Raw genomic sequence first — 57,006 nt, 5'->3', positions numbered from 1 at the left:
GCAGCGGCTCGACCTGCGGGAGCGTCTCGCCGAGGTCTACCGGGTGCTCGGTCAGCCGGCGCAGGCAGGCCGCTGGACCTATCTCTCCGAGGACCGCGATCCCGAGGAACTCCTGGCCTTCGAACGCGCCTACCGCCGCGCGGACGCCCGCCTGGTCGCGCTCTCATGGCAGGGCCGCGTCGACGAGGCGCCGACCGAGACCGCCCGCACCCGGCTCGCGGCGTTGTACCTGGAGGCGCAGGTCGAGCTGCAGCACGAACTCGACGCGACCCCGAACGAGGAGACGTCCTGGGGCGCGTGCCTGATCGTCATGGCCGGCGGCACGTTCGTGCTGGTGTGTTTCCTGCTGGGGATCGTGACTCTCGTGCAGTTCTTGTGGAAGCTGGTCTCATGAGAACGCTGTCGCAGTACGTCCGCCGGACCCCGATCATGCGCGTGTCAGCAGACGGGCGACCGCTCGTGTTCAAACTGGAGCACCTGCAGCTCACCGGCTCGTTCAAGCTCCGCGGCGCCGTCAACACCCTGCTGTCGCTCAACGTCTCCGAGGTCGTCACCGCGTCCGGCGGCAACCACGGCATCGCCGTCGCACAGGCCGCCCAGCTGCTCGGCGCCCACGCCACCGTGTTCGTCCCGGTGACGGCGCCCGAGACCAAGACCAGGCGCATCGAAGCGTTGGGCGCCAAGCTGATCCGCCACGGCAACACCTATGCCGAGGCCGCCGCGGCCGCCCGTGAGCTCGACCTGCCCTACATCGAGGCGTACAACGACCGGACGGTGATCGAGGGCCAGGCCACGGTCACGCAGGAGATCGTCGAGGACGCCCCGGACATCGACACGATCTTCGTCGCGGTCGGCGGCGGCGGACTCGTCGCGGGCGCCGCGCTGGCTTCGGGCGGACGGCACGTCGTCGCCGTCGAACCCGAGAACTGCTGCGCCATGCACAACGCGCTGGAGGCCGGTGAGCCCGTCGACTCCGTGGTGAACTCCATTGCCGCAGACGCCCTGGGTGCTACGCGCGCGGGCTCGTTGTCGCTGGAGATCCTCAAGCAGCACAACGTTTCTTCCAAGCTGGTCACCGACGAGGAGATCCTCGCGGCGCGCGACCGGCTGTGGGAGGAGTTCAGGATCGCGGTCGAACCCGCCGGTGCGGCGGCGTTCGCCTCGTTCCTCAGGGGCGATGTGTCGAGTGAGCTGCCCTGCGTGCTCCTGTGCGGAGCGAACTCGGAGTGGCGTCCCAGTTAGTCCGGCGGAACCGGCGAGCCCCGAGACGGCGCAACGGCGACACCACCCAGACCGGTTCGTCGTTGTGCCGGGCACGACCGATGAGCTTCCGCCGGTCCGCGGGGCTGACGAAGCACCGGAACGCGGTGCGAGCCCGCGCGGCGAGGTCGAACTCCGTGTCAATGAACGTCACGCCGCGAACGCTAGATCCGCTTTCCCGGCCCTACAAGCGAATTAGCTGGTCGCGTCGATGGTCGCGCTGGCCAGCACGATGTCGCCCGCCGCGTCCTCGCGGTAGATCGCGACGGCCTGACCGGGCGCCACGCCCTTCAGCGGCTCCCGCAACTGCACCCGCAGCACGCCGTCGACCAGTTCGGCGACGGCCGGAGCCGTGCCACCGTGCGCACGCACCTGCGCGACGCACTCGACCGGTCCGTCCAACTCGACGTGCGAGACCGGCGACGACGCGGAAATCCCGGTCACCGCGAGCTTTTCGACCGCGCCGACCCGCACGTTCCCTGACACCGGCTCCAGCGCCAGCACGTACCGGGGACGGCCGTCGGCGGCGGGGCCGTCGATGCCGAGGCCCTTGCGCTGCCCGACGGTGAACTCGTGCACGCCCGCGTGCCGGCCCAGCACCGCGCCGGTCGCGTCGTCGATCAGCAGGCCCGGCTTGGTCTCCATGCGGCCCGCCAGGAACTTCTGCGTGTCGCCGTCCGGGATGAAGCAGATGTCGTGGCTGTCCGGCTTCTTCGCCACCGACAGCCCGCGTGACGCCGCCTCGACGCGCACGTCGTCCTTCGTCGTGTCCCCCAACGGGAACATCGCGTGCGAGAGCTGCTCCGCCGTCAGCGAGGCCAGCACGTACGACTGGTCCTTGCCCATGTCGGCGGAACGGCGCAGCTCGGGACGGCCGTCGACCATCTCCAGGCGCGCGTAGTGGCCGGTGCAGACGGCGTCGAAACCGAGGGCGATCGCCTTGTCCAGCAACGCCTCGAACTTGATCCGCTCGTTGCAGCGCAGGCACGGGTTCGGCGTGCGACCGGCCGCGTACTCCGCGACGAAGTCCTCCACGACCTCTTCGGTGAAGCGCTCGGCGAAGTCCCAGACGTAGAACGGGATGCCCATCAGGTCCGCGGCTCGGCGGGCGTCGTGGGCGTCTTCGATCGTGCAGCAGCCACGTGCGCCGGTGCGCAGGGTGCCGGGCTTCGCCGACAACGCCAGGTGCACGCCCGTCACGTCGTGTCCCGCTTCGACGGCGCGCGCCGCCGCCACCGCGGAATCGACACCACCGCTCATCGCCGCGAGGACCTTCACTGCTTGACCACCTTCCGGGACCGCCTCATACCTGCCAGGCCCGCCGTGCGGGCCCTCTCCACCACCGGGCCGATGACCGATGCGAGTTGTTCAACGTCCGCCCGCGTCGACGTATGCCCGAGCGAGAACCTCAAAGATCCACGGGCCAGCGCCGGTTCGACGTCCATCGCGAGCAGCACGTGCGAGGGCTGCGCGACACCGGCCGTGCACGCGGAGCCCGTCGAGCACTCGATGCCCTTGGCGTCCAACAGCATCAGCAGGCTGTCGCCCTCGCAGCCGGGGAACGTCAGGTGCGCGTTGCCGGGCAGCCGGTCCGCCGGGTCGCCGTTCACGATCATGTCCGGCACCACCGCGCGCACCGACGCGATCAGCTCGTCCCGCAGCGCCGCGATCTCCACAGCCCGGGAAGCCTGTTCCTCCACCGAGATCCGCACCGCGCGCGCCAGGCCGACGATCGACGGCACGTCCAGCGTGCCGGACCGCACGTCACGCTCCTGGCCGCCGCCGTGCATCAACGGCGTGCACTTCACGTCCCGTGCGAGCAGCAGCACGCCGATGCCGTACGGACCGCCGACCTTGTGGCCGGTCATCGTGAGCGCGGAGGCGCCGGAGGCGGCGAAATCGACCGGGACCGCGCCCACGGCCTGCACCGCGTCCGTGTGGAACGGCACTCCGTGCTCAGCGCACAGCCGAGCGATGTCGTGCACGGGGTTGATGGTGCCGACCTCGTTGTTCGCCCACATCGTGGTGACGAGCGCGACGTCGTCGTCCAGCGCCTCGGCGACCGACTCCGGCGACACCCGGCCGAAGCGGTCCGTGGGCAGCCAGGTGACCTCGGCGCCCTGCTGTTCGAGCCACTCGACGGCGTCCAGCACGGCGTGGTGCTCGACGGCCGATGCCAGCACACGGCGACGACCGCTCGCCCAGTAGATGCCCTTGACCGCGAGGTTGTCGCTCTCCGTGCCACCGCCGGTGAACAGCACCTCGGACGGCCGGGCGCCCAGGGCGTCGGCGATGTTCTCGCGGGCCTCTTCGATCGCCCGCCGCGCCCGCCTGCCGGAGGTGTGCAGCGACGAGGCGTTGCCCGTGGTGGACAACGCCTCGGTCATGGCCGCGACCGCCTGCGGGTGCATGGGGGTCGTGGCCGCGTGGTCGAGATAAGCCATCAGGCCTTCAGGGTAGCCCGCATGCGTGGCCCGGTCAGAATCGCTCCCACCACCGCCAACGCCGCCATCGACAGGTTGAGCACCACCACGCCCGCGGTCGGCGCCGTCGCCACGACGAGCACACCGCCGAGTCCGATCATGGTCGCGGAGAAGAGCATGTCGCAGATCTGCAGCGCCGCCGAGTTGAAACCCCGGTCGGCCTCGGGTGACGCGCCCATCATCAGCACGCCGACGCTGGACGTCGCCATGCCCATGCCCGCGCCCGCCACGGCCCACAGGACCGGCGTGAGGAAGGCCGGGCCCCACGTGGGTGCGATGAGCGTCACGGCCCCGATGCCGGTCGCGACGAACAGGAACCCGACGCGAACGAGCGTGTGGCGCTCGATCTCGGGGTGCCTCGACGCCCACATCGACGCGCTGGCCCAGCCGAGCGCGCTCAGCGTCAGCGGAATCCCGGCTTCCAGGGGCGAGTAGCCGTGCACGACGGACAGCGTCAGCGGGATGAAGCCCTCGACCGCGAAGAACGTGCCCGCGAGCAGACCGCGGGCGAGGATCGTGACGGGCAGGCCGCGGCGGGCGATGAGCGTGCCCTTGGGCAGCAGGATGCGCAGGGCGGGCGCGAGCAGCAGCAACGCCACGGCGATCAGCCACCACGTGCGGTGCTGCAGGCCCCAGCTCAGCCCGGCCACGCCGAGACCGACGGCGACCGCGGCGAGAGGCAGGTACTTGCGCGTCGGCGGAGCCTCGGTGTGCGGCGGCAGCTTTCGCAGCACCGGTACGAGCAGCACGCTGCCGACCAGCACCAGCGGGATGATCGCGAGGAACACCCACCGCCAGCTCAGGTGCTCGGTCGCCCAGCCCGCGACCGCCGGCCCGACCAGCGACGGGATCACCCAGGCCGCGGACAGCGCGCCGAACACGGCGGGCCGGGTGTCCTCGGGGTAGGCGACCGCGATCAGCACGTAGACCGCGACGATCAGGAACCCCGCGCCGAAGCCCTGCAGCACGCGGCCGGCGAGCAGCACCGTCATCGTCTCGGCGACACCCGCGACCACGAGTCCGGCGAGGAACAGCACCACGCCGATCAGCACCGCGGGCTTGGGGCCGCGCCGGTCCGAGAGGCGTCCGGAGAAGACCGTCGCGATGACGCTCGCCGCGAGGTTCGCGAGGAACGGCCACGCGTACAACGCCTCGCCCTGCAGCTCGCGGACCATGGTGGGCATCGCCGTGCCGACACCCATCGCCTCGAACGCGAGGAGGGTGACCAGCAGGAGGATGCCCGTCGTGGGCCAGCGGCGGTCAGGCGACCAGAGGCGTGATGGTTCGCGCGCGGTGAGAGTCACCTGTAGATGGTGCAATCTCCAGTTCGGTCGAGGTCAAGCGGTTTGATTGCTCTTCGGCAAGTTTCGCCAGTTCGCGGCGGGTTCCCGCGCGGCCGGGAGCGATCTCGTCGAGCACGTGCACCTCGACGACCAGGTCCCGCGCCTTGAGCACCCGGCGGATCGAGTCGATCAGGGTGTCGCCGCCGACGAACGCCGGCTGCGTCGTCAGGTGGTCGCCGATCCGGTAGCGCAGCACGATCGGCCGCACCGGCACACCGGCGTCGAGCGCGGCCTGGAACAGCGCCGGCTTGTAGTGCCCGGAGGCGAGCCCGCACCACGTCGTGCCCTCGGCGTGGATGGCGACCGCGCTGCCGTTGCGCAGGGTGGTCGCCAGCTCGTTCACGGTCTGCGGCAGCTCGCGCAGCTTCTCGCGGTCGAGGTAGACCGTGCCGACCGCGGTGATGATCGGGCCGAGCACGGGCCAGCTCTTGATGTCCTTCTTGGCCACGATCTTGACGGGCTGCACCGAGTCGATCGCGAGCTCGTCGAGCCACGACACGTGGTTGCTCGCGACGAGCACGCCACGCTTCGGGATCTCCTGGAACTTCCGGGCGCCGTGGACCTCCAGTCGCACGCCGAACGCCCTCAGGATGGCGTGGAACCACAGGCGCACAACGCTTTCGCGTTGCTTGCCCGGCAGCAGCAACGCGAGAGCGATCCACGCGCCGCACAGGATCGCCGTGACCGCCGTGACAGCGCGCCAGACCTGCCTGAGCTTGGCGACTTCTCGCGGTGCGCTGCCAACGCACCCGTCACCGCACGGCGACGCGGGCATCCAGGCGTGGCTCATGACGTCTCCCCCAGGAAGAACTTCAGGTAGCGCTGGTCCACGTGGTCCATGCCGAGCAGGATGAAGAGGTCGGCGACGCCGAAGTCCGCGTCGAGCGCGGGCCGTCCGCAGATCTTGGCGCCGAGCCGCAGGTAGCCCTTGAGCAGCGGCGGCAGCACCGTCTTGTCGGGCCGTGCGATCGCGTCGACGTCCCACGGGTTGTGCGGCGTGACCCGGTACTGCTCGGGTGCGTAGTGCTTGGCGTGCACCGTGTCCCACACGCCGGCCGCGAGGCCGCCACCGTCCTGCAGCGGGATCGAGGCGCACCCGACGAGCCACTTGTGGCCGCTCAGCAGCATGTACCGCGCGATGCCCGCCCACACGAGGCTGACGACGGCACCGTTGCGGTGGTCGGGGTGCACGCACGAGCGGCCGGTCTCGACCGTGGAGCTGCGGATGTCGTTCAGGTTGCTCAGGTCGAACTCGCCGTCACCGTAGAGCCGCCCGGCCTCCTTGGCGCGCTCCGGCGGCAGCATCCGGTACCCGCCGACGATCTCGCCGGTGCGGTCGTCGCGCACCACGAGGTGGTCGCAGTACTGGTCGAACTCGTCGACGTCGTGGCCGGGCACGCCGGTGTGCAGCGTCGCCCCCATCTCACCGGCGAACACCTCGTAGCGCAGTCTCTGCGCGGCGACGACTTCTTCGCTGTCACGGGCGACGAGGAGGGAGTAGCGGGGAGCGTCCGCGCCCTGCTGGGCGGGGGTGCTGACAAGCAGTTCCGGCTGCGTCATGCGCACCAGGGTGAAGCCGGGTTGGCGAATCGCAGCAGGTCAGAACGATGACCGGTCAGTGGCAGGTGGGTTAACCCGAGGTGGTGCCGTGAACGCCGAAGGGCCGCCCCGTGAACGGGACGGCCCTGTCGTGAGCTGAAGTGCTCAGCCCTTGCGCTTCTTGACCTCTTCGGTCAGCTGCGGCGCGACGTTGAACAGGTCGCCCACGACGCCGAAGTCGGCGATCTCGAAGATCGGGGCCTCGGGGTCCTTGTTGACCGCGACGATCGTCTTCGAGGTCTGCATGCCCGCGCGGTGCTGGATGGCACCGGAGATGCCCAGCGCCACGTACAGCTGCGGCGAGACCGTCTTGCCGGTCTGACCCACCTGGAACTGGTGCGGGTAGTAGCCGGAGTCGACGGCGGCGCGCGAGGCACCGACGGCGGCACCCAGCGAGTCCGCGAGCTCCTCGACGGTCGAGAACTTCTCGGCCGAGCCGACGCCGCGGCCACCGGAGACGACGACCGAGGCCTCGGTCAGCTCCGGGCGGTCGCCGCCGGTGATGGCCTCGCGCGAGGTCACGCGGGCGGACTTGGCGGCGTCCACGGAGATGGAGACCGACTCGTCCAGCACGGCGTCCGCCGCGGACTCCTCGGCCTCGACGCCGCCGGGGCGGACGGTGATGACCGGGGTGCCGGTGCCGACCTTGGCCTTGACGACGAACGCGCCACCGAAGATGGACTGCACGCCGGTGCCGTCCGCCTCGATGTCGACGACGTCCACGAGCAGGCCGGCGCCGAGGCGCACGGCCAGACGGCCCGCGACCTCCTTGCCCTCGATCGTCGCGGAGACGAGCACCGCGGACGCGTTCGGGGCGAGAGCGGCCAGCGCGTCGACCTTCGGGGTCACCAGGAAGCCGGCGGCGTCGTCGGACTCGACGGCGTAGACCTTCGCGGCGCCGTACTTGCCCAGCGACTCGCGGATCTTCGACGCCGTGCCGGGCGCGCCCACGACCACCGCGGCCGGGGTGCCCAGACGACCGGCGGCCGTCAGCAGCTCGTAGCTGACCTTCTTGACCTCGCCGTCGACGTGGTCGACCAGAACCAGAACTTCAGACATGATTTCCCCTCCCTCAGATGAGCTTCTGGCCGACGAGGAACTCGGCGATCTTGGATCCGCCGTCGCCACCGTCCTCGACGCGCTGACCCGCGCTGCGCGGCGGCTTGGGGGCCGCCTCCAGCACCTGGGTCCACGCGCCGGACAGGCCGACCTCGGACGCGTCGATGCCGAGGTCCGCCACGGAAAGCGTGGAGACGGGCTTCTTCTTCGCGGCCATGATGCCCTTGAAGGACGGGTAACGCGGCTCGTTGATCTTCTCGGTCACGGAGACCACGGCCGGGAGCGACGCCTCGAGGAACGCGACGCCCTCGTCGGTCTCGCGCTCGCCCTTGATCGTCGTGCCCTCGACCGTGACCTTGCGCAGCTGGGTGACCTGCGGGAGGCCGAGCAGCTCGGCGAGGATGGCCGGGACAGCGCCCGCGCGGCCGTCGGTCGCCTCGTTGCCCGCGATGACCAGGTCGACGTTCTCGACCGTGCCGATCGCCTTCGCGAGGACCTTCGCCGTCGCCAGCACGTCCGAGCCGTGCAACGCCTCGTCGTTGACGTGGATCGCCTTGTCCGCACCCATCGACAGCGCCTTGCGAATGGCGTCGGTGGCGCGGTCGGGACCCATCGCGATCACGGTCACCTCGCCACCGTGGGCCTCCTGCAGCAGCAGGGCCTCTTCGACGGCGCGCTCGTTGATCTCGTCGAGCACGGCATCCGCGGATTCGCGGTCAAGGGTGTGGTCGGCGTCGGTGAGCTTGCGCTCGGACCAGGTGTCAGGCACCTGCTTGACCAGGACAACAATGTTCATAGGTCCTCTTCGACCTCCTGCGGACGGGCGGCGACGCTTACGCGGAGGACTCTAGGGATTGCGCCGCCGGGTGTTCACGACCCTGCCATCAATCCGGATGTTACCCGCCAGTAGCACCACTGCAAACGCCAGCAAGCACCCCGCAAGCGTGATGGTTCTCACCCGGTGGCGCCACCTTTTGAGACGTAACCCATTCGGGGGTCTAGGCTGCGCTGACATGTACCGGCGAGTAGCTATCGTGACCGACTCCACGGCCTGCCTCCCGGCGCAGCTGACTGATCAACTCGGCATCGAAGTGGTGCAGATCCAGGTGCGGATCGGCGACCACACCGACGACGAGTCCCGCATCCCGGTCCCCGACCTGGTCTCGGCCATGCGTTCGAACGTGCCCGTCGCGACGATTCCCCCCGATCCGGGCGCGTTCTTCTGGACGTACAACGAACTGGCCGCGTCGGGCGTTCGCTCGATCGTGTCCGTGCACGTGTCGAGCCGACAGTCCGCCACCGTGGAAGCGGCCAAGGAAGCCGCCGCCAAGGTCCGCGTGCCCGTGCACGTCGTCGACACCCACACCTGCGGGATGAGCATCGGCTACGCGGTCCAGGCCGCCGCGAAGGTGGCGGAGGCGGGTGGCAACGTGGAGAAGGTGCTCGCGACCGCCCAGCGCCGCTTCGACAGATCCACCGAACTGATCTACGTCGACACCCTCGAGTACCTGCGCCGCGGCGGGCGCATCGGTGCCGCGGCGGCGTTGGTCGGCGGTGTGCTGTCGATGAAGCCGCTGCTGACCATGGCCGACGGCCAGATCACGCCGTTGGACAAGGTGATCGGCGCCGACCGCGCGCTCAACCGGATGCTGGACATCGCGATCAAGCGCGCGGGCACCGACACCGTGGACGTCGCGGTGGAGCACTTCGACGCCCAGGAGAAGGCAGCCCGTCTGCTGCGCAATCTCCGGCGCCGCGTGCCCAACGTCCGCCAGTTCATGTTGACGCAGGTCAGCTCGGCCATCGGGGCGCACGTGGGCCCCGGCGCGCTGGGCATCACAGTTTCGCCGGTGTGACCCTCGGGAACTCCAGGTGCTGTTCCGTCCGTTGAACTGGACGTAACGGACACCTGGAGGACCGATGGCCGGTTTCATGGACAAGATCACCAGGTTCCTGCGCAGTCCGCAGGGCCACAAGCTCCAAGCCAAGGCACGGCAGATGGCTCAGGACCCGCGCAAGCGTGCGCAGGCCGAGCAGCTGCTGCGCAAGCTCCGCGGCGGCAAGAAGCACTAGTTGGTCTTGAACAACGCGTTCAGTTCGCCGTAGCCCAGACCCTCTTCGGTGCTGTCGTACGTGCCCTTCGACAGCAGCTCTTCGGCCGCCTTCTTGGCCGTCGCGTAAGCCGCTGACGCCAGCGCGGTGCCGACGCTGATCCTGGCAGCGCCCGCGGTCCCCAGCTCGTGGACCGCGGGTGCACCCGGACCCGCCAGCACGTTCAGCGGCGCGTCGATCTTCGCGGCCAGTTCCTCGACGGTCTCGAGGTCGGTCACGCCCGGCACGAAGATGCCGCTCGCCCCCGCCTCCAGGTACGCCTTCGCGCGGTCCAGCGTGTGCTGAAGCCGGTCCTGCGGCTCCCCGATGCCGCGCAGGTACACGTCGATCCGCGCGTTGATGTAGAGGTCCGGCGCCGCCTCGCGGGCAGCCTTGAGGCGTTCCTGCTGCTCCTGCACGTCGCGGAGCCCTGCCTCGTGCGCGTCCTCGATGTTGACGCCGGACGCGCCCGCCTCGGCGACGGCCCTCGCCGTCTCGCCGACTTCCTTCGCGTCCTTGCCGAACCCGGACTCGATGTCCGCGGTCACCGGGACGCTGACCGCCTTCGCGATCCTGGCGACGAGGTCGATGGCCAGGGCGCGGTCGAGCGCGTCGCCGTCCGGTGCACCGAGACTCCACGCCACGCCGGCACTCGTGGTGGCGACGGCCTTCGCGCCGGCCGCCTCGACGATGAGGGCGGAGGCGACGTCCCAGGCGTTGGGGAGGGCGAGCGGACCGGACCGGTGAAGGGCGTGGAAGAGCTTCGTGCGATCAGTGGCGGAAGTCATGATCGATTGATATCAGCAGGCACTGACATTTTCCGGCGAGTTTCGGACAGGAACCGATGACTTTCCGACACGGCCTCTTCTGAAGCTGTGCTTGGTTGATCGGCTCAGTTGCTGCCCGCCTTGCGGCGCACCTCTTCGAACGTCCGGAGGTAGCGCTGGCGGAAGTCCTCGCGCTCCACCCACGTCGTGTGTTCGACGGGCTGGGGTGAGGCGGGCGGCGGCAGCGCGGTCTGCACCACGGGCGGCGGAGCGGGCTCCGGCTCAGGCTCGGTCTCGGGCTCTGGCCGGGGTTCCTCGACCAGTTCCACGACCGACGCTTCGATGACCGGCTCTTCGGCGACCGACTCCCCCGAGACCACCTCGGCGACCGCTTCGACGGCCTCAGGACTGTCGGTGCTCGGCGCTACGGTTGATTCGGGGGCTTCGAAATTCCCCACGGGGGGATCGAGGTCCCCATCCCAATCATATCCAGCGGCACCGACAGTTTCGGGCGCTGCGACGGCCTCGGGCTCGGCAACCACTTCCGCGACCGGCTCCGGTTCGACGACGGGCTCCGGCTCGACAGCAGGCTCCGGCTCGGCAACCGCTGCAGGCTCGACCACCGGTTCGGCGACCGGCTCGGCCAGCGACGCGAACGCCGGTTCCAGCCGCGGCTCCAGCTGCCGCAGCCCCATCACCGGATTGCGGTGGATCGGCCTGGTGTCGTACTCGTCGTCCACCGGCTCGACGGTCGCGGGCCTCTCCACCCACGTCCGCTCGGCCGGCGCCTCCGACGGCGAGGAATCGTGCGACGCCGAGTCCTCGCGGCGCCGCACCAGCACGTACATGAGGGCCGCCCCCAACGTGAAGGACAGCACGCACAGTCCGAAGACGATCCCGACTGCCCCTGCCATTGCGAAGGCTCCTAGCTGACGAGGACGTCGATCTGAGGTCCGAAGTCCGTGGGCGGGCCCCACACGGGGTCCACGATCACCCGCGTGGTGATCTCGCTGTCCACCCCTTGCTCGGCCAGGTACTGCCGCAGCAGGCCGGCCCTCTCCATCGCGAGCACGTCGCAGCGGTGCGACGCCGTCTCGCCGTTCCACGCGTGCGCCACCAACGTCACCGAGCCGGTGGCGTTCTGCAGCACGCTGGCCAGCGATCGCCGCACGTCCTCACCGCGGCCCACCAACGACGCGGTGCCCGGCGCGAACGTGATGCCCTTGACCGCGTGCGACGAGAACAGGTTCCGCACCGCCTCCTGCGCGACCGCCGCGGGCAGCGACACCGGTGCGGGCGGCTCCATCCGCAGCGGCGCCACGAAGTCGGAGACCGGGATCGGGCCCGAGCGGGTGGCCGGCACGGCGGGCGACGACGACAGCGCCGTCTCCAGCTCGTTGCCGTACACGGAGAACCCGAACGCCGTGACCGACGCGGGCACCATCAACGCACCGACGACCAGCGGGACCCAGCGCTTCACGACGCGGCCACCTGTTCGGGAATGTGGAGCGGGGCGACGCGATCCGCGGCCACCGACAGGGCGGCGCGGGCGGCGGACAGTTGCGAGTGGACGACCCGCTTCAGCTCGTGCAGTTCGTCGGTCCGGTCGGCGACCTCTGCCAGGCGGCGCTGGGCTTCCCGGCATGCCATCTTCACCATGAACTCCGACCGCGCCCGTGCCAGCGCCTCCTGCTCCTGCAGGTGCTGCGCGGCCTCGTTGCGGCGGCGGGTCATCGTGAGCTCGAAGAACTGCTGGGCCTTCTCGCGCTTGCGTTCGGAGTCGGCTTCCAGCGAGTTGCACTGCAGTGCGGTCTCCCGCAGCAGCATGTCCGCGTCGGTCTGGGCCTGGGCGACGGCCTCGGTGCACTCGCGCTCCACCTCGTCGGCGCGCTGGCGGTGCTGGGCCTCGAGGTCGGTGCAGCGGCGTTCCATCTCCAGCTCGCGCCGTTCCATGGCGGCGGCGCGGGTGGCGCAGTCCTGACGCGAGGCGTAGAGCTCGGACTCGGCCTCGGCGCGCATGGCGGAGGATTCGCGTTCGGCGGCGGCACGCAGCTCGGCGACTTCGACGTCGGTGCGCGCACGGAGATCGCTGCACTCTCGTTCGGCCTGCAGGTGCATCTCCGCCGCCTCGTCCTCGGCGAGGCGGAGCATGCGGTGCATCCGTTCGGTGGCGCTCGCGTGCGTGCCCGACGTGGATTCGAGGCGCTCGATCCTGGCGCGCGCCTCCTCCAGGTCCTGCCGCGTCATTTCCAGCAGCTTGCGCAAATCGGCTGCCTGCGCCAGCGCCTCGACCCGGTCGAGGCTCGTGAAGCGGAGCTGCTCCTCGAGATTCTCGATGTGGTCGATGACCTGACGTCGATGAAAACCTCGGTAGACAACGTCGAAACCGGCGTGCAGCGGAACTAGTTCCTGCTCTTTTGCACCCATGGTCACCTACTCACTCAACCGGGCTGAAGATTGTGCGAGCTTACCCACGGGCGGTGACCCCAACCAGCGTCGACAATGGACGGACCGGGTTGATGTAACACATGGAATAACCCGTCTTTCCTGGGCAAATGCGACGCCCGTAGATCAACACCAAACGACCCGTAGTCACCCGATTGTGTCAAGCAGGGCTCCTTTTCGGGGTGTTCACTCCGTGCGTTCGCCGTGCACGGAAAGCAACCATCAAGGTCGAGATCACACGAATTGCCTTCCATCGGTCGTGGCTACTTCGATCACGCTTCGTTAACCTTCTCGTTCGTGTCCTCACGAGTAGCCGTCGTCACCGACTCGACCGCGTCGCTTCCGGCCCGTCTGGCGGACAGGTTCAACATCATCACGGTCCCGATGCAGCTCAAGATCGGGTCGGAACTGATCGACGAGGCATACGTGCCGACCGACAGGCTGCTGCAGGCGATGGAGGCGCAGATCCCGATCACGACGCAGCCGCCGGCGCCGGACGCGTTCTTCTGGGCCTACCAGGACGCGTGGGCGAAGGGCGCGGAGACGATCGTCTCGGTGCACGTGACGCCGAAGCTCTCCCCCGCGACGGACGCGGCGAAGGTGGCCGCGGCCAAGTCGCGCGTGCCGGTGTTCATCGTGGACTCGCACTCGTCGGGCATGACGCTCGGATTCGCGGCGCTCGCGGCCGCGCGGATCGTGCAGAGCGGCGGCAACGTCCAGAACGCGCGCAACGTCGCCGAGCAGCGCGGCCGCGACGCCAACGTGCTGATCTACGTCGACACGCTGCACTACCTGCGCCAGGCGGGCAGGGTCAGCGCGGCGGCGAAGCTCTTCGGCGACGCGCTCTCGGTGAAGCCGCTGCTCACGGTGGTGAACGGCGAGGTGGAGCCGTTCGACAAGGTCGTCGGCCGCGACCGGGCGCTGGTGAAGCTCGTGGACAAGGCCGTGGCGATGGCTTACGGACGCAACGTGGACCTCGCGGTCGAGCACTTCGCGGCCGAGAAGGAGGGCCACGAGCTGCTCGAGATGCTGCAGAAGCGGATCCCGCACGCCCGCGACGTGGTCCTGACGCAGGTCAGCGCGGCGATCGGGGCGAACGTGGGACCGGGAGCGCTGGCCGTCACCGTCTCGCCGTTCTGATCAGAGCTCGGCGACTTCCTCCGCCAGGAGCAGCCCCGGGTCGAACCCGAGCGGCGCGAGGTGGCCGGCGAGCTCCAGTGAGAGCACGCCCTGCAGGCGCGTCCAGAAGGCCAGCGCGCGGTGCACCGTCGGCGACGACGCGGGCAGGGCGCCCGCCCAGCCCCGGCTCATGCCCAGGACGAGGTCGAACGGGGTCTTCGGCTGCTCGTCCGGTTCGCCCGCGCAGACCTCCAGCAACACCGTCAGGATCTCGTCCGAGATCGCGGTGACGTCGTCGGGCGCGTGATAGCCGGGCACTGGCGTGCCGTAGATGAGCAGGTACCGCTGCGGGTCGCTCAGCGCCCACTCCCTGATGACCGCGGCGAGCGCCACCGGGGTGGTGCCGGCCGCGTGGGCGGCGCGGACGGCGTCGGCGAGGCTGCGGTAAGCGTCCCGGATGAGCGCGGTGATCAGCTCGTCGCGACCGGCGAAGTACCGGTACAGCGCGGGCCCGCTCATGCCCATCTCCTTGGCGATGGCGTTGAGCGACAACGCCGTCACCCCGGCCGTGGCGATCTGCTCCCACGCGTGCCGCTTGACCTCGTCGCGCACCTGGGCCCGGTAGCGCTCTCGAGGGTTCCCTGCCGGCTCCGTCATGGTTAGACCCTCTCACATTCGTTATTGACAGTCACGCAGGCTTCAGCTTAGCTTCTGCATGTCGCAAGAGTTAGAGCTTCTAACTACCGCGACTGCCACTAACGAACCCAAGGGGAAGTCCCATGACCCGCACCCGCACCGCCCTGACCGCCCTCTCGCTCAGCGCCGGCCTGCTCGCCATCACCGCGTGCCAGAGCGCGCCGACCAGCGCTCCGGCACCGACCAGCAGCGCCGTCCCGACGGGTTCGGTGACCTGCGAGGGCCAGGGCATCAACCCCGCCGCCCAGTTGCACCACCGCACCGAGACCCGCGTCAACGCGCCTCTGGACACGGTCTGGAAGGTGCAGACCGAGGTGGAGGGCTGGCCCACCTGGCAGAAGGCCGTCACCACCGCGAAGAGGCTGGACCAGGGCGAGCTGAAGGCGGGTTCGAAGTTCGAGTGGACGACCCCGGCGCCCGCGACGCCGGTCTCGCCCGCCACCACGCTGAACATCACCTCGACCGTGCTCGGGGTGAAGACCGGCGAGTGCGTGCGCTGGAGCGGGCCCGCGGTCGGCCAGGGCCTGGGCATCGACGAGGGCGTCCACGTCTGGACCTTCACCGAGGTCGACGGCGGCGTCCTGGTCCGCACCGAGGAGAGCTGGACCGGTGCCCAGCTGGAGGCCGACCCGGCCACCGCCATCAAGGTCCTGGCCCCCGGCCTCGACTTCTGGCTGGCCGACCTCAAGGCCGCCGCCGAAGCCCGTCCCGCCCAGAAGTGACGTTCAGAACTGACGTCCAGAAACCCGAACCTCAGAAGGAGAAGATCATGTCCACCGACACCCGCGCCTCCGTCCACCCGTCGAAGTCCGTCCTCGTCGCGGCCTGGGCCGTGCCCGTCATGGTGATCGGCAAGTTCGGCCTGCTGTCCGGGATCCCGATCGCCGTCGTGCTCGTCGCGAGCCTGCGCAAAGGCCGTTCCAAGGCGCTGCGCTTGTGGTCAGGAGCCCTGACGCTGGCCTATGCCACCCCGTTGACGATGTGGTTGGCCGGGCCGAGCGAGGCACCGAGCCTGTCCAAGTACATGGACACCACGACGACGGCGGCACTCGCCGCGGCGGGCGTCGCGACCGCGATCGCGCACCAGGTAGTTCGCAGGCGGTCTACTGGCAAGTAACCTGGCGGGCGTGACCCTCCCCCTGACCGGCGAACGCACCGTGCCCGGTATCGCGGAAGAGAACTACTGGTTCCGCCGGCACGAGGCGGCCTACCTCCACCTCATCGGACACTGCGTGGACGCCGTCGTGCTGGAGGCGGGCTGCGGTGAGGGCTACGGCGCCCAGCTGATCCGCACGGTCGCGCGCCGGGTGATCGCGCTCGACTACGACGAGCTGACGTCGCAGCACGTGGCGCGGGCATACCCGCAGCTCAACGTGCTCCGCGGGAACCTCGCGACCCTCCCGTTGCGCGACGGCAGCGTCGACGTGGTGGCGAACCTGCAGGTCATCGAGCACCTGTGGGACCAGGAAGGGTTTCTCGCGGAGTGCCTGCGGGTGCTGCGTCCCGGTGGCAGGCTGATCGTCACGACGCCGAACAGGCTGACGTTCTCCCCCGGCCAGGACACGCCGCTGAACCCGTTCCACACCAGGGAACTCGCACCGTCCGAACTGGACGAGATGCTGCGTGAAGCTGGTTTCCGCGTTGACGAACTGACGGGACTGCGTCACGGACCGAGGCTTGACACGCTCCTGAACGGACAGATCATCAACGCACAGGTCGAAGTCGCCCTGTCCGGTGCGCCGTGGCCGGTCGAGCTCAAGGAGGCTGTGGAGTCGGTGACGGTGGAGGACTTCGACATCACCCCTGACGACATGGACGCCTGCCTCGATCTCGTGGCCGTGGCGGTGCGCGCGTGACGTCGAGCAACACTCCCAAGGCTTCCGAGGGCACGTTCTGCCTCGTCCTGCACAGCCATCTGCCGTGGCTCGCGCACCACGGCGCGTGGCCGGTCGGCGAGGAGTGGCTCTACCAGGCGTGGGCGCACTCGTACCTGCCCATCGTGGACATGCTGCGCCGGTTCGCCGACGAGGGCCGTTCCGACGTCCTGACGCTCGGAGTCACCCCGATCCTGGCCGCGCAGCTGGACGATCCGTACTGCCTGCGCGGCATGCACGACTGGCTCGGCAACTGGCACCTGCGCTCGCACTACGCCGGGGAACGGCTGCGGGAGCTGTCGGCGTACGAGCACCGTGCGTCGTCCTGGGCGCTGGACAGATTTGAAGGCCAATGGCGGCACGGGTTCTCACCCGTTCTCCGGTCCCTTGTGGACTCTTCGACGATCGAGCTGCTCGGCGGGCCCGCCACGCATCCCTTCCAGCCGTTGCTCGATCCGCGGGTGCGGGCGTTCGCGCTGCGGACCGGTTTGGCCGACACGGCGCTGCGCGTCGGCCGTGCGCCGGAAGGGATCTGGGCGCCGGAGTGCGGTTACTCGCCCGGCATGGAGGCGGGATACGCGGCGGCGGGCGTGCGGCGGTTCATGGTCGACGGACCCGCGCTGCACGGCGACACGTCGTCGGCGCATCCCGTCGGTTCGTCGGACGTGCTGGCGTTCGGGCGTGATCTGGAGGTCTCGTACCGCGTCTGGTCGCCGAAGGTCGGCTATCCGGGCGATGCCGCGTACCGGGATTTTCACACCTACGATCACCCGACGGGCCTCAAGCCGTCGCGCGTGACGGGCAAGAACGTGGCGCCGGAGGACAAGCGGCCGTACGACCCGTTATTGGCGCGCGAGGCTCTCGACCGGCACGTGGCCGATTTCGTGGAAACGGTCGTGCGGCGGTTGCGCGCGATCGACGGTGGTCTTGTCGTGGCGGCCTACGACACCGAGTTGTACGGGCACTGGTGGCACGAAGGTCCCTTGTGGCTCGAAGCCGTGCTGCGCGCGTTGCCGGAAGCAGGCGTGCGCGTGACGACGTTGCGGGGCGCCGTCGAGGCCGGGCACGTGGGCGCGCCGGTCGAGCTGCCGGCGTCGTCGTGGGGCAGCGGCAAGGACTGGCGCGTGTGGGACGGCGCGCAGGTGTCGGACATCGTGTCGCTGAACGAGTCGGTGCAGAAGGAACTGCTGGGACTGGACTTCTCCTCCGACGTCCGGAATCCGGTGCTGGACCAGGCGGTGCGCGAGGCGCTGCTGGCGTTGTCGAGCGACTGGGCCTTCATGGTCACCAAGGACTCGGCCGCCGACTACGCCCGCTACCGCGCGAAGATTCACAGCGACCGTTTCAGCGAGCTCGCGGCGTTGACGCGGAACGGTCGCGGACAGGCGAGAGCAACGGAGCTCCGCGCGGCAGACGGCCCGTTCGGGCACCTGGACGCGCGAGGAATGGGGTAGCGGGATGCGCGTGCTGATGTTGTCGTGGGAGTACCCGCCGGTGGTCGTCGGCGGGCTGGGCAGGCACGTCCACGCGCTCGCGACACAGCTGGCCGCGCAGGGGCACGACGTCGTCGTGCTGTGCCGCCAACCTTCCGGCACCGATGCGATCACGCATCCCACCGTGGACGTGGTGAGCGAGGGCGTGCGGCTGGTCCGCGTCGCCGAGGATCCCGCGCACTTCGTGTTCGAGAAGGACCTGTTGGCGTGGACGCTGGCGATGGGTCACGCGATGACGCGTGCCGGGCTGGCGTTGGACTCGTGGCGTCCCGACGTCGTGCACGCGCACGACTGGTTGGTCGCGCATCCGGCCGTGGCGCTCGCCGAGGCGTTCGGCGTGCCATTGGTGGCGACGATCCACGCGACCGAGGCCGGGCGGCACTCCGGCTGGCTCTCGCACCCGTTGAACCAGCAGGTGCACTCGGTGGAGTGGTGGCTGGCGAACCGCGCCGACTCGCTGATCACCTGCTCGTCGGCGATGCGCGGCGAGGTCGCGCATCTGTTCGAAGTGGACACCGCCGACGTTTCCGTGCTGCACAACGGCATCGAGCCGGGCGGCTGGAAGGTGCGCGCGAAGGACGTCGGCGCCGCTCGCCGCACGTACTCGCCGCACGGCGATCCGCTGTTGCTCTTCTTCGGCCGGATCGAGTGGGAGAAGGGCATCCAGGACCTGATCGCGGCCCTCCCCCGGATCCGCCGTTTCCACCGGGGCACAAGGGTTGTGGTGGCCGGTGGCGGTTCGCAGACCGAGTGGCTGCAGGACCAGGCGCGCAAGCACCGCGTGCTGCGGGCCGTGGAGTTCGTCGGCCATCTGTCCGACAGGTCTCTGGCGGCGTTGCTCACAGCGGCCGACGCCGTCGTGCTGCCCTCCCGCTACGAACCTTTCGGCATCGTGGCACTGGAAGCGGCGGCCGCCGGCACGCCTCTGGTCGCGTCGACCGCCGGCGGGCTCGGCGAGGTCGTGCTGGACGGGGTGACCGGGCTGTCGTTCACCCCCGGTGACGTGGACGGACTCACCCGCGCCGTCCGTGACGTGCTGTCGGACCCCGCCTCGGCCGCCTCCCGGGCCCGCGCCGCGAAAGCGCGTCTGGTCTCCGACTTCAACTGGGCCACGATCGCCACCGACACGGCTTCGGTCTACGCCAGGGCTTTGGTGCGCGAACCACGCGTCCTGGGCCGCCCCAAGATCGCTACGGGCAATCTGTTCACCTAGGTCCGCTACAGTCGCCGGTCCCGTTAACAACAGGTGACCGAGGACTGAATGAAATACCAACGCTTCGTGGCGCTCGGGGACAGCTGCACCGAGGGCCTGGACGACCTGCTTCCCGACGGCCGCTACCGGGGCTGGGCGGACCGAGTCGCGTCCGCACTGGACGCGCCGGGCTTCCGCTACGCCAATCTCGGCGTGCGCGGCCGCCGTCTTGACCAGATGCTGGTGGAGCAGGTCCCGTCCGCGGCGGCGTTGGAGCCCGACCTCGTCGTGCTCTTCGGCGGCGGCAACGACGTGATGTCCAACGCGACCCTGGACCAGATCGCCGAACGGGCAGACGCGATGGTGCGCGCCGTGACGTCGTTCGCGCCAACAGTCGCCGTCTTCACGTTGAGCGACATCTCGCACCGCATGCCGTTCGGCCGACGCATGCGCCCACGCATCGAGACCCTGAACGCCGCCATGCGCGCCGCGGCGAACCGCTACGGCGCTGTGCTGGTCGACGTGGAGGCCGACGAGTGCGTGCACGACTCACGCTACTTCGGCCCAGACCGCCTGCACCTGTCGTCGTTGGGGCACAGGCGGTTGGCCGGTCACGTGCTGTCGGCGCTGGACATCGCGTTCGATGAATCCTGGCTGACGCCGCTGGAGGGCACGGCCGCGAGCGCTTCCGTTCTCGATCACTGGCGGTGGCTGCGCGACCAGGTGCTGCCGGTGGCCTACACGCGGACGCGCAACAAGCTCATCGGGCGGCAGCCGGGAGACGGCTTCGTGCCTAAGCGCCCGCAGCTCGCGCCGCTGACCTGGCAGCGGCACGCAACTCGCTGACCGTCAGGCGGACGCGTCCTCAGCCCGCTTGGCCAGAGCGTCCTTGGCCTTGCGGGCCATGTCCGCGATGTCCGCCCGCCGCTGAGCATCAGCCTCGTAGTCGGCTCGCCGATCCCGCACGACCCGAGCCGGCATCCCGACCGCGATCTTGAAGTCCGGCACGTCCCCGCGCACCACAGCATGCGCGCCCAGCACACATCCGCGCCCAACCCGAGTGCCGCGCAGCACGGTCACCTTGGCCCCGAGCCAGCAGTCCGGCCCGATGCGCACCGGCGACTTCACGATGCCCTGGTCCTTGATCGGCAGCGTGATGTCCTCGACCTTGTGGTCGAAGTCGCAGATGTAGACCCAGTCCGCGACCAGCGAGGACGCGCCGATCTCGATGTCGAGGTAGCAGTTGACCGTGTTGTCCTTGCCGAACACGACCTTGTCGCCGATGCGCAGCGACCCCTCGTGGCAGCGGATGGCGTTGCCGTCGCCGATGTGCACCCAGCGGCCGATCTCCAGGCGGCCGAAGCCGGGGCGGGCCATGACCTCGACGCGCTTGCCGAAGAACACCATGCCGCGCAGCACCACGTGCGGGTTGAGCAGGCGGAACTTCAGCAGCCGGTAGTACCGCACGATGTACCAGGGGGTGTAGGCGCGGTGGCGCAGGACCCAGCGCAGGGAGGCCATCGTGAGGAACCGCGCCTGCATCGGGTCACGGCGCGACCTGCGCCAGCGAGTCCAGACGGGTGCGCCCCACATCGATGTCATGGACGAAGACTCTAACTTCGGGCGGCCGGCGTGCTGGACACGGTTCTAAAGTGGCCTCGACGAACGCGAGGTGCGACATGTGGGCGGTCATCGGCGTCTGGGACATCAGCCCCGAGGCGATCGACGCGTTGCGGGCGCAGGTGCCGCTGATGGCGTCGAGCAAGGTCGGGTTGCCCGGGTTCGTGCACGGCACGTGGACGCTCGACGGGCACATGATCCAGGTGTACGACAACGAGGCGGACGCGCGCCGCTACCACCAGGACATGCTCGACCAAGGTGCGACGGAACCGCCTGGTGTCCGCTGTGTCGTGTGGGACGTGTCCGGGGTCGGCGCCGAGTCTCAGGCACCCTAGGGGCATGGCGATTCCTCTCATCATCGACACCGACCCCGGCGTCGACGACGCGTTCGCGATCGCGCTCGCGGCCCGCAGTCCCGAGGTCGAGCTGAAAGGCCTCACCACGGTCTTCGGCAACGTCGGGCTCGACCTCACCACGGCCAACGCGTTGCGCCTGCTCGCCCACCTCGGCCGCACCGACGTGCCGGTGGTCAGGGGCTTCGGCGGGCCTGGCGGTGCGGCGGACGTGCACGGCGAGGACGGGCTTGGTGGGCAGGCGCTCACCTTGCCGGAGAACCCCGAGGGCGTCCGGAGCGAGGACGTCGTCCAGTTCTTCGCGGACAACGTCGGGCCGGACACCGTGGTCGCGGCCATCGGGCCGCTGACGAACATCGCTCACGCGCTCGAAGCCGGCATCGAGTTCCCTCGGCTGATCGTCATGGGTGGCGGGCTCGGCCTCGGCAACATGACCGCGCGTGCCGAGTTCAACTTCTGGGCGGACGCCAAGGCCGCGCGGACGGTCATCCGCACGGGCAACCCGATCGTCGTGCCGCTCAACCTGACGCAGCGGTGCATCGCGGACACCGAGTTCCTCGCGAACGTCGACCCCGTGCTGAGCAACCTCACCGGCACCTACCGGGCCTACCTCGCGCGGCATTCCGAGCAGAACATGTCCGGGCGCGAGGAGGGCATCCTGATCCACGACGCCGTCGCCGTGGCGGAGGCGATCGTGCCCGGCACTCTGCACCTGAGGACGCACGGCCTCGACATCGACGACGAGGGCGCGCTGGTCGAGGGAAAGCACCAGGTAGAGGTCGCGGAAGACTGCGATTGGCCCGCGCTGAGGGCCTTCATGGAGCAGCGCTTGTCCGTTTGACGACAACTTCACGTCGCTGTCTGGGGTTGGGCGGGCACGGAAAGTAGGGTCCGCGACCATGCAGCGAAGAGTCCTCACGACAGCTGCGGTAGCGGTGGCCATGACGTTCGGAGTGGTCCCTGCCTCCGCTCAGCCCCAGATTCAGGTGGTGCCGGATCCGGCGGCACACGTGAACCCGTTCATCGGCACGACCAACCTCGGGAACACCTTTCCCGGCGCGGTCGTGCCGTTCGGCATGTTCTCCTTCAGCCCGGAAGCCAGTCGCGGCAACACCCTGCGCGCCGCGGCTCCCGGCGGTTACCGGTACGACGCCACGAAGATCCGCGGCTTCAGCCTCACCCACATGTCCGGGACCGGCTGCGCGGGCGGAAGCGGTGACATCCCGATCTTCCCGCACGTCGGGGCCGTCACCACGTCGCCGACCACGGACGCGACCGACGCGGTCTACGCCAGCGAGTTCGCGCACGCGGACGAGGTGGCCAAGCCCGGCCGCTACGACGTGACCCTGAAGTCCGGCGCCAAGGCCGAGCTGTCCGCCACCGAACGCACCGGTGCCGCGCGGTTCAGCTTCCCCGCCGACAAGCCGGCGACGGTGCTGATCAACACGTCCAAGTCGCAGGTCGGGTCGTCGGACGCCCAGACGGTGATCGACAAGGACAAGCGGACCATCACCGGCAGCGTCACGAGCGGCAACTTCTGCGGCTACATCAACCAGGTCGGCCGCCGCAGCTACTACACGCTGCACTTCGTGGCGGAGTTCGACCAGGATTTCGCCGAGGTCGGCACGTACCAGGACAACGTTGTCACGGCCGGAAGCACGTCCTCCAAGGGCGGCACGACGTACGGGACGAACGGCTGGCCGGTGCTCGGCAAGGGTTCCGGCGCCTACCTCGGCTTCGCGCCGGGTAGCCAGGTCGGCGTCAAGGTCGGCATCTCCTACGTCAGCCTGGACAACGCGAAGGCGAACCTCAAGGCCGAGAACAAGGGTCAGTCCATTGAGGACATGAGGGACAACGCGTACATCGCGTGGCAGAAGCAGCTCAAGCGCATCGAGGTCGGCGGCGGCTCCGATGACGAGCGGACGAAGTTCTACACCGCGCTGTACCACTCCCTGCTGCACCCCAACCTGTTCAGCGACGTCAACGGCGAGTACGCCGGGTTCGACGGCAAGACCCACAAGATCGACAAGAAACGGCAGAAGGCCCAGTACGGCACGTTCTCCGGCTGGGACATCTACCGCTCGCAGCTGCAGCTGCTCACCATGCTCGAACCGCAGATCGGCTCGGACATCGCGCAGTCGCTGCTCAACCAGTCCGAGCAGAACAACGGAGTGTGGGACCGCTGGACGCACAACGGCGGCGGCACGCACGTGATGAACGGCGACCCGGCACCGATCGCGCTGGCGGCCATCTCGGCGTTCGGCGGCAACGACTACGACGTCAAGGCGTCGCTGAAGTCGTTGGTGAAGGCCGCGACCGTGCCCACGGCGCTGGACCTGAGCAAGGACGGCTGGGCCGTGATGTCGGTCGGGCAGCGGCCGTCGCTCGACAAGTACCTGCAGAACAAGTACATGCCGTCCATCTCGAACGCGTGGGGCGGCGCGGCGGAGACGCTGGAGATCTCCGCGGCGGACTTCGCGATCAGCCAGCTCGCCGAACGCACCGGCGACAAGAAGGTCGCGAAGACGTTCGCCGAACGCGCGCAGTGGTGGCAGAACAACTTCGACCCGGTCGCCGACAGCGCCGGCGGTTACATCCGCAACCGCAACGCCGACGGCACGTGGGTCAAGGACTTCACGCCGGACACGGGCAACGGGTTCGTGGAGGGCAGCAGCGCCCAGTACACGTGGATGGTCACGCACAACGTCGCCGGCCTCGTCGACTCGCTGGGCGGCAAGGAACGCGCCAACAAGCGGCTGGACGACTTCTTCCACAACGCCGACGGCAGCTGGGCTCTGACGGGTCGCGGTGGCGCGAAGTCCGAACTGGACAACGAGCCGTCCGTGAACGTGCCGTGGCTCTACAACTACACGGGCCAGCCCGCCAAGGCGCAGGAGACGTTGCGCGAGACGATCGGCACGCTGTGGAAGAACGCCCCCGGCGGCATTCCCGGCAACGACGACCTCGGCGCGATGTCGTCGTGGTTCGTGTTCACCGCGATGGGCATCTACCCGCAGGTGCCGTCGCGCGCCGAGCTGGTGCTGAGCAGCCCGCTGTTCACGTCGGTGAAGATCAACCGCGGTGGCGGCAAGGACATCACGATCACCGCACCCCAGGCCAACGCCGCCACGAAGTACGTGCAGTCGTTGAAGGTCAACGGCAAGGCGTCCTCGAAGACGTGGCTGCCGGAGTCGTTCGTGGAACGCGGCGGCAAGCTGGACTTCGTGCTGGGCAAGACCGCTTCTTCCTGGGGCACCGGTGCTTCCGACGCCCCGCCGTCGTTCCGCGACGGCGAGAAGCCGATCAAGCACGACCAGCCGTACTTCCTGACCGTCGAACCGCGGCAGCTCGTGCTCGAGCCCGGCAAGTCGGTCACGGCGAAGGTCAACTCGGTCAAGCTCTACGACGGTGACCCGAAGGCGACCTACACGGTCACCGGCCCGGAGACGCTGAAGTTCACGCCCACCACCGGTGCCGTGCCTTCGGAGTTCACGGTCACGGCCGCACCCGATGCGGCACAAGGCTTCTACGACATCACCGTGACGGTGAACGTCGAGGGCGCGGCCAAGCCGGTCGTGCTGCCGCAGACGGTGAAGGTCGCGCCGGCGGGCAGCATGCTCGCCGCCGTGAACAACGTGGGCGCCTCCGCCGACGCGGACGGCGAGGGCGACTTCGACGGCGGCGGCTACAGCTACTCGCGGGAAGCGCTGGCCACGGCCGGTCTTCCGCCGGGCGGCACCGCGACCGTCGACGGCCTCACGTTCACGTGGCCGTCGTCGCCTCCCGGCCGTCCCGACAACGCGACCGCCAAGAAGCAAACGCTTGCCCTGTCCGGAACCAAGCTCGCCTTCGTCGGCTCCGCGGCCAACGGAGCGCGAACGAAGCCGGCCACGGTGACGTTCACGGACGGCACCACGGCGTCGGTGGACATCGGCTTCAGCGACTGGACGCTGGGCGGCGGCGGGGCGGCACCGAGCTACGGCAACGTGATCGTCGCGAACACGCCATACCGCAACACGCTGGGCGGCGGCAACGAGAAGGTCGCCACGCACATCTTCGCGACGAAGACGTACGTGGCTCCGGAGGGCAAGACGCTGGCGAGCGTCGTGCTGCCGGATGACGGCGACATGCACATCTTCGCCGTGGCACTGGGTTAGGCCATCCCGGTGGGTGCGGCTCGGTTCACCGGCTGAGCCGCCCCCACCGAGGGGATGATCCCGAAGTGACCGACATCGAGCAGCGGCTCATCAGGGCGGCCCGCGACGGCGAGTGGCTGGAGTGCGCCGAGCCCGGCACCGTGGTGCGGGCCGGGCTGATCCGGGAACTGCTGATGGGTCGCCGCGGCGAGCTCGATCCTGGCGGGGTGAAACTGCGCGGGGTTCGGATCGAGGGCACCCTCGACCTCGTCCGCGTGAAAGCTGTGGCGGGCTTGAGCTTCAGCGACTGCACGCTCGACGAACCCGTCATGGCCCGTTACGCGAGCTTGCCGGAACTGCACTTCTACGGCGGGAGTTGTGCGGGGATCCACGCGAACGGCCTCCAGCTCGACGGTGACCTGTTCCTGCGCGGCGGGATCCGGATCACCGGAGACGACCCCCGCGGCACGATCAGGCTTCTGGACGCCCGCATCGCGGGCGACGTCGAGTTCGCGGACGTGGAGATCACCAACACCGGCGGCGCCGCGCTGCACGCCGACGGGCTGAAGGCCGGCGGCAACCTGACCTTGCGAGGTGTGCGGATCGCCGGGTCCGGCCGCAGCGCGCTCAACCTCTTCGGCGCCCACGTCGCGGCGAACTTCAAGGTGACGGAGTCCGAGGTCACCAACGGCGCCGGGGCCGCGCTGGTCTTCGACAACATCACCGTCGGCGGCAACTTCTCCCTGCGGAAGGGCAACCGGATCACCGGGCACGGCGAAGAGGGTGCGGTCCGCCTCGTCAGCGCCCACATCTCAGGACATGTCGAGATGAGGGACACGGAGATCATCAACGCCGCGGGACCCGCGCTGGAGTCGAACGGGATCCAGGTCGGCGGGAACCTCCTGCTGCGGGACCGCCTCCTCCTCACCGGGCACGACGAGTTCGGTGCGGCCGACCTGGCCGGCGCCCGCATCGGAAACGCGCTCCAGTTCGCCGGCGCGACGGTGACGAACACGGCCGGTCCCGCTCTCCGGGCCGACCGCGCCCGCATCGGCGACTCGTTGATCATGATCGGCGCGAACAGGTTCTCCGCGGGCGGCGACGGCCCCGCGCTCAGCCTGATCGGCACCCACGTCGACGGCAGGTTCGGTTGTGCGGACGCGGTCGAACTGAGTTCGGGGTCGAACCTGGTGATGAACCTCCAGCACATGGTGGTGGGAGTGTCGACGAGGTTGCCGCACGCCGCACTGTGCCCCGCGCTCGGCCGCGGCCCGGCGTGCGAACACGACGGTCTCGTCCGCATCGACGACTTCTCCTACCCCGCCCTCGGATCGGGGTGGGACTGGGAACAGTGGCTGCACGTGATCCGCTGCCACACCCCGGCCTATCACGCTTCCGCCTACCAACGGCTCGCCGCTGTCGAACGGGCCGCCGGCCACGACGGGACGGTGCGCCGGATTCTCATGGCACAGCAGACGGATCTGCGTCGCCGCAGCCCTCAGTCGTTGGGCGGGACGTTGACGCGGTGGTTCCACTGGCTGTGGGGAGTGCTGGCCGGGTACGGATATCGGGCTCGCCGCACCGCCGCCGCCCTGCTGCTGGTGCTCGTCGCCGCCGGGGCGATCGGCTGGTGGGCCGGGCAGGTCGACACGCGTCCTGGACATCACGTCGCCGAACGGGTCACCACCCCGGGAGTTCCTTGTTCGACGGTCGAACTGGTCGGGCTCGGGCTTGATCGCGGGTTGCCGTTGGCCATGACCGGGATGCGGACGCGGTGCGATCTGGACACCGCGTCGCAGAAGGGACAGGCGTTCACGGCGGCCATCTGGCTGGTGCAGCTCGCCGTGTGGGGATTGGCGACGCTGGCGTTGGCCGGGTACACGAACCTGGTGCGCAAGCCCGGGTGACGTGGAATGTCGCGGTCTCCAGCGAGGCTGGTGCGGCGGCCAATAATCTTGGACCGTGTTCTCGGTTTCTGAGCGCGATCAGCTGCGCCGCGACCTCGTCAACGCCGCCGACGTCGATCCACGGGTGGTCGGGGCGGCGCTGACCGGGTCGGCCGCGGTGGGCAGGGAAGATCGCTGGTCCGACATCGACTTCGCGCTGTCGGTCGAGCGCGACCTGGACGCGGTGGTCGTCGACTGGACCGCGTTGATGTACGCGTGCGGCGCCGTCAGCCATCTCGACGTCCGGCGCGGCACGGTCCTGTTCCGCGTGTTCCTGATGCGGTCGACGTTGCAGGTGGACGTCGCGTTCTGGCCGTCGGACGAGTTCGGGGCGACCGGGCCGACGTTCAAGCTGCTGTTCGGTGAGACGAACGACCTGCCGCAGGCCGGGCAACCCGACCGGGACGAGCTCATCGGGCTTGCCTGGCTGTACGCGCTGCACGCGCGGTCGTCCATCGCACGTGGACGGTCGTGGCAGGCGGTCTACATGATCAACGGGATGCGCGACCACGTGATGTCGTTGTGGTGCCTGCGCGAAGACGTGAACGCGGTGCAGGGACGCGGGCTGGACGACCTGCAGAACGCCGGCGCGTTCACCGGGACGCTCGTGTTGTCCACGCATCCCGACGAACTGGCGCGGGCGTTCCACGTGCTGACCGGGCTGTTGCTCGGGGAGATCACTGAGCCGGAACTGCGCGAGGCCGTTCGGGCGTTGTCTCCCGCAGCAGCAAACCGGCCGTGAGCAGCACCAGCACGGCCGCCGAGCCGTGCACCATGAGCGCGTAGCCCACCGTGCCGCCGTGCGTGATCACGGCTAGACAGTCGCCGATCGGGATGATCGAGTCCGCCAGGATCACCCAGCCCAGCGCCCGCCGGTGGCCCATCAGCAACAGGATCAGGGCTGTCAGGGCGTACGCGACGTCGCGCACGCCCTTCACCACGTAGTAGCCGGTCGGGTCGACGATGCCGAAGCCCGACGCCGCGGCGTCGCCGTTCAGCAGGTAGCTGAGGCCGAAGTAGAAGCCGGCCAGCACGACGAGCCAACCCAGGATCGTGGTCAAACGCATTGCATCCTCCGCAAGAATCTAGCAGTGCTAGCGACAGGAGCGACGCTAACATTGCGAGCGCTCGCATGTCTAGCGGTGCTAGATTTTGCGGGTGAGCATTCAGAACCGGCGCGAGCGCGAACGCGCGGAGCGGCATCAGCTGATCATCGACGCGGCCCGCGAACTGGCGGAGGAGGAAGGCTGGGACGCGGTCACCACGCGCAGGCTCGCCGAGAAGGTCGAGTACAGCCAGCCGGTGCTCTACAGCCACTTCAAGGGCAAGGACGCGATCGTGCGCGCGGTCGCGATCGAGGGGTGCGGGGTGCTGGCCAGGCAGTTGCGCCAGGCCCGGCCGGTGCGCGGGCAGTCACGGCTGCGGGCGACAGCGGAGGCCTACCTGGCGTTCGCGAGGGAGAGGCCCGCGCTCTACGACGCGATGTTCGTGCAGCAGGTCGACCTGCCGTGGGGCACGGGCGAGGTGCCGCAGGAACTGCTCGACGCGTTCGCGGAGCTGGTGGCGGCGGTCGAGCCCATCAAGGGCGATCGGGATCTCGAGACGCTCACCGAGCTGTACTGGAGCACGCTGCACGGCTTCGCCACGCTCACGCACGGCAAGAGGCTGCGGCCGGAACACGACCAGGCGCGCCTCGACCTCGCGCTAAGTGCGCTCAGCCTCGGACAGCACGAAGACGGGCTTTGAGCCGATCCGGGTCAGTACGACCGTGGCCGACGCGGAACCGGAGAGCTTCAGCCGCTTGCGCAACGTGTTCGGGTCGACATCGAGGCCGCGCACCAGGATCTCCAGCCGGCCGACACCGCGCGTCTTCAGCAACGACTTGAGCGACTTCTCCGTGTAGTGCCCGTGTTCGAGCACGCGGAACGCGCGGATGCCCGGCGGTGGCTCGTCCCCGCTGAGGTACGCGATGCGTTCGTCGAGCTGCCACAACCCGTGCCGGGCCGCGTAGTGCCGCACCAGGCCGGCGCGCACGACCGCGCCGTCCGGATCGATGATCCACGTGCCGGGCGGGGCGACCGGGCAGTCGTCGGGTTCGGCGTCCGTCAGGGTCCACGACTCCGAGCCGTGCAGGACGGAGGCGCGGCGCGAAACCCCAGGCGTGGCAAGGCCTCGGGTCCACAGGCAGGCTTCCCGGACCGCGCCGTCCAGCGACACGACCTCGATCTCGGACGCCCACGGCGCGACGGCGAAGTCGATGCCGGGAGCGCACTTCACCGCGAGATCGACGCCCGAGTACACCTCGGACAGCTCGTCCAGCGGCGGCACGAAGTCCGAGGGATTCCACTTGCGACGGCCGGCGGAATCGCGGCGGGCCGGATCAGCGGTGACTGCACCGGCGCGAGACACCGGCCGCAAAGCGTCGGCCTGAACGACCAGTTGCCCCGGAACGTTGTTGCGCGCCATGGCAAGCCGCACCGGATCGAGGTCCGAGCCGACACAACGCGAGGCCACCGCGCTCAACGCGAAGAGATCCGCACCGACCGAACACGTCACGTCGTGCACGTCGCGACCAACGAACCGCAGAGCGCGATGACGAGCGACAGTCGACGCCGTGGCCTGCTGCAGAGCATCGTCCGTGAAGAGCCACGAACCAGCGGAGTCCAGTTTGGACACCGCACGACGCCGAAGCAGCACGGTTTCCACGACCGGAGCGAAGGACGAACCGAGAAGCTTCCGAGCTACTTCGACGTCCCGCAAACGGGAAGCGTCGGAAAAGGGCAACGCGTCCACCTCGGCCAACGCGGCGGTTCCGGCGGCGGAGCGCAGGAACGCCACGTCGGCAGAGGTGAACGCGTACCCCAACTCAGGAAGTCTTCTTACCGGTGATCGACACGTTGTAGAACACCTCGCGCGGCAGCACCTTCGAGAGGACGTTCTGGTCGACCCACGAGAGGTTCTGCCAGGTGCGGTAGGCGAACATCGCCCACCCGAAGCCCAGCTTCTCGCGCGGCACGGCGGCCTCGAACGTGCGCACCGGCCAGCCGAACAGGGCCGCGGACAGCTCGTCGGTCACCGCGTGAACACCGACAGCGCCCGCACGACGAGCCGTCGCCTCGAGCTGGTCCGGGTCGAACGTGTGCAGGTCGACGACCGCCTCGAGAGCCGCCGCGCGGGAGGACTCGTCGAGCTCCTCCTGCGGACGGCGCCAGTCGCCCAGCACCGGCACGGCCTTGGTGATGTTGGTGGTCAGCCACCACGTCGCCTGGCCGAGCTTGCGGGCGTAGAAGTTGCCGATGTTCGTCGGGTCGCCCGCGAACACGAACTTCCCACCGGGCTTGAGAACGCGCAGCACCTCGCGCATCGCCGCCTCCACATCCGGGATGTGGTGCAGCACCGCGTGACCGACGACGAGGTCGAAGGTGTTGTCGTCGTACGGGATCCGCTCGGCGTCGGCGACCCGGCCGTCCACGTCCAGCCCGAGGTGCGACGCGTTGCGCAGCGCGACCTCGACCATGCCGGGCGACAGGTCGGTGACCGAGCCCTTCTTGATCACGTCGCCCTGCATGAGGTTCAGCAGGAAGAAACCGGTGCCACAGCCCAGTTCCAGCGCGTGCTCGTACGGGCCGACGTCACCCGCGGCGGCGCGGAACCGGTCCGTCGCGTAGGTGATGCAGCGGTCGTCGTACGAGATCGACCACTTCTCGTCGTACGTGCCCGCTTCCCAGTCGTGGTAGAGCACCTGCGCGAGCTTGGTGTCCTTGTAGGCCGCCTCGACCTCTTCCGCGGTCGCGTGCGGGTTGGGTGCCGGGTCAGTTGCCACTGAACTTCGCCTTTCCAGGACCGTTCTCGATGAACGACTCCACGCCCGCCTTCTTGTCCTCCGTCGCGAACAGCGCCGCGAAGAGGTGGCTTTCGAGCTTCAGACCCGACTCCAGGTCGGTGTCGAGACCACCGTCGACGGCGGCCTTCGTCGCGGCCAGCGCCAGCACGGGCCCGCCGACGAACTGCTTGGCCCACCGCACGGCCGCGGCGTACACGTCGTCGGGTGCGACGACCTCGTCGACCATGCCGATCTGCAGCGCCTCCTGGGCGCCCACGAACCGGCCGCTGTAGAGCAGGTCCTTGGTCTTCGACGGACCGATCAACCGGGCGAGGCGCTGCGTGCCGCCACCGCCGGGGATCAGGCCGAGCAGGATCTCGGGCTGGCCGACCTTCGCGTTGTCACCGGCGATGCGGCGGTCGCAGCCGAGCGCGACCTCGAAGCCGCCACCCAGCGCGTACCCGGTGATCGCGGCGACCGTCGGCTTCGGCACCGAGGCCAGCGCGCCGAGAGCGTCCGACAGGCCCTTGGCCCGCAGCGTCATCTCGGCGTGGGAGATCTGCGCGAACTCCTTGACGTCCGCGCCGGCCGCGAAGACCTTCTCGCCGCCGTAGACGATGACCGCGTAGACGTCCGAACGCTCCGAGGCCTCCTTCGCGGCGGCCTGGAGCTCGGTCTGCACCTGCCGGTTCAGGGCGTTCATCGGCGGCCGCTCCAGGCGGATCGTGCCGATCCCGTCCTCGACCTCAAGCCTCACGAACTCAGCCACTGTGCTCCTTTGCCGCTGCTCCGCAGACGGCGGCGAGTTCGCCGGGAAGTCGGTCGTCCGGCCGCCGATTCGGGCCGAATCGCCTGCGGCGGTTGACCTGAACCGGCGGCCGGACGACCGACGCGAACTCGCGATTCCGTCCGATTGCCGTCACGTTACCTAGCGGTAGCTTCTCAGACCTTGCGGCGGGCGAAGAAGCGGTCCCCGGACTTCTGGAGTTCGAGGTCCTGGCCAAAGGTCTTGGAAAGATTCTCCTCGGTCAGCACGTCGTCGAGCAGGCCCTGGGCCACGATCGAGCCCTCGCGCAGCAGCAACGCGTGCGTGAAGCCGGGCGGGATCTCCTCGACGTGGTGCGTGACCAGCACCATCGCGGGCGCGTCCGGGTCGAGCGCCAGCTCCGAGAGCTTCGCGACCAGGTCCTCGCGGCCACCCAGGTCGAGGCCCGCGGCGGGCTCGTCGAGCAGCAGCATCTCGGGGTCGGTCATCAACGCGCGGGCGATCAGCGTGCGCTTGCGCTCGCCCTCGCTGAGCGTGCCGTAGAGGCGGTCGGCGAGGTGCGCCATGCCGAGGGTGCCGAGCAGTTCGCGGGCGCGGTCGGTGTCCTGCTTGCCGTACTCCTCGCGCCAGCGGCCGAGCACCGCGTAGCCGGCGGAGACGACGAGGTCGACGACCGTCTCGTCGGGCGGGATGCGGCCGCCGAGCGCCGCCGAGCACAGACCGATCCGGGGCTTGAGCTCCTGGACGTCCGTTTTGCCCAGACGTTCACCCAACAGGTGGACCTTGCCCTTGGTCGGGTGCAGGTCGGCGCTGGAGAGCCTTAGCAGCGTGGTCTTGCCGGCACCGTTCGGGCCCAGCACCACCCAGCGCTCGTCCAGCTCCACGCTCCAGTCGATGTTTCCGACCAGCGTGTTCTTCCCGCGGCGGACCGATACGCCCGCCATGTGCACGACCAGATCTGTCACGTCGACGTCCGCCACGGCTCCATTCTTCCGAACGACCATGCACGGGTCCTCCATCGGGGTGTCCCACGCACCGGGTGAGGCCGCTGGGCCGCCTGTGTGAACTCTCAAGTTTTTTGTCGGTGCCGGATGCCAAGATCGGAGGTATGGCTACGCGACCCGAGTCCGAGGTGCTGGCAGGCCGACCGTTCCCACTGGGGGCACACGCCGAAGCAGGCGGTGTCCGGTTCGCGGTGACGTCCCACGTCGCCGACGCGGTCGAGGTCTGCCTGATCGGCGACGACGGGGCGGAGAAACGGGTCGAGCTGACCGAACGGACGTTCGGCGTCTGGCACGGGCTCGTGCCCGGCGTCATGCCTGGTCAGCGGTACGGGTTCCGGGTGCACGGGCCGTACGACGCGGGCCGCGGCCTGCGCTGCAACCCGGCGAAGCTGCTGGTCGACCCGTACGCGCGGCAGATCGAGGGCGGGATCACCGACCTGAACGCCGTGCTCGGGTACGTGGGCGATCCGATGCACGGGCCGCCGTCCGCGGTCGACTCCCTCGGCAGCGTGCCTCTTTCGGTCGTGAGCTCACCGGGCGGCGTGGACACGGGCGTGCGGCCCGAGGTGCCGTTCGAAGAGGCCGTCATCTACGAGATGCACGTCAAGGGCTTCACCAAGAACCACCCGGAGATTCCGGAGAAGCTGCGCGGCACGTACCTCGGGCTGGCGCATCCGGCGGCGATCGAGCACCTCACGCGGCTCGGGGTCACCACCGTCGAACTGCTGCCGGTCCAGGCGTTCCTGGACGAGCCGTCGCTGCTGAGCCGGGGCGCGAGCAACTACTGGGGCTACTCGCCGCTGGGCTACTGCGCGCCGCACGCCGCCTACGCGAGCGAGCCGGGCCGCGAGATCCAGGAGTTCCGCACGATGGTCGCGGCACTGCACGCGGCGAACATCGAGGTGCTGATCGACGTCGTCTACAACCACACCTGCGAGGGTGGTCCGGACGGGCCGACGGTCTCCTTCCGCGGCTACGACGCGCCGGGGTACTACCTGCACGCCGGTGGCGGCAGCACGGTCGACATCACCGGCTGCGGCAACACGCTGGACGCCGGGTCGCCGCAGGTCGTGCGGCTGGTCACCGACTCGCTGCGGTACTGGGCCGACGAGATGGGCGTCGACGGGTTCCGGTTCGACCTCGCCTCGACCATGGGCCGTCCCGGCGGCGGGTTCTTCGACCGCGACAGCGCGTTGCTGACGGCCATCACGACGGACCCGGTGCTGTGCCGGTCCAAGCTGATCGCCGAGCCGTGGGACGCGACCGGCGACGGGTACCGCGTCGGCGACTTCGGGGTGCAGTGGGCCGAGTGGAACGGCCGCTACCGCGACACGGTCAGGGACTTCTGGCGCGGCCACACGTCCGTGCGCGATCTCGCGTACCGGCTCTCGGGGTCTTCAGATCTGTACGCGGACGACCTGCGCCGGCCGTGGCAGTCGATCAACTTCATCACCGCGCACGACGGGTTCACGCTGCGGGATCTGGTGTCGTACAACGACAAGCACAACGAGGAGAACGGCGAGGAGAACCGCGACGGCACCAACGACAACCGTTCGTGGAACCACGGCGCCGAGGGTGAGACGACCGATCCCGAGATCCTGTCGCTGCGGGCCAAGCAGGCGCGGAACCTGCTCGCGACGCTGCTGCTGTCGACCGGCACGCCGATGATGACGGCGGGCGACGAGATGTGGCGCACCCAGGGCGGCAACAACAACCCGTACTGCCTCGACAACCGCGTCTCGTGGGTCGACTGGACGGAGAGCGACGCGGGGAAGGCGTTGCTGGGGTTCACGCAACGGCTGATCGAACTGCGCGCGTCGTCGCCGGCGTTGCGGCAGCCCGAGTTCTTCGAGGGCCGCACGACGCCCAGCGGCAACCCGGACCTGGTGTGGTTCCGGCCGGACGGGCAGGAGATGGCCGAGACGGACTGGTTCGACGAAGGCCGCCGCACGCTCGGCATGTTCATCGACGGCTCGAACTGCCTCTCGCGCACACGGGACGGCGAGCTCGTGTCCGACGACTCGTGGCTGATGCTGATGCACGCCGGTGCGGACGAGATCAGCGTGACGCTGCCGCACGAGCGCTACGGGCCGTCGTACGAGCCGTACCTGGACACGACGACGACGGACGGTTCCCCCGCCAACCCCGGCTCCTTCGCGCCGCGGGACGAGGTGACGGTGGCGGCGCGCTCGCTGCTGCTGCTCCGGCTCCCGCGCTGAACTCCTTGCGGTTACTTGACTCTGTGTCCGAGGTGCTTCCGCCAAATGGACGCTCTAGCCACACTCAGAGTGCTCGTGGCACCATCACGGACGTGGTCGTCTATTGCTGGACTGACCGCACGATCGACCTCGTGCTCGTCGCGTCGTGCGGGTGTAGCTCGACGCGACGCATGCGCTGAAGAAGCGCCCTGCGTCGCGTCTTGATCGCTACCCCGTACCCGACGCGGCCTTCAGGAGCGAGTGCGTGACCTCGACGTATGCCGACCAAGATCAATTCGACCTCCACCCGGTGCTGGACAGTCAGCTGCGTGACGTGATCCACCCGTCCCGGTCGCTGTGGACACCGCGCGAGCTGCGCGACCTGACCTCGTTCGTGGCGAGTGAACTGACGACCGGACTGCTCCAGATCCTCGACTACTCGCCGGAACGCCGCTGGTGGGCGCGGTTGGGCCTGACCGAGGGCGTCGAGCTGTGGCTGCTGTCGTGGCTGCCGGGTCAGGGCACCGAACCGCACGACCACGGCGGCTCGGCCGGCTCGTTCACCGTGCTGACGGGCCAGTTGCAGGAGGACTACCGCTACCCCGCAGGGCCGATCCGGTCCGCGGTGCGGGGCACCGGGGAGGCGCTGGGCTTCGGGTCCGGGCGGGCGCACCAGGTGCTCAACCCGTTCGAGGGGCCGGCCGCGACCGTGCACGCCTACTCGCCGCCGCTCGTGCCGACCCGCGAGTACGCGTCGCTGCTCGACATCCCCGACTCGATCCCGCCGCTGCCCGCGCAGCGCCTGCCACTGGCGCAGCTGCGTCAGCTGGCCGACCTGGAGGGCCCGTGAGCAACCTCGACACCATCCTCGACGAGGCGCGGTCGCACCTCAAACGGCTGGAACCGCACGACGTGCTCGCGCTGGAGGACGTGCTGGTCGTGGACATCCGGCCGGCCCACAACCGGCTGGCCGAGGGCGAGATCGAGAACTCCGTCGTCGTCGAGCGGATCGTGCTGGAGTGGAGGCTCGACCCGGACGGCGACTGGCGGCTGCCGGGCTTCACCGCCGACACGACCGTCGTCGTGGTGTGCAACGAGGGCTACTCGTCGTCGCTGGCGGCACGGGACCTGCAACGGGTCGGGCTGCCCAACGCGACGGACCTCGTCGGCGGGTACCGGGGCTGGCGCGCGGCCGGCCTGCCGATCCGCGAGGGCGGGTCGCCGCCGGTGGTCTGACGAGGGGGAACCGCTGTCCCGCCGGTAACGTCTGGTGATCGTGACAGTTGTGCGCTGGGCCGTGACCGCGTTGGTGGTCGCCGGCACGATCGCCTGGACCCTCTCCGAGTTCTACCTCGGCCTCGCCGGAGCTCTGGTCGGCCTGCTCGTGGAACTGACCGCCGTCCAGGCGGGCCTGGCGCTCGGCGCCGTCCTCTTCGGACTCCGGATCACGCACGTGATCATCGGCCTCGGCGCCGAGGTCAAGTCGTGGACGTGGACGCACCAGCGGGTCGTGCTGCGCGCCGTCCCCGTGCTCGCCACGATCGGGATCACCGGTCTCAAGCCGGGTGTGCGCAGGCGGACCGTCCTGACCGGAGTGTTCGCGATCGTCTTCTGCACGGCGGTCGTGGCGCTGACGTGGCTCGCGATCGGCAGCGCGTTCGGCAAGGGCATGGCCCTCGCCGCCACCGCCTGCCTCCTGCTGCAACTCGTGCCGGTCGAGAAGGCCGGCCACACCAGCCTGGGCTGGTACGTGTTCTCGCTGCCGAAGTTGACCGGACGGCCGCTCGGCGAGCTGGAGGCGCGGCCGGGTGTGGCCGCCGGCATGGACGCCTACCGCCGCGGTGACCTCGACGAGGCCGAGCGGATCTACGCCGGGCTGGTGCGCGACCACCCCGAACTGCTCACCGTCGTCGGGCTCAAGATCGTGACGGCGTGCGCCCGCGAGCGGTACCTCGAAGCGCTGCAGACGGTGATCGGGCTGACCGGCCGCGAGGACCTGAGCACGCGCGACCTGGCGTTCGTCATGGCGACCGCCGCCGGCGTCGCCGTGCTGGCCGTCGAGTCGGGCCAGTTCCCGGCGGAGGTCGGGCTGGAGACCGCGCGCAGCATGTTCGGCAACGCCTACGAGGCCGGCTATCCGAAGCAGCGCGCGAACGGGACGCTGGCGATCATGGCGTTGATCGAGGGCGACACCGGGACCGCCCGGCAGCTCGCGGGCTACTCCGCCGAGTCGAGCGAGAACGCGGTGGGCCGCGCCGACGACCTGATCACCATGGCACGGGCGTGGATGGCCGACGGCGACAACGCGAAGGCCCGCGAACTCGTGGCCGAAGCGCACGAGCTCGCGGGCTGGAGTCCGCGGGTGGCGGCGACCCGCGCCCGGCTGGAGATCAACTAGCCCCTGGGTTCAGCGGAATCAGCCGGGGAAACCGGGCGAATTGTTGCCGTTCCCACCCGAGTTGCCCGCGCCGACGTTGTTGCCGCCGCCACCGTTGCTGTTGCCGTTACCGCCGTTGTTGTTGTTTCCGACGTTGTTGCCGTTGCCTCCGATGTTGCCCGATCCGGTGACGTTGCCGTTGCCGGGAGTCCACGGGTTGTGCGACAGCGCGGTGATGGAGATCGGGCCCACCAGCTGCGTGTCCAGCACATCCCTGCTCTGGGTGGGAGCGGCCTGTGCGGTCGACGCGAACAAGCCCATGCCTGCGATTGCGACTCCGAGGACGATTGCCTTCTTGATCATCTGCGTTGTTTCCGTTCTGCTTGCAGCGGATCGAGCAATTGCAGGTTAACCACAACTTCCGCGCAGAAACGAATCGGTAGCACCATTGTGTGCTTTACCGAAAAACACTTGAACTGCGACAAATGGGTGACCGCGCAGCTCGATGCGGTTATTCCGACCCAAACGGAATACTACGCTCCGCACACACGAGAAGGGCCCGTCACCGAGACCGGTGACGGGCCCTTCTCACCCCGCGATTTTCAGATCAGCTGTTCTCGACCGGCAGTCCGGGGAGGCCGGGCAGTGAGGGCAGGCCGCCGGGAGGCGCCGGCAGGCCGCACTTGCTCAGCAGGTCGGTGACGGTCTTGAGCAACGTGGTCAGCAGGCCGGTGAGCTTGCCGACGTCGGGTAGCGCACCGCCGGCGGCGCCGAGGACCGTGCCGCCGAGGCCCGCGATGGTGGAGATCAGGTTCAGCACGACCGGCAGGCACTGGTCGACCGGGCCGGTGTACTCGGCCGTCTTCACCGGTATCGGCACGCCCGGCACGCTCACCGGGGGTGTCGGCAGACAGCCCGAGCTCTGCAACGCGGTCACGAGGCCGAGAAGGTCACCGATCAACGGTGTCACGGCACCCACGTTGGGCAGAGGCAGAAGACTGCTGACGGTTTTCGTGAGTTTTCCGGCGAGGTCCTGCACGAGACCTGCGCAGGCGGCTGGGAGTTCTGGCGCGGCGGGTGACGCACTGGCAGCCGGGATGGTCGAGGCGGTGAACAGAGCTGCGACGAGCGAGAGTGCGGTAATCGTTTTCTTCACGGCTACCTTCTTCCTCAATGCGCAATTCACTTGGAGCCGCACCGGAAATCTCTCTACGAATTCAGGAGCGGTTCATTCCATGCCAAGGAGCGTAAGCCTGCACACGTGCCCCTACCAGCGGAGATCACGAATTCACCCACTCGAAAAAGGGGTCATTCGTTTGAGGGAAGCCGTAAGTCGGGCACACGCCTGAAGCTCGTCACGAGCAGTGAACAGGCAACAAGGAAGACGAACACATCAGGGCATCCAGCCCGCCGTTTGAAGACGAACTGGATGCCCTGTGGTGATCTAGTAAAGCGATCAACTAGCCAGAACGACCCTGCCAAGTTCCGCAGACGTCGCCAGCAGGCCGTGTCGCGGCAGCACGCGCACGGTGTAGCCGAGCGCACCGGCGTGCGGCAGCGGCACCTCCGCCTCGTAGTTGCCATTGCCCGCGTAGTTCATCGGCGCGGACACGATGTCCTTCAGCTCGTCGGAGTCGTGCGACACCTTGCCCAGCACGACCTGGACGTCCACTTCGGACGGTTCCAGCCCTGCCAGCTCGACGCGTGCCCGCACGATGACCGGCGACCCGAGCACCGGCACCGAGGAACCGCCGAGCACCAGGTCGCTGTCGAGCACCCGCACCCGCGTCCACGACGCGCGCAGCCGGTGCCGGTAGGCGGAGAGCTCCTTGGCGCCCCGGTAGCCCTCACCGACGACGTTCTGCGCGGACGCGGCGGCCGGCGCGTAGTAGGTCTCCACGTACTCGCGCACCATGCGGGAGGCCTGCACGACCGGGCCGAGCGAGGCCAGCGTGTGCCGGACCATCGACATCCAGCGGGTCGGCACGCCGTCCTCGCCGCGGTCGTAGAACAGCGGCGCGACCTGCTGGCCGAGCAGCTCGTACAGGGCGTTGGCCTCCAGGTCGTCCCGGCGGACCGGGTCGTTGACGCCGTCCGCCGTCGGGATGGCCCAGCCGTTGGAGCCGTCGTACAGCTCGTCCCACCAGCCGTCCCGGATGGACAGGTTGAGGCCACCGTTCAACGCCGACTTCATGCCGGACGTGCCGCACGCTTCGAGGGGGCGCATCGGGTTGTTCAGCCACACGTCGCAGCCCCAGTACAGGTACCGGGCCATGGACATGTCGTAGTCCGGCAGGAACACGATCCGGTGCCGCACGCCCGCCTCGTCGGCGTAGCGCACGATCTGCTGGATCAACGCCTTGCCGCCGTCGTCCGCCGGGTGCGACTTGCCCGCCACGACGAGCTGCACGGGCCGTTCGGGGTGCAGCAGCAGCGAACGCAGCCGCTCCGGGTCGCGCAGCATCAGCGTGAGGCGCTTGTACGTCGGCACGCGCCGTGCGAAGCCCACGGTCAGCACGCCGGGGTCGAACACGCCGTCGGTCCAGCCCAGTTCCAGCGCCGACGCGCCGCGCTGCAGCCACGACTCGCGCAGCCGGCGCCGCACCTCGTCGACCAGGCGGCCGCGCAACGTCGACCGCAGCTCCCACAGCCCCGCGTCGGTGACCGGCTCGAACGCGCCGATGCCGAACCCGGAGCTGGTCTGGGTGTCCGCTTCGGACGCTCCGAGCAGCTTGCTCATCTCGGCGGCCGCCCACGTCGGGCCGTGCACGCCGTTGGTGACCGAGCCGATCGGCACCTCGGTGCCGTCGAAGTTCGGCCAGAGGGCGCGGAACATGTCCCGGCTGACCTCACCGTGCAGTTTGGACACACCGTTCGCGCGCTGGGCGAGCCGCAGGCCCATGTGGGCCATGTTGAACATGCCGGGGTTGTCCTCGGCCCCCAGCGCGAGGATGCGCTGGGTGTTCACGCCGGGGACGAGGTTCTCGGCGCCGAAGTAGTGCTGGACGAGGTCGACGGGGAACCTGTCGATGCCGGCGGGCACGGGCGTGTGCGTCGTGAACACCGCACCGGCACGCGCGGCCGTGAGCGCCTGGTCGAAGTCGAGGCCGTCGTTGGTGATGTACTCGCGGATCCGCTCCAGGCCGAGGAACCCGGCGTGACCCTCGTTGGTGTGGAACACCTCGGGCTGGGCGTGGCCGGTGAGCTCGCAGAACGTGCGGACGGCGCGCACACCACCGATGCCCGCGAGGATCTCCTGGCGGATCCGGTGGTTCTGGTCGCCGCCGTAGAGCCGGTCGGTGACGCCGCGCAGGTCCTCGTCGTTCTGCTCCACGTCCGAGTCGAGCAGCAGCAACGGGATGCGCCCGACCTGCGCCTTCCAGATCTTCGCGCGCAGCATCCGGTCGCCCGGCATGGCCACGTGGACCAGCAACGGCAGCCCGGACGGCTCGGTCAGCAGCTCCAGCGGCAGGCCGCGCGGGTCGAGCACCGGGTAGTGCTCGATCTGCCAGCCGTCGAGCGACAGCGACTGCCGGAAGTACCCGGACCGGTAGAGCAGACCCACGGCGATGAGCGGAACGCCCAGGTCGGAAGCTGCCTTGAGGTGGTCGCCGGCGAGGATGCCGAGACCACCCGAGTAGTTCGGCAGCGCCTCGTGCACGCCGAACTCCATCGAGAAGTAGGCGACGCTCGTGGGCAGCGGTGTGTCCGGTGCCCCGTGCTCACGACGCTGGGTGATCTCCTCCTGCCTGCGCTGGTACCAGCGCGGCCCTCCGACATAACGCTCCAGGTCGGAGGCGAGCGCGTGGAGCCTGAGCAGGAACTGCTCATCTCTCGCGAGTGACTCCAGCTTCCCCGCGTCGACGACGGAGAGCAGGCGCAACGGGTCGCCACCCACCTCGGACCAGACACGCGGGTCGATCGAGGCGAAGAGGTCCTGCGTGGGCGGGTGCCACGTCCAGCGCAGGTTGGTGGCGAGCGTGCTCAGCGCGGACAAGGGCTCCGGCAGGCTGGCTCGGACGGTGAACCGGCGAAGTGCTCGCATGACGAGCGAACTTACCTGCCACCCCTGAGTGCCTGACAACGTTCCCGGTCAGACCTGCAACGACTTGCAGAACCGGTCAAGACGCGGACGGGCCTTGAGCAGCCGAGACGTGCATCTCGGGCCGTTTGCCCGCGGCGCCCCACTCGAGCACGTCGCGAAGCCTGGTCGCCAGGCCGGACACGTCGAGGGCACCGAGATCCACCTCGACGGGCCCGGTGATCTTCAAGATCTCGGCGTTGACGAGCCGCACCGGTCAGCCCTTCTCCTCGCCCGTGATCAGCAGCTTGGCGCCCTTCCCGGAGATCTCGAGCGTGTGCTCCTTGGTGTCGGTCTTGTTCGACTCGGCATCAGTGAGCTGCAACGCCGTCGTCACCGAGAACGTGCCGTCGTCGTTGGACGTGACCACCGGGTTGCCCTGGACCGCGACCTTCGAGAACTTGCTCCAGAAGGCCTTCTCGCCCGCCAGGCCGGGTGCCTGGTCCGGGTCCCAGTCGTTGCGGGCGGCCTCGACGTTCGAGGGCAGCTTGGCGTAGTGCTGCTTCACGAAGGTGGTGACCTGGGCCGGGGTGAACTTCGTGGCCGGCGGCTTCGACGACGGCGGCTGGCTCTGGGAGGTCTGCGGCGGCGGCTTCTCGGAGGTGGCCGCGGGCTTGCTGGCCGTCGGCTTCTCGGAGGTGGGCTCCTGGGCCTGCGACGTGGTCTTCTGCGTCGTGGTGGGACCGGCGCCGGTGGTCCTGTCCTTGTCGCCCATGTTCACGATCGCGTAGGCGACGCCGGCGATCAGGAGCACGCCGAGGATCGCGGCGACGACCGCGAGGCCGCGGTTCTTCTTCGGCTCCGGTTCGGGCTCGTAGTCGTCGTAGTCGTCATAGGTCTCGGGCAGTGGCGCGGGCGGACGGGTGCGCGGTGCCTGGGGCGGCATGGTGCGCGGCGGCGGGCCCTGCATGGTGCCCGCGCCCAACACGGCGGTGCCGGACGGCGGGGTCATCGGGCGCGGCGGGATCACTCGGGTGACCGGGACCGGGGCGCCGGACGCGATCGCCTTGAGCTCCTCGGCCGCCTGGGCGGCGGTGGGGCGCTGCGACGGCTCGTTCGCCAGCAGCCTGATCAGCAGGCCGGTGAGCGGGCCCGAGCGCATCGGCGGGCGGGTCTCGCCGCGCGCGACCTTGTAGAGCAGGCCCAGGTCGTTCGTGCTCTTGCCGAACGGCGGCTCGCCCTCGGTCATCGCGTAGATCGTCGCGCCGAGCGAGAACACGTCCGACGGCGGCGCGGGTGCGGCGCCGCGGGCCAGTTCCGGCGCGAGGTAGGCGGGGGTGCCGGCGAGCATGCCGGTCTTGGTCACGGCCACGTCGCCCAACGCGCGCGAGATGCCGAAGTCCGTGATCTTGACGGTGCCGTCGCGTCCAATGAGGACGTTGCCCGGCTTGATGTCGCGGTGCACGATCCCCGCGGCGTGGGCGGCGGCGAGCGCCCCGGCGGCCAGCGAGCCGATGCGCGCGGCCTCCATCGGGGGCATCGGGCCGTTCTCCAAGATCGCGGAGAGGTTGCGGGACGGCAAATACTCCATGACCAGGCACGGTTTGCCGTCCTCGACCACGACGTCGTACACGGCGATCGCGTTCGGGTGCTGCAAGCGCGCGGCGATGCGGCCTTCACGCATGGCGCGCTGCACGGCCTCGTGGAACTCGTTCGACTGGACGTCGTTGAGAAGTAGCTGCTTGACCGCCACGTCACGGTGCAGGAACTCGTCGCGTGCCCTCCACACGACGCCCATCGCACCCGCGCCGAGCTGATCGAGCAGTACGTAGCGATCGCCAAGCTTGTTCACGCGCGCACGGTACCTGTAGCGCCCTCTTAACACGGTGAGTTGTCGAGGAAGAGTCCAATGAAGAGGACGCCAAATGGAGACAACGTGGCCGAGAGACCCTGGACACGATGAGCGCTCAAGGTGTGCGATCGACAGTGGCGGGGTACGGATCTACAAGGGGTAACCCGCTGTCAGACGGCTTGATCGAGCAAGGCAGGATTACTGATTGACGCGAAGCGACACGGCGGAAGGGCGTTGCCGATGAGCGGACGACTCGGTATCGACGACGTATCCCCGGTGGTGTCGGCTGGTAGATATCCAGCCAAAGCCGTTGTGGGGGAACACATTCCGGTCCAGGCCACGGTGTGGCGCGAGGGACACGACAAACTCGCGGCCACAGTCAGCTGGCGAGGACCGAACGACCGAGTCGCTCGGCAGACCCGCATGCACGAGGTCGGAATCGGCCTCGATCGGTGGGGCGCGACCGTGGTTCCGGACCAAGAAGGCGCTTGGACGTTCCGGATCGATGCGTGGAGTGACCCTTGGGGCACCTGGAACCACGCCGTTGAGGTGAAGATCGCGGCGGGGCAGGGCCCCGGTGATCTCGCAAATGATCTCGAAATCGGTGCCCAGCTACTCGATCGGGTGGCAAGGCGACCCGATCGAAGGCAAGAGCGAGCTCTGCTCACTTCCGCGGCGACGGCCCTGCGCGACGAGGACCGGCCGCTGGCCGAACGCGTCGCGCCGGCGTTCGCGGCCGACGTGCAGAAGCTGATGTTCGAGCACCCGGTGCGCGAGCTGATCACCAAGGGCAAGACCCACAAGATCTGGTGCGACCGCAAGAAGGCGGCGTACGGCTCCTGGTACGAGTTCTTCCCGCGCAGCACCGGCGGGATCGACGAGACCGGCCAGGCGGTGCACGGCACCTTCGCCACGGCGACCAAGGAACTGGACCGGGTCGCGGCGATGGGCTTCGACGTCGTCTACTTCCCGCCGATCCACCCCATCGGCAGGGTCAACCGCAAGGGCCCCAACAACACGCTCGTCGCGACGCCGGAAGACACGGGATCACCGTGGGCCATCGGCGCGGACGAGGGCGGGCACGACGCGATCCACCCGCAGCTCGGCACGATCGAGGACTTCGACGCGCTCGTCGCACGGGCGAACGACCTCGGTCTGGAAGTGGCTCTCGACTTCGCGCTGCAGTGCGCGCCTGATCACCCGTGGGTGCTCAAGCACCCGGAGTGGTTCACGACGCAGCCCGACGGCACGATCATGTACGCCGAGAACCCGCCCAAGAAGTACCAGGACATCTACCCGATCAACTTCGACCTCGACCCGCAGGGCCTCTACCACGAGGTGCTGCGCGTGGTCCTCTTCTGGGCCGAGCACGGGGTGCGGATCTTCCGGGTCGACAACCCCCACACCAAGCCGCCGGACTTCTGGCAGTGGCTGATCTGGAAGGTGAAGGAGGTCTACCCGGACACGCTGTTCCTGGCGGAGGCCTTCACCCGCCCGGCCCGCCTCTACGGCCTGGCGAAGCTCGGCTTCACCCAGTCCTACACGTACTTCACGTGGCGGACGGGCAAGCAGGAGCTGATCGAGTTCGGCGAGGACGTCCGCGACCACTGGGACGAGGCACGGCCGAACCTGTTCGTGAACACGCCGGACATCCTGCACGAGTCGCTGCAGCACGGCGGTCCCGGAATGTTCGGGCTCCGCGCGGCCCTCGCGGCCACGCTCTCCCCCACGTGGGGCGTGTACAGCGGCTACGAGCTGTTCGAGTACGAGGCCGTGAAGCCCGGCAGCGAGGAGTACCTCAACTCCGAGAAGTACCAGCTGCGTCCACGGGACTACGCGCGCGCACTGGCCGACGGGCGTTCGCTCGAACCGTGGCTGCGCAAGCTGAACCACATCCGCAAGGCGCATCCCGCACTCCAGCAGATGCGCACGCTGAAGTTCCAGAGCGTCGAGAACGACGCGTTGGTCGCCTTCTCCAAGCGCGACCCGGCGACGGGCGACACGGTCGTGGTCGTCGTGAGCCTCGATCCGCACAACGCGCAGGAGGGGACGTTGTACCTCGACCTGCCCGAGCTCGGATTCGACTGGCACGAACGCGTGATCGCGCACGACGAGGTCACCGGGGAGACCTGGGACTGGGGACAGGCGAACTACATCCGCCTCGAACCATGGCGTGCCACCGCGCACGTCGTCAGCCTTCAGCGGCGTTTCAGCTGATCAACCGCACAACCCCCGACGAGGTGGGAACAATGGCCGACGACTCCCGTCCCGACGCTGTACTCGGGTTGGATGGTGTCCCGCACACCGGAGAAGCCGTCAACGACGACGGTCTGCTGGTCGAGCCTCAGGCAGAGGACTTCCGGTCCGCGAGGCAGGCGAAGCCCAACCCGGACTGGTACAAGGGCGCTGTCTTCTACGAGGTCCTGGTCCGGGCGTTCAGCGACTCCAACGGCGACGGCACGGGCGACCTCAGAGGACTCGCCTCGCGCCTCGACTACCTGGAGTGGCTGGGCGTCGACTGTCTCTGGCTGCCGCCGTTCTACGCGTCCCCGTTGCGCGACGGCGGGTACGACATCAGCGACTTCCGGGCGGTGCTGCCGGAGTTCGGCACCGTCGAGGACTTCGTGTACCTCCTGGAGGAGGCGCACCGGCGCGGGATCCGGGTGATCACCGACCTGGTGCTTAACCACACGTCCGACGCGCATCCGTGGTTCCAGCAGTCGCGGCAGGACCCCACGGGCCCGTACGGCGACTACTACGTCTGGAGCGACGACGACTCGCGTTACAGCGACGCGCGGATCATCTTCGTGGACACGGAGTCGTCGAACTGGACGTACGACCCGGTGCGCGGGCAGTTCTTCTGGCACCGCTTCTTCAGCCACCAGCCGGACCTCAACTTCGAGAACCCGGACGTGCAGGAGGCGATGCTCGACACCCTGCGCTTCTGGCTCGACCTCGGCATCGACGGGTTCCGCCTCGACGCCGTGCCGTACCTCTTCGAAGAGGAAGGCACGAACTGCGAGAACCTGCCGCGCACGCACGAGTTCCTGAAGAAGTGCCGCAAGGTCGTCGACGACGAGTTCCCCGGCCGCGTCCTGCTGGCCGAGGCGAACCAGTGGCCGTCGGACGTCGTGGAGTACTTCGGTGATCAGGCCGTCGGCGGCGACGAGTGCCACATGGCGTTCCACTTCCCGTTGATGCCGCGGATCTTCATGGCGGTGCGGCGGGAGTCGCGGTTCCCGATCTCGGAGATCCTGGCGCAGACGCCGGCCATCCCGGAGAACGCGCAGTGGGGCATCTTCCTGCGCAACCACGACGAGCTCACGCTCGAGATGGTCAGCGACGAAGAGCGCGACTACATGTACTCGGAGTACGCCAAAGACCCGCGGATGAAGGCGAACATCGGCATCCGCCGTCGTCTCGCGCCGTTGCTGGAGAACGACCGCAACCAGCACGAGCTGTTCACCGCGCTGCTGCTGTCGCTGCCCGGCTCGCCCGTTCTGTACTACGGCGACGAGATCGGCATGGGCGACAACATCTGGCTGCAGGACCGCGACGCGGTGCGCACGCCGATGCAGTGGACCCCGGACCGCAACGCGGGCTTCTCGTCGTGCGACCCGGGCCGGATCTACCTGCCGGTGATCATGGACCCGGTCTACGGCTACCAGGGCCTCAACGTCGAGGCGCAGCTCAACAGCTCGACGTCGCTGCTCAACTGGACCCGGCACATGATCGAGGTGCGCAAGCAGCACCACGCGTTCGCCGAGGGCGACTTCACCGAGCTCGGCGGCTCCAACCCAAGCGTGCTCGCCTACAAGCGGCAGTGGAAGCGCCCGGACGGCCGCGAGGACATCGTGCTCTGCGTGAACAACCTGTCACGCTTCCCGCAACCCGTCGAGCTGGACCTCTCCGAGCACCGCGACCACGCGCCGATGGAGCTCACCGGAGGTGTCAAATTCCCCGCGATCGGGGAACTCCCCTACCTGCTGACCCTTCCGGGTCACGGTTTCTACTGGTTCCAGCTGGTAGAGGCGGGCGACGACAGCGAGATGAGGTGAATCCCCGCGTGACCGACCCCCACGAACTAGTCGAGAAGCTGGTCGCCTCACTACCCGATCTGCTCCCGGCCGCCAGGTGGTTCGGCGGCAAGGACAAGCCGATCACGGCCGTCCGTCCACTGAGGACGACGGTGGTGGACGGCGATCTGGTGCACGTGATCTTCGAGGTCGAGCAGCCGGGCCGCACCGAGCAGTACCAGGGCGCTCTGAGCCTGAGCACCGGCGCCTGGGACGTGCTGCTCGACCCCGAGCACAACGGCGTGCTGCTCGACCGGATCGCGACCGGGCACGAGGTGGACGGCATCACCTTCGCGCACGAACCGGGCACCGAACTGCGCTCGGGCCTGCGCGGACGGCCGATCGGCGTCGAGCAGTCCAACACGTCGCTGATCTACGGCCAGCAGTACATCCTGAAGATCTTCCGCAAGCTCGCGAACGGCGAGAACCGCGACCTGACGCTGCACCGCGCGTTGCGTTCGGTCGGCTGCGAGCACATCGCGCAGCCGCTGGGCGCGATCTCGACGTCGTTGAACGGCGAGCAGGTCACCCTCGCGATGCTGCAGGAGTTCCTGCCGGACGCGGTCGAGGGCTGGGACATGGCCAAGACCTCGGTGCGCGACCTGATGGCCGAGGCCGACCTGCACGCGTTCGAGGTCGGTGGCGACTTCGCCGGCGAGGCGCAACGACTCGGCCACGCGGTCGCGAAGGTGCACGCCGACCTGGCGGAGGCACTGGGCACCCGGATCGCCGACGAGGACGCGATCTCGCGGGCCATCGCCGGCATGCAACGACGTCTCGGCGTAGTGCTGGAGGCGGTGCCGGAACTGGGCCGCCACGAGGAACCGCTGCGTGCCGCGTTCGAGGAGGCGCGCGAGCACATCGGCGCGCTCCCGATCCAGCACATCCACGGTGACCTGCACCTCGGCCAGGTGCTGCGGACCGTGCACGGCTGGCTGCTGATCGACTTCGAGGGCGAGCCGGCCGCCAAGGTCGAGGACCGCCTCGCGCTGCGGTCGCCGTTGCGCGACGTGGCGGGGATGCTGAGGTCGTTCGACTACGCGGCACGGCAGCTGCTCGTCGGCCAGCCCGATGACGACCAGCTCGCCTACCGCGCGATGGAGTGGACGAAGCGCAACCGGGCGGCGTTCTGCGACGGCTACGCCGAGGTGGCGGAGGACCCGCGGGACCACGTGCAGCTGCTGCGCGCGTTCGAGCTGGACAAGGCGGTCTACGAGGTCGCATACGAGCACGCCAACAGGCCGGAGTGGTTGACGGTTCCGCTGTCGTCGATCGCCCGGATGACTTCTGGAGGAGAGTAAGCCGTGAAGGCCGACCTGGACCGACTCCTGTCAGGTGCGCACCACGACCCGCACTCGGTGCTGGGTGTGCACTCCGTCGGCGACCAGGTGATCGCGCGGGCACTGCGTCCCGGCGCGACTTCGGTCGCGGTGGCCTGGGGCGACAAGCAGGTCGAGCTGCCCCGCATCGCCGACGCGCTCTTCGAGGGCGAGCTGCCCGAGGTGCCCGGCGACTACCGGCTCCTGGTGAAGTACAACGGCGGTCCGGCGGTCGAGGTCGACGACCCGTACCGGTGGCTGCCGACCGTGGGCGAGCTGGACCTGCACCTGATCGGCGAGGGCCGGCACGAACGGCTCTGGGACGTGCTCGGCGCGCACGTCCGTTCCTACGAGACGGCTTCCGGTGACGTCACCGGCATCTCGTTCGCGGTGTGGGCGCCGAACGCGCGCGGTGTGCGCGTGACCGGTGACTTCGACGGCTGGGACGGGCGCGCGAACCCGTTGCGCTCCATGGGTTCCAGCGGTGTGTGGGAAGTGTTCCTGCCGAACGTCGTGGTGGGCTCGCGGTACAAGTTCCGCATCCTCGGCCAGGACGGCATCTGGCACGAGAAGGCCGACCCGATGGCGTTCGCCACGGAGGTGCCGCCGCAGACGGCCTCGATCGTCACGCGGTCCGAGTACCAGTGGCAGGACGCGGAGTGGGAGGCCCGGCGCGAGGCCACGCAGTGGGCGAACGCGCCGATGTCGACCTACGAGGTGCATCTCGGTTCCTGGAAGCCCGGGCTGAACTACCGGGAACTGGCCGTCGAGCTCGCGGACTACTGCGAGGACATGGGCTTCACGCACATCGAGATGCTGCCGGTGGCCGAGCACCCGTTCGGCGGGTCGTGGGGCTACCAGGTCACCTCGTACTACGCGCCGACCTCGCGGTTCGGATCGCCGGACGACTTCCGGTACTTCGTGGACACGCTGCACCAGCGCGGCATCGGCGTGCTGGTGGACTGGGTGCCCGCGCACTTCCCGAAGGACTCGTGGGCGCTCGCGAAGTTCGACGGCACGCCGTTGTACGAGCACGCCGACCCGCGCCGCGGTGAGCAGCTCGACTGGGGCACGTACGTCTTCGACTTCGGGCGCAACGAGGTCCGCAACTTCCTGGTGGCGAACGCGCTGTACTGGATCGAGGAGTTCCACCTCGACGGTCTGCGCGTGGACGCCGTCGCGTCGATGCTCTACCTCGACTACTCGCGACCGGCGGACCAGTGGCTGCCCAACGAGTTCGGCGGCAGGGAGAACCTCGAGGCGGTGCGGTTCCTGCAGGAGCTGAACGCGACCGTGTACAAGCGGCACCCCGGCGTGGTCATGATCGCCGAGGAGTCGACGGCGTGGCCGGGCGTCACGCGGCCGACGCACCTGGGCGGGCTCGGGTTCGGCTTCAAGTGGAACATGGGCTGGATGCACGACTCGCTGCACTACCTGTCGCGCGAGCCGATCCACCGCTCGTTCCACCACAACGAGATGACGTTCTCGCTGGTGTACGCGTGGAGTGAGAACTTCGTGCTGCCGCTCTCGCACGACGAGGTGGTGCACGGCAAGGGCTCGCTGTGGCAGCGCATGCCAGGTGACGACTGGAACAAGGCCGCCGGCGTGCGGTCGCTGCTGGCGTTCATGTGGGCGCATCCGGGCAAGCAGCTGCTGTTCATGGGTGGTGAGTTCGGGCAGCGGCAGGAGTGGTCGGAGTCGCGGTCCCTGGACTGGCACCTGGTCGAGCAGGAGCCGCTGCACCAGGGCATCCAGGCGCTGACGCGGGACCTGAACTCGGTGTACAAGAGGGCGTCGGCGTTGTTCTCGCACGACGTCACGCCCGAGGGGTTCCAGTGGATCGACGCGAACGACTCGGCGGGCAACGTGCTGTCGTTCCTGCGGGTCGGTGAGGACGGCGCGACGCTCGCCTGCGTGGCGAACTTCTCCGGGTCGCCGCACCACGACTACCGCGTCGGCCTGCCCTCGTCCGGACGTTGGAAGGAGCTCGTGAACACAGACGCCGCGCACTACGGCGGTTCCGGTGTGGGCAACCTCGGTGGCGTCGAGGCGGAGGCCAAGCCGTGGCACGGGCGGCCGTACTCCGCGATCCTGCAGCTACCGCCGTCGGGCGTGCTGTGGCTCGTTCCTGATCCGTCAGTCGAATCCGACTGATCCAAACGGCGTGTGCCGGGCGGGTGAACCTGATCAGCCCGGCGCACGTTGCCCCTTGTATGCGCCTGACTTGGACGACTGGGACGCCCTTGAGACCGGCCGGCAGGCACAATGGGTTCATGCGGCACCGGAGCATCGCGCTGATCGTCGCCACCGCCCTGCTCGCGGTGGGCTGCACCGCCGAGATCCCAGGGCGCCCGCGTGCCGCCAAGGTGGTGAAGAAAGAGGCGTCCAGCGCCACGATCCAGGTCCGCGGCTCGGACAACGGCCCGATCGACAAGCTGGCCGCGACCGCGCTGACGGACATCGACGAGTACTGGAGCGAGTCGTTCCAGGCCACGTTCAACAAGCCGTGGAAGCCGCTGAGCGGCGGTTACTTCTCGGTCGACACGGCCGACTCCACCGCGAAGCCGCCACCGTGCACGCAGAAGGCCGCGGACGTGGAGGGCAACGCGTTCTACTGCCCGGCCGCCGACGCGATCGCCTGGGACCGAGCGTCGCTGCTGCCGGTGCTGCAGGACCGCTTCGGCGAGGCCGCGGTGGTCGTGGTGCTCGCTCACGAGATCGGGCACGCGGTGCAGAACCGCATGGGCATCACGCCGGAGGCCGAGCGCCGCGAGCCGGACAAGTACCCGACGATCCTCACCGAGGCGCAGGCGGACTGCTTCGCCGGCTCGTTCGTCCGCAACGTCACGGACGGCAAGTCGGCTCGCCTGGACATCAACGCGGACGCCCTGGACAAGGCGCTGGGCGCGTTGATCACGTTCCGCGACCCGGTGGGCACCTCCCCGGAGGACGAGCAGGCGCACGGCAGCGCGTTCGACCGCGTGGCGGCGTTCCAGGACGGCTACGAGCAGGGCACGAAGTTCTGCGCGGCCATGTCGGTGCAGAACCGCCAGTTCACGCAGCGCGCGTTCACCAGCGTCAAGGACCGCGCGAACGGCGGCAACCTGCCGTTCTCGGAGATGCTCGAGTCCGTCACGCCCGACCTCGACGGCTTCTTCAAGGGCCTGGCCACGACCGGGGGCAAGACCTGGCCCTCGCCGCGCGCGGAGGCCTCCCAGACCGAGCCGAACTGCTCCGGTGACCAGGGTCCCGTCGCGTACTGCCCGTCGGACAAGACCATCAAGATCGACACCAAGGACGAGCTACCGCTCCTGCACAAGGAGCTCGGCGACTACGCGACGGGCACGCTGATCGCGTCCAGGTACGCGATGGCCGAACTGGCCGTGTTCGGCAAGCCGACCGAGGGTGAGGGCGCCTCCGCGGCGGCTCTGTGCCTGGCCGGGGCGTACACGGGCGCGGTGTTCCAGCGCCAGGACGGGTTCGGGCTGTCGCCGGGCGACTTCGACGAGGCCGTGACGGTGCTGCTGCAGTTCGACTACGCGGCCCGTGACGCCAAGGGCGGCAACCCGGTGGATCCCGGGTTCGAGCGCGTGGCCCGGTTCCGCGAGGGCGTGTTCGAGGGCGCGAAGAAGTGCGGCATCTGACGGTCTTCTGAACGAGCGGAAGCCCGCACCGGCTCAGGGCCAGGTGCGGGCTTCAGCGTCTTTCGACCGGTGCCTGGTCGGACACGACCGAGATCCGCGCGCCCGGGATCTTCAGGGTGCCGCCGATCAGGTCCGTGTTGCGCACCGTGACCTCGGTGAAGGTCGCGAACGGGACGTTCAGCGGCGGCGGGTGTGCGGCCGTGTAGTCCACCGGGATCTTGATCCCGAGCAGGTCCAGGTTGCCCTTGAGCTGCACCGTGTACAGCTCGATGCGCCCCGGTGACACCGTGGACGTGCTTCCGGGCCGTGCCGCCGTGACCAGCTTGACGCCCGGAGAGATCTCGCCGGACTGCACCAGGTCCTTGATCTTCATGTCGTTGGCCGTGAACTTCAGGACCTTGACGAGTTGCCCGCTGACCAGCGCGTCGACGACCCCGACGAAGTTGAGGCCGCCGAGGTCCAGCCGGGACGCCGTCAGGGTCCACTCACGCCCTCCGACCGCCACCGGTGCAGGGGCCGGTGGCGGTGGGGCCGGCGTCGAGGGCGACGGCTCCGCGCTGGGCGGCTGGACCGGCACGGACGACGACGCCGGCGGTGGGGTGGAACTGGTGCTCGACGCGGGTGGCTCCGGCGTGGTGCTGGTCGGAGCCGGTGAGCTGCTGCCGGGGGTGGACGACGGCGGCGGCTCGGTGCTCGACGGCGGTTGCAGCGCCAGCACCGCGACCATCGCGACGGCGGCCAGCGGCTGTGTTCGCATCATGTGGGTTGAACCCTTTGGGTCGTCTCCGGCTCAAGCTCTGGTTCCGCGGTGGCGCTCTCGCGCCTCGCCTTCTTCGACCCCTTCGCCTCCTTCGGCTTCTTGGGTTCGTCCGTCCACGCGACGGCGAGCGCACCGCCGAGCAGACTCAGGAGGGTTCCGGCCAGGAAGCCGCCGAGGTTGGTCACGACGAGCGCGACCAGCGACAACAGCACCGTGACCAGGCCGGCCGCGAGCCGGAACTTGGGCTGCAGCCACAACGAGGCCGCGCAGATCGCCAGCAACGCGCCGATCAGCAGCGCGGAGACGCCGCCGATCGTCTTGATCGAGATGACCATGTCGCCGAGCTTCACGCCGACGAACGGCGGGAACAGGATGATGAGTGCGCCCGCGGCCACGAACAGGCCGGCCCAGAAGGGCCGACCACGTCGCCACGCGGTGAAGCCGCGCCAGATCCTCAGAAGCACTCTTGCTTCCCCTGGCGAATGGTCAGGCTCATGCCCTTGAACCTGATGGTCTGGGCCGTGGTGGCCCAGGCGGTCTGCTGCAGCGAGGTGATGTTCGCCGTGTCAGCCTGCAGTCCGAACGACCCGGGCAGACCCCTGAGGTTGTCCGGTCCCTTCGTCACCTTGCTCGCGTCGACGCCGATCTCGGGGTTGCCGAGGACCAGGTCACCGTTGAGGTCGGTGAGGTTGACGACCAGGTTGTCGGCGGACATGCCGCCCACGCTGTCCGCCGTGATGCGCATCGTCACGTCACCGACGATCGGCATGCCCGGGACGAACACCGACTGGCAGAACTTGTCGAGCCTCGCCGTCTTGAAACCGCTGACAGCGACGACGTGCACCTTGCCGGCGCCCGCGTCCACACCGCCGAACTGGACGAATCCCTGGCCCGTCAAGTTGTCGGCGGAGACCTTGAAATTGGTGCCGGACACCGCGAACGAGGCGGCCAGCGCTCCCTGGGACATGCCGAAGAGGAGGGCACCGGCGCCGACGACCCCGATACCGAGCACCCCTACGAACCGTGCCCAGCGCGTTCTACCCATACCGCCGAACTCCTTCCACGCTGAAGGCTTACGTCGCAGGGACTGTGCGCTCCGGAACATCGGTGAGACAACGAAAACGAGTCCGCGCAGTCTTGAAATCACCCCAGGGGGTGAGAGGGTTTCACGTTTGGCCGCAGGTAGGTGCCGAACGACCCGCGAAGCCGCTTAGTAGGGTCTGACCTCATGGGATTCGGACGAATCGCCGTTGCGCTGGCCGTGACCGCTGCCTTGACCGCGTGCTCTTCCGTGGTCGAGGGCGAACCGAAGGGCGAGCGCCCCGACCCGTCCAGGGTCGCGGGCCTGGAGATCTCCAACGGCCCGTCCGGCCCCAAGCAGGGCGTGCCGGACGCGGACCTGAGCGTGGAGAACGGCGACGGCGGCGAGATGGACCGCCTGGCGATCAACACCCTCGCCGACGTGCAGGAGTTCTGGAAGGCCGAGATCCCCAACTCGTTCCCCGGCAAGACCTTCGAGCCGGTGAAGCGCGTCATCTCCTACGACTCCAACGGCAAGGGCGTCGAGGTCTGCAAGCTCAACACGACCGGCATCGCGAACGCGTTCTACTGCGCGCTGGACGACAGCATCACCTGGGACCGCGGCGAACTCCTGCCGATGCTCAAGGACTCGTTCGGCCCGATGGCCGTCGTGACGGTCCTCGCCCACGAGATGGGCCACGCCGTCCAGTACAAGCTCGGCCCGGCCTCCAACATCGGCGCGAACACCCCGTCGATCGTCAAGGAACAGCAGGCCGACTGCTACACGGGCGTCTTCATGCGCTGGATCGCCGAGAACAAGTCGAAGCACTTCGAACTCTCCACCGGCGAGGGCCTCAACCAGGTCCTGCAGACGATGTTCTTCATCCGCGACAGCGCCGGCACGTCGTTCGAGAAGCAGGGCGCCCACGGAAGCGCGTTCGACCGCGTCTCGTCCTTCCAGTTCGGCTTCACCCGAGGCGCGGCCCGCTGCGCCGAGATCAACGAGGCCGAGATCGCCAAGCGCATCACCGAACGCCCCTTCGACCTCTCCGACACCGACCAGGGCCAGGGCCGCGGCAACGCCAAGATCGACGAGGACAAGTACCTCAGGGCCCTCGAAGAATCCCTCCGCGACGCCTACAAGACGAGCGGCGCGGCCTTCCCGGCCTGGGACAAGGCGGGCATCAAACCCTGCGCGGACGCCCAGACCACCTCACCGGTCTCCTACTGCCCCGCGGTCAACCAGCTCCAGCTGGACCTCCCGTCCCTGCTGAAGATCGGCACACCCCCGAAGAAGGGCTCGAAGGGCGGCATCGGCGACTTCGCGGCGTTCGCCGTCATCGCCTCCCGCTTCTCCCTCTCCATCCAGCACGCCACAGGCTTCAAACTGGACGACGACGCCGCAGGTCAACGCACCGCCTGCCTGACAGGAGCCTGGGCAGGCCTCACGAACCGCCCAGACGCGGCAGCGGGCCTCCGCCTGTCCCCAGGAGACCTAGATGAAGCCGTGGCGGAACTCCTGGCAGACGACAGCCTCATCGCGGCAGACGTCAACGGCAAAGCAGTCCCCTCGGGCTTCGCCCGCGTAGAAGCGTTCGGCGACGGCTTCTTCCGGGGCCTCTCGTTCTGCGTCAAAAAGTATTCAGTTTGATTCTTCCATCGACCACCGTCGATACTTGCCGAGTGCTAACCGAGGAAGCAACGACCTACGCCTCATGGTTCTCGACGCTGTCCGACCCGACCCGAGTCCGCCTGCTCCACCACGTGGCCTCGGCAACAGCCCCGGTAACCGTCGGCGAACTGACCACTCTGCTGGGCGTGAGCCAGTCCACCTGCTCACACCACGTCCGCAAACTGGCAGAGGTCGGCTTCCTCCGAATCCAGCGCGAAGGCACAACCACCCTCGTCACCGTCAACCCGGCCTGCTGCACAGGCCTCCCCCAAGCAGCGGACGCGGTGATGGGCACCCTCCCCACAGGCACAGTCCGCCCAGTACCAGGCGTGACCATCCGCCCGATGACCACAGCGGACTGGCAGGACGTCCGCCGCATCTACGGCGAAGGCATAGCCTCAGGCAACGCGACCTTCGAAACGGAAGTCCCGTCCCGCAGAACCCTGGAATCCAAGTGGCTACCGGACCACCGCTGGATAGCCGAGGTGGACGGCACAACAGCGGGTTGGGCAGCAGCCACCCCGATCTCAGCCCGCGAGTGCTACGCGGGCGTGGTGGAAACCTCGATCTACGTGGCCGACGCCTCCCAGGGCAAGGGCGTGGGCAAAACCCTGCTGCACCACCAGGTCAAGTCAGCAGACCAGGACGACCTGTGGACCCTGCAAGCAGTGATCTTCCCGGAGAACAGAGCAAGCATCGCCCTGCACCACAAAGCAGGCTTCCGCACGGTGGGCGTACGAGAACGAATCGCACAACACCACGGCGAATGGCGAGACACAGTCCTGTTGGAACGCAGACGCCCGTAGCAACACACGCACGCCCAATCGCCCGCGAAGCCGAAGGCGAGCCGTCTTTACCAAGCGGGCTGGGCGGTGGGGTCCCGTCACGAGTCGCGCCATAGCACTTGCTGCATGCAAGAAGGGTTGTCAAACGGACACGCTTTTCGTCCGTTTGACAACCCTTCTTGCATGTGGCCCGCTCTTGGCTCGGCTCGTGAC

At 68.9% G+C, this 57,006-nt stretch carries 54 protein-coding genes (1 of these 54 only partly in view); 28 read left to right on the top strand and 26 right to left on the bottom strand.

Annotated elements, in window-relative coordinates:
- Together ACH413_RS46480 and ACH413_RS46475 are read left to right on the top strand one after the other, a co-directional pair.
- Window positions 1-394, top strand: the 3' portion of a protein-coding gene (locus ACH413_RS46480) for a DUF6584 family protein (RefSeq protein WP_360048772.1). 110 nt of this gene lie to the left of the window's left edge; only the last 394 of its 504 coding nucleotides appear in the window; its start codon lies off the left edge, out of view; the stop codon is at window positions 392-394.
- Complete coding sequence (locus ACH413_RS46475) at window positions 391-1,242, top strand: serine/threonine dehydratase (protein ID WP_360048771.1); 852 nt, start codon at window positions 391-393, stop codon at window positions 1,240-1,242. The genes ACH413_RS46480 and ACH413_RS46475 overlap by 4 nt, the downstream gene beginning before the upstream one ends.
- A 213-nt stretch (window positions 1,243-1,455) precedes the next feature.
- Here the strand turns inward: ACH413_RS46475 and mnmA are convergent, their stop codons facing one another.
- The 7 genes from mnmA to ACH413_RS46440 form a co-directional block, all read right to left on the bottom strand.
- Window positions 1,456-2,538, bottom strand: coding sequence for a tRNA 2-thiouridine(34) synthase MnmA (gene mnmA / locus ACH413_RS46470; RefSeq protein WP_093593025.1), 1,083 nt, complete (start codon window positions 2,536-2,538; stop codon window positions 1,456-1,458).
- On the bottom strand, window positions 2,535-3,704 hold the full coding sequence (locus ACH413_RS46465; protein ID WP_360048769.1) for a cysteine desulfurase family protein: 1,170 nt from the start codon (window positions 3,702-3,704) through the stop codon (window positions 2,535-2,537). The genes mnmA and ACH413_RS46465 overlap by 4 nt, the downstream gene beginning before the upstream one ends.
- On the bottom strand, window positions 3,704-5,047 hold the full coding sequence (locus tag ACH413_RS46460; protein ID WP_360048768.1) for an MFS transporter: 1,344 nt from the start codon (window positions 5,045-5,047) through the stop codon (window positions 3,704-3,706). Before ACH413_RS46460 ends, ACH413_RS46465 begins: the two co-directional genes overlap by 1 nt.
- A complete protein-coding gene (locus ACH413_RS46455) occupies window positions 5,004-5,876 on the bottom strand; it encodes a lysophospholipid acyltransferase family protein (RefSeq protein WP_360048766.1) in 873 nt (290 codons plus the stop codon). The genes ACH413_RS46460 and ACH413_RS46455 overlap by 44 nt, the downstream gene beginning before the upstream one ends.
- Entirely contained in the window at window positions 5,873-6,646 is a 774-nt protein-coding gene (locus ACH413_RS46450) for a GNAT family N-acyltransferase (protein ID WP_360048764.1), read from the bottom strand. The genes ACH413_RS46455 and ACH413_RS46450 overlap by 4 nt, the downstream gene beginning before the upstream one ends.
- A gap of 144 nt (window positions 6,647-6,790) precedes the next feature.
- Complete coding sequence (locus tag ACH413_RS46445) at window positions 6,791-7,744, bottom strand: electron transfer flavoprotein subunit alpha/FixB family protein (RefSeq protein ID WP_360048762.1); 954 nt, start codon at window positions 7,742-7,744, stop codon at window positions 6,791-6,793.
- Window positions 7,745-7,757: 13 nt separating this feature from the next.
- On the bottom strand, window positions 7,758-8,540 hold the full coding sequence (locus ACH413_RS46440; RefSeq protein ID WP_360048760.1) for an electron transfer flavoprotein subunit beta/FixA family protein: 783 nt from the start codon (window positions 8,538-8,540) through the stop codon (window positions 7,758-7,760).
- Window positions 8,541-8,757: 217 nt separating this feature from the next.
- Here ACH413_RS46440 and ACH413_RS46435 point away from each other — a divergent pair, with 217 nt between their 5' ends.
- Together ACH413_RS46435 and ACH413_RS46430 are read left to right on the top strand one after the other, a co-directional pair.
- Window positions 8,758-9,600, top strand: coding sequence for a DegV family protein (locus ACH413_RS46435; RefSeq protein ID WP_360048758.1), 843 nt, complete (start codon window positions 8,758-8,760; stop codon window positions 9,598-9,600).
- 64 nt (window positions 9,601-9,664) lie between these two features.
- Complete coding sequence (locus tag ACH413_RS46430) at window positions 9,665-9,817, top strand: hypothetical protein (RefSeq protein WP_177320432.1); 153 nt, start codon at window positions 9,665-9,667, stop codon at window positions 9,815-9,817.
- On the opposite strand, the gene ACH413_RS46425 is transcribed toward ACH413_RS46430, so the two are convergent.
- The 4 genes from ACH413_RS46425 to ACH413_RS46410 form a co-directional block, all read right to left on the bottom strand.
- Entirely contained in the window at window positions 9,814-10,623 is an 810-nt protein-coding gene (locus ACH413_RS46425; protein WP_360048757.1) for an isocitrate lyase/phosphoenolpyruvate mutase family protein, read from the bottom strand. The genes ACH413_RS46430 and ACH413_RS46425 overlap by 4 nt on opposite strands.
- A 104-nt stretch (window positions 10,624-10,727) precedes the next feature.
- Window positions 10,728-11,516, bottom strand: a complete 789-nt coding sequence (locus tag ACH413_RS46420; RefSeq protein ID WP_360048755.1) for a hypothetical protein — start codon at window positions 11,514-11,516, stop codon at window positions 10,728-10,730.
- 11 nt (window positions 11,517-11,527) lie between these two features.
- Window positions 11,528-12,082: a hypothetical protein gene (locus tag ACH413_RS46415; RefSeq protein WP_360048754.1), complete on the bottom strand. Its 555-nt coding sequence runs from the start codon at window positions 12,080-12,082 to the stop codon at window positions 11,528-11,530.
- Entirely contained in the window at window positions 12,079-13,029 is a 951-nt protein-coding gene (locus ACH413_RS46410) for a hypothetical protein (protein ID WP_360048752.1), read from the bottom strand. Before ACH413_RS46410 ends, ACH413_RS46415 begins: the two co-directional genes overlap by 4 nt.
- A 315-nt stretch (window positions 13,030-13,344) precedes the next feature.
- Between ACH413_RS46410 and ACH413_RS46405 the strand changes: the two genes are divergently transcribed.
- Window positions 13,345-14,187: a DegV family protein gene (locus ACH413_RS46405; protein ID WP_360048750.1), complete on the top strand. Its 843-nt coding sequence runs from the start codon at window positions 13,345-13,347 to the stop codon at window positions 14,185-14,187.
- Here ACH413_RS46405 and ACH413_RS46400 read toward each other — a convergent pair whose 3' ends face one another.
- Entirely contained in the window at window positions 14,188-14,823 is a 636-nt protein-coding gene (locus ACH413_RS46400; protein ID WP_360048748.1) for a TetR/AcrR family transcriptional regulator, read from the bottom strand.
- 122 nt (window positions 14,824-14,945) lie between these two features.
- On the opposite strand from ACH413_RS46400, the gene ACH413_RS46395 reads away from it, so the two are divergent.
- Genes ACH413_RS46395 through ACH413_RS46370 form a run of 6 tightly spaced genes read left to right on the top strand, consistent with a single transcriptional unit; the run spans window position 14,946 to window position 20,267 of the window.
- On the top strand, window positions 14,946-15,584 hold the full coding sequence (locus tag ACH413_RS46395) for an SRPBCC family protein (RefSeq protein ID WP_360048747.1): 639 nt from the start codon (window positions 14,946-14,948) through the stop codon (window positions 15,582-15,584).
- A 47-nt stretch (window positions 15,585-15,631) separates the two neighbouring features.
- Entirely contained in the window at window positions 15,632-15,979 is a 348-nt protein-coding gene (locus tag ACH413_RS46390) for a hypothetical protein (RefSeq protein ID WP_360048746.1), read from the top strand.
- Window positions 15,980-15,989: 10 nt separating this feature from the next.
- The gene (locus ACH413_RS46385) at window positions 15,990-16,718 is read left to right on the top strand and encodes a class I SAM-dependent methyltransferase (RefSeq protein WP_360048745.1); all 729 of its coding nucleotides are present in this window, start codon (window positions 15,990-15,992) and stop codon (window positions 16,716-16,718) included.
- Window positions 16,715-18,190 (top strand): glycoside hydrolase family 57 protein, encoded by a 1,476-nt coding sequence (locus ACH413_RS46380; RefSeq protein WP_360048743.1) that lies wholly within the window; start codon window positions 16,715-16,717, stop codon window positions 18,188-18,190. Before ACH413_RS46385 ends, ACH413_RS46380 begins: the two co-directional genes overlap by 4 nt.
- 4 nt (window positions 18,191-18,194) lie before the next feature.
- Window positions 18,195-19,442, top strand: a complete 1,248-nt coding sequence (locus ACH413_RS46375) for a glycosyltransferase family 4 protein (RefSeq protein ID WP_360048742.1) — start codon at window positions 18,195-18,197, stop codon at window positions 19,440-19,442.
- 48 nt (window positions 19,443-19,490) lie between these two features.
- Window positions 19,491-20,267 (top strand): SGNH/GDSL hydrolase family protein, encoded by a 777-nt coding sequence (locus ACH413_RS46370; RefSeq protein ID WP_360048740.1) that lies wholly within the window; start codon window positions 19,491-19,493, stop codon window positions 20,265-20,267.
- Between the two features lie 3 nt (window positions 20,268-20,270).
- Here ACH413_RS46370 and ACH413_RS46365 read toward each other — a convergent pair whose 3' ends face one another.
- Window positions 20,271-21,023, bottom strand: coding sequence for an acyltransferase (locus ACH413_RS46365; protein ID WP_360048738.1), 753 nt, complete (start codon window positions 21,021-21,023; stop codon window positions 20,271-20,273).
- A 50-nt stretch (window positions 21,024-21,073) separates the two neighbouring features.
- Between ACH413_RS46365 and ACH413_RS46360 the strand changes: the two genes are divergently transcribed.
- The 5 genes from ACH413_RS46360 to ACH413_RS46340 all read left to right on the top strand — a co-directional run bounded on the left by ACH413_RS46360 (window position 21,074) and on the right by ACH413_RS46340 (window position 28,218).
- Window positions 21,074-21,376, top strand: a complete 303-nt coding sequence (locus ACH413_RS46360) for a hypothetical protein (protein ID WP_360048737.1) — start codon at window positions 21,074-21,076, stop codon at window positions 21,374-21,376.
- 4 nt (window positions 21,377-21,380) lie between these two features.
- Complete coding sequence (locus ACH413_RS46355) at window positions 21,381-22,235, top strand: nucleoside hydrolase (RefSeq protein ID WP_360048736.1); 855 nt, start codon at window positions 21,381-21,383, stop codon at window positions 22,233-22,235.
- A 58-nt stretch (window positions 22,236-22,293) separates the two neighbouring features.
- The gene (locus tag ACH413_RS46350) at window positions 22,294-25,551 is read left to right on the top strand and encodes a GH92 family glycosyl hydrolase (protein WP_360048735.1); all 3,258 of its coding nucleotides are present in this window, start codon (window positions 22,294-22,296) and stop codon (window positions 25,549-25,551) included.
- Window positions 25,552-25,616: 65 nt separating this feature from the next.
- The gene (locus ACH413_RS46345; RefSeq protein WP_360048733.1) at window positions 25,617-27,437 is read left to right on the top strand and encodes a hypothetical protein; all 1,821 of its coding nucleotides are present in this window, start codon (window positions 25,617-25,619) and stop codon (window positions 27,435-27,437) included.
- 55 nt (window positions 27,438-27,492) lie between these two features.
- On the top strand, window positions 27,493-28,218 hold the full coding sequence (locus ACH413_RS46340; protein WP_360048732.1) for a nucleotidyltransferase domain-containing protein: 726 nt from the start codon (window positions 27,493-27,495) through the stop codon (window positions 28,216-28,218).
- On the opposite strand, the gene ACH413_RS46335 is transcribed toward ACH413_RS46340, so the two are convergent.
- Window positions 28,154-28,543 carry a DUF4267 domain-containing protein gene (locus ACH413_RS46335; RefSeq protein WP_360048730.1) on the bottom strand — a complete coding sequence of 130 codons (390 nt, stop codon included), beginning with the start codon at window positions 28,541-28,543 and terminating at the stop codon, window positions 28,154-28,156. The two genes, ACH413_RS46340 and ACH413_RS46335, sit on opposite strands and share 65 nt — an antisense overlap.
- Window positions 28,544-28,634: 91 nt before the next feature.
- On the opposite strand from ACH413_RS46335, the gene ACH413_RS46330 reads away from it, so the two are divergent.
- Complete coding sequence (locus ACH413_RS46330) at window positions 28,635-29,222, top strand: TetR/AcrR family transcriptional regulator (RefSeq protein WP_360048729.1); 588 nt, start codon at window positions 28,635-28,637, stop codon at window positions 29,220-29,222.
- On the opposite strand, the gene ACH413_RS46325 is transcribed toward ACH413_RS46330, so the two are convergent.
- The 4 genes from ACH413_RS46325 to ACH413_RS46310 form a co-directional block, all read right to left on the bottom strand.
- The gene (locus tag ACH413_RS46325; protein ID WP_360048728.1) at window positions 29,181-30,341 is read right to left on the bottom strand and encodes a class I SAM-dependent methyltransferase; all 1,161 of its coding nucleotides are present in this window, start codon (window positions 30,339-30,341) and stop codon (window positions 29,181-29,183) included. The two genes, ACH413_RS46330 and ACH413_RS46325, sit on opposite strands and share 42 nt — an antisense overlap.
- Window position 30,342: 1 nt before the next feature.
- Window positions 30,343-31,299 carry a class I SAM-dependent methyltransferase gene (locus ACH413_RS46320; RefSeq protein ID WP_360048726.1) on the bottom strand — a complete coding sequence of 319 codons (957 nt, stop codon included), beginning with the start codon at window positions 31,297-31,299 and terminating at the stop codon, window positions 30,343-30,345.
- A complete protein-coding gene (locus tag ACH413_RS46315; RefSeq protein ID WP_360048724.1) occupies window positions 31,289-32,068 on the bottom strand; it encodes an enoyl-CoA hydratase-related protein in 780 nt (259 codons plus the stop codon). The genes ACH413_RS46320 and ACH413_RS46315 overlap by 11 nt, the downstream gene beginning before the upstream one ends.
- A gap of 173 nt (window positions 32,069-32,241) precedes the next feature.
- Window positions 32,242-33,069, bottom strand: a complete 828-nt coding sequence (locus ACH413_RS46310; protein WP_360048723.1) for an ABC transporter ATP-binding protein — start codon at window positions 33,067-33,069, stop codon at window positions 32,242-32,244.
- A 104-nt stretch (window positions 33,070-33,173) separates the two neighbouring features.
- Here ACH413_RS46310 and glgX point away from each other — a divergent pair, with 104 nt between their 5' ends.
- The 4 genes from glgX (at window position 33,174) to ACH413_RS46290 (ending at window position 37,665) form a co-directional block, all read left to right on the top strand.
- Window positions 33,174-35,288, top strand: coding sequence for a glycogen debranching protein GlgX (gene glgX, locus ACH413_RS46305; RefSeq protein ID WP_360048722.1), 2,115 nt, complete (start codon window positions 33,174-33,176; stop codon window positions 35,286-35,288).
- Between the two features lie 244 nt (window positions 35,289-35,532).
- A complete protein-coding gene (locus tag ACH413_RS46300) occupies window positions 35,533-36,117 on the top strand; it encodes a cysteine dioxygenase family protein (RefSeq protein ID WP_360048720.1) in 585 nt (194 codons plus the stop codon).
- Window positions 36,114-36,503 (top strand): rhodanese-like domain-containing protein, encoded by a 390-nt coding sequence (locus ACH413_RS46295; RefSeq protein WP_360048719.1) that lies wholly within the window; start codon window positions 36,114-36,116, stop codon window positions 36,501-36,503. The genes ACH413_RS46300 and ACH413_RS46295 overlap by 4 nt, the downstream gene beginning before the upstream one ends.
- A gap of 34 nt (window positions 36,504-36,537) precedes the next feature.
- On the top strand, window positions 36,538-37,665 hold the full coding sequence (locus tag ACH413_RS46290) for a hypothetical protein (protein ID WP_360048717.1): 1,128 nt from the start codon (window positions 36,538-36,540) through the stop codon (window positions 37,663-37,665).
- Between the two features lie 18 nt (window positions 37,666-37,683).
- Here ACH413_RS46290 and ACH413_RS46285 read toward each other — a convergent pair whose 3' ends face one another.
- From ACH413_RS46285 to ACH413_RS46265, 5 genes are all read right to left on the bottom strand, one after another.
- On the bottom strand, window positions 37,684-37,965 hold the full coding sequence (locus ACH413_RS46285) for a hypothetical protein (protein ID WP_360048715.1): 282 nt from the start codon (window positions 37,963-37,965) through the stop codon (window positions 37,684-37,686).
- A gap of 286 nt (window positions 37,966-38,251) precedes the next feature.
- Complete coding sequence (locus tag ACH413_RS46280) at window positions 38,252-38,800, bottom strand: hypothetical protein (RefSeq protein ID WP_360048713.1); 549 nt, start codon at window positions 38,798-38,800, stop codon at window positions 38,252-38,254.
- A 300-nt stretch (window positions 38,801-39,100) separates the two neighbouring features.
- Window positions 39,101-41,689 carry an alpha-glucan family phosphorylase gene (glgP, locus tag ACH413_RS46275; RefSeq protein ID WP_360048711.1) on the bottom strand — a complete coding sequence of 863 codons (2,589 nt, stop codon included), beginning with the start codon at window positions 41,687-41,689 and terminating at the stop codon, window positions 39,101-39,103.
- Window positions 41,690-41,765: 76 nt separating this feature from the next.
- Window positions 41,766-41,939 (bottom strand): hypothetical protein, encoded by a 174-nt coding sequence (locus tag ACH413_RS46270; RefSeq protein WP_360048709.1) that lies wholly within the window; start codon window positions 41,937-41,939, stop codon window positions 41,766-41,768.
- Window positions 41,940-41,942: 3 nt separating this feature from the next.
- A complete protein-coding gene (locus ACH413_RS46265) occupies window positions 41,943-43,517 on the bottom strand; it encodes a protein kinase (RefSeq protein WP_360048707.1) in 1,575 nt (524 codons plus the stop codon).
- Window positions 43,518-43,757: 240 nt separating this feature from the next.
- On the opposite strand from ACH413_RS46265, the gene ACH413_RS46260 reads away from it, so the two are divergent.
- The 5 genes from ACH413_RS46260 to ACH413_RS46240 all read left to right on the top strand — a co-directional run bounded on the left by ACH413_RS46260 (window position 43,758) and on the right by ACH413_RS46240 (window position 52,556).
- Window positions 43,758-45,734: an alpha-1,4-glucan--maltose-1-phosphate maltosyltransferase gene (locus tag ACH413_RS46260; RefSeq protein WP_360048706.1), complete on the top strand. Its 1,977-nt coding sequence runs from the start codon at window positions 43,758-43,760 to the stop codon at window positions 45,732-45,734.
- 32 nt (window positions 45,735-45,766) lie between these two features.
- Window positions 45,767-47,575, top strand: coding sequence for a maltose alpha-D-glucosyltransferase (gene treS / locus ACH413_RS46255; RefSeq protein ID WP_360048704.1), 1,809 nt, complete (start codon window positions 45,767-45,769; stop codon window positions 47,573-47,575).
- Window positions 47,576-47,583: 8 nt separating this feature from the next.
- Complete coding sequence (locus tag ACH413_RS46250; RefSeq protein WP_360048702.1) at window positions 47,584-48,894, top strand: aminoglycoside phosphotransferase; 1,311 nt, start codon at window positions 47,584-47,586, stop codon at window positions 48,892-48,894.
- A gap of 3 nt (window positions 48,895-48,897) precedes the next feature.
- On the top strand, window positions 48,898-51,066 hold the full coding sequence (gene glgB / locus ACH413_RS46245) for a 1,4-alpha-glucan branching protein GlgB (RefSeq protein WP_360048701.1): 2,169 nt from the start codon (window positions 48,898-48,900) through the stop codon (window positions 51,064-51,066).
- A 119-nt stretch (window positions 51,067-51,185) separates the two neighbouring features.
- Window positions 51,186-52,556, top strand: a complete 1,371-nt coding sequence (locus tag ACH413_RS46240) for a neutral zinc metallopeptidase (protein WP_360048699.1) — start codon at window positions 51,186-51,188, stop codon at window positions 52,554-52,556.
- Between the two features lie 52 nt (window positions 52,557-52,608).
- Here ACH413_RS46240 and ACH413_RS46235 read toward each other — a convergent pair whose 3' ends face one another.
- Genes ACH413_RS46235 through ACH413_RS46225 form a run of 3 tightly spaced genes read right to left on the bottom strand, consistent with a single transcriptional unit; the run spans window position 52,609 to window position 54,361 of the window.
- Window positions 52,609-53,316: a hypothetical protein gene (locus ACH413_RS46235; protein ID WP_360048697.1), complete on the bottom strand. Its 708-nt coding sequence runs from the start codon at window positions 53,314-53,316 to the stop codon at window positions 52,609-52,611.
- The gene (locus tag ACH413_RS46230) at window positions 53,313-53,780 is read right to left on the bottom strand and encodes a DUF6114 domain-containing protein (protein ID WP_360048696.1); all 468 of its coding nucleotides are present in this window, start codon (window positions 53,778-53,780) and stop codon (window positions 53,313-53,315) included. The genes ACH413_RS46235 and ACH413_RS46230 overlap by 4 nt, the downstream gene beginning before the upstream one ends.
- Window positions 53,771-54,361: a DUF6230 family protein gene (locus ACH413_RS46225; protein ID WP_330272932.1), complete on the bottom strand. Its 591-nt coding sequence runs from the start codon at window positions 54,359-54,361 to the stop codon at window positions 53,771-53,773. The genes ACH413_RS46230 and ACH413_RS46225 overlap by 10 nt, the downstream gene beginning before the upstream one ends.
- A 183-nt stretch (window positions 54,362-54,544) precedes the next feature.
- Here ACH413_RS46225 and ACH413_RS46220 point away from each other — a divergent pair, with 183 nt between their 5' ends.
- Window positions 54,545-55,987, top strand: a complete 1,443-nt coding sequence (locus ACH413_RS46220; protein ID WP_360048694.1) for a neutral zinc metallopeptidase — start codon at window positions 54,545-54,547, stop codon at window positions 55,985-55,987.
- Between the two features lie 32 nt (window positions 55,988-56,019).
- The gene (locus ACH413_RS46215; RefSeq protein WP_360048693.1) at window positions 56,020-56,814 is read left to right on the top strand and encodes a metalloregulator ArsR/SmtB family transcription factor; all 795 of its coding nucleotides are present in this window, start codon (window positions 56,020-56,022) and stop codon (window positions 56,812-56,814) included.
- The last annotated feature ends 192 nt before the right edge of the window (window positions 56,815-57,006 follow it).

Source organism: Lentzea sp. NPDC020367, from assembly GCF_044387305.1.
Taxonomy (GTDB): Bacteria; Actinomycetota; Actinomycetes; order Mycobacteriales; family Pseudonocardiaceae; genus Lentzea.
This window is presented reverse-complemented; position numbering and strand designations above follow the sequence as displayed.

Excerpts from the sequence above, each read along its gene's own strand:
- ACH413_RS46475 (WP_360048771.1), top strand. The coding sequence starts at position 391 with ATGAGAACGCTGTCGCAGTACGTCCGCCGGACCCCGATCATGCGCGTG.
- ACH413_RS46465 (WP_360048769.1), bottom strand. The coding sequence starts at position 3,704 with ATGGCTTATCTCGACCACGCGGCCACGACCCCCATGCACCCGCAGGCG.
- ACH413_RS46455 (WP_360048766.1), bottom strand. The coding sequence starts at position 5,876 with ATGAGCCACGCCTGGATGCCCGCGTCGCCGTGCGGTGACGGGTGCGTT.
- ACH413_RS46450 (WP_360048764.1), bottom strand. The coding sequence starts at position 6,646 with ATGACGCAGCCGGAACTGCTTGTCAGCACCCCCGCCCAGCAGGGCGCG.
- ACH413_RS46445 (WP_360048762.1), bottom strand. The coding sequence starts at position 7,744 with ATGTCTGAAGTTCTGGTTCTGGTCGACCACGTCGACGGCGAGGTCAAG.
- ACH413_RS46440 (WP_360048760.1), bottom strand. The coding sequence starts at position 8,540 with ATGAACATTGTTGTCCTGGTCAAGCAGGTGCCTGACACCTGGTCCGAG.
- ACH413_RS46435 (WP_360048758.1), top strand. The coding sequence starts at position 8,758 with ATGTACCGGCGAGTAGCTATCGTGACCGACTCCACGGCCTGCCTCCCG.
- ACH413_RS46430 (WP_177320432.1), top strand. The coding sequence starts at position 9,665 with ATGGCCGGTTTCATGGACAAGATCACCAGGTTCCTGCGCAGTCCGCAG.
- ACH413_RS46425 (WP_360048757.1), bottom strand. The coding sequence starts at position 10,623 with ATGACTTCCGCCACTGATCGCACGAAGCTCTTCCACGCCCTTCACCGG.
- ACH413_RS46420 (WP_360048755.1), bottom strand. The coding sequence starts at position 11,516 with ATGGCAGGGGCAGTCGGGATCGTCTTCGGACTGTGCGTGCTGTCCTTC.
- ACH413_RS46410 (WP_360048752.1), bottom strand. The coding sequence starts at position 13,029 with ATGGGTGCAAAAGAGCAGGAACTAGTTCCGCTGCACGCCGGTTTCGAC.
- ACH413_RS46400 (WP_360048748.1), bottom strand. The coding sequence starts at position 14,823 with ATGACGGAGCCGGCAGGGAACCCTCGAGAGCGCTACCGGGCCCAGGTG.
- ACH413_RS46395 (WP_360048747.1), top strand. The coding sequence starts at position 14,946 with ATGACCCGCACCCGCACCGCCCTGACCGCCCTCTCGCTCAGCGCCGGC.
- ACH413_RS46390 (WP_360048746.1), top strand. The coding sequence starts at position 15,632 with ATGTCCACCGACACCCGCGCCTCCGTCCACCCGTCGAAGTCCGTCCTC.
- ACH413_RS46375 (WP_360048742.1), top strand. The coding sequence starts at position 18,195 with ATGCGCGTGCTGATGTTGTCGTGGGAGTACCCGCCGGTGGTCGTCGGC.
- ACH413_RS46370 (WP_360048740.1), top strand. The coding sequence starts at position 19,491 with ATGAAATACCAACGCTTCGTGGCGCTCGGGGACAGCTGCACCGAGGGC.
- ACH413_RS46365 (WP_360048738.1), bottom strand. The coding sequence starts at position 21,023 with ATGACATCGATGTGGGGCGCACCCGTCTGGACTCGCTGGCGCAGGTCG.
- ACH413_RS46355 (WP_360048736.1), top strand. The coding sequence starts at position 21,381 with ATGGCGATTCCTCTCATCATCGACACCGACCCCGGCGTCGACGACGCG.
- ACH413_RS46350 (WP_360048735.1), top strand. The coding sequence starts at position 22,294 with ATGCAGCGAAGAGTCCTCACGACAGCTGCGGTAGCGGTGGCCATGACG.
- ACH413_RS46335 (WP_360048730.1), bottom strand. The coding sequence starts at position 28,543 with ATGCGTTTGACCACGATCCTGGGTTGGCTCGTCGTGCTGGCCGGCTTC.
- ACH413_RS46310 (WP_360048723.1), bottom strand. The coding sequence starts at position 33,069 with ATGGTCGTTCGGAAGAATGGAGCCGTGGCGGACGTCGACGTGACAGAT.
- glgX (WP_360048722.1), top strand. The coding sequence starts at position 33,174 with ATGGCTACGCGACCCGAGTCCGAGGTGCTGGCAGGCCGACCGTTCCCA.
- ACH413_RS46285 (WP_360048715.1), bottom strand. The coding sequence starts at position 37,965 with ATGGGCTTGTTCGCGTCGACCGCACAGGCCGCTCCCACCCAGAGCAGG.
- glgP (WP_360048711.1), bottom strand. The coding sequence starts at position 41,689 with ATGCGAGCACTTCGCCGGTTCACCGTCCGAGCCAGCCTGCCGGAGCCC.
- ACH413_RS46260 (WP_360048706.1), top strand. The coding sequence starts at position 43,758 with ATGAGCGGACGACTCGGTATCGACGACGTATCCCCGGTGGTGTCGGCT.
- treS (WP_360048704.1), top strand. The coding sequence starts at position 45,767 with ATGGCCGACGACTCCCGTCCCGACGCTGTACTCGGGTTGGATGGTGTC.
- ACH413_RS46240 (WP_360048699.1), top strand. The coding sequence starts at position 51,186 with ATGCGGCACCGGAGCATCGCGCTGATCGTCGCCACCGCCCTGCTCGCG.
- ACH413_RS46235 (WP_360048697.1), bottom strand. The coding sequence starts at position 53,316 with ATGATGCGAACACAGCCGCTGGCCGCCGTCGCGATGGTCGCGGTGCTG.
- ACH413_RS46225 (WP_330272932.1), bottom strand. The coding sequence starts at position 54,361 with ATGGGTAGAACGCGCTGGGCACGGTTCGTAGGGGTGCTCGGTATCGGG.
- ACH413_RS46220 (WP_360048694.1), top strand. The coding sequence starts at position 54,545 with ATGGGATTCGGACGAATCGCCGTTGCGCTGGCCGTGACCGCTGCCTTG.